The organism is Pseudovibrio sp. Tun.PSC04-5.I4 (assembly GCF_900104145.1).
Classification (GTDB): Bacteria; Pseudomonadota; Alphaproteobacteria; order Rhizobiales; family Stappiaceae; genus Pseudovibrio.
On the sequence record NZ_FNLB01000006.1, the window covers coordinates 3555687 to 3613357 of the forward strand.

50 protein-coding genes and 1 tRNA gene (2 of these 51 cut by a window edge) are annotated in these 57671 nt (G+C 50.4%); 34 read left to right on the forward strand and 17 right to left on the reverse strand.

Features of this window, described 5'->3' with window-relative positions:
- The 7 genes from BLS62_RS21845 to BLS62_RS21875 form a co-directional block, all read left to right on the forward strand.
- Positions 1-400, forward strand: partial view of an ABC transporter substrate-binding protein gene (locus BLS62_RS21845; protein WP_093189397.1) — the 3' portion only. The gene continues 914 nt to the left of window position 1, outside the view; only the last 400 of its 1314 coding nucleotides appear in the window; its start codon lies off the left edge, out of view; it ends in the stop codon at positions 398-400.
- A gap of 91 nt (positions 401-491) precedes the next feature.
- Entirely contained in the window at positions 492-1355 is an 864-nt protein-coding gene (locus tag BLS62_RS21850; protein WP_093185953.1) for an ABC transporter ATP-binding protein, read from the forward strand.
- 118 nt (positions 1356-1473) lie between these two features.
- Positions 1474-2517, forward strand: coding sequence for a ribonuclease T2 family protein (locus BLS62_RS21855; protein WP_093185956.1), 1044 nt, complete (start codon positions 1474-1476; stop codon positions 2515-2517).
- Between the two features lie 87 nt (positions 2518-2604).
- Entirely contained in the window at positions 2605-3846 is a 1242-nt protein-coding gene (locus tag BLS62_RS21860) for a phenylacetate--CoA ligase family protein (protein ID WP_093185963.1), read from the forward strand.
- A 174-nt stretch (positions 3847-4020) separates the two neighbouring features.
- Positions 4021-5067 carry a ferrochelatase gene (gene hemH, locus BLS62_RS21865; protein ID WP_093185968.1) on the forward strand — a complete coding sequence of 349 codons (1047 nt, stop codon included), beginning with the start codon at positions 4021-4023 and terminating at the stop codon, positions 5065-5067.
- 149 nt (positions 5068-5216) lie between these two features.
- Positions 5217-6191, forward strand: a complete 975-nt coding sequence (locus BLS62_RS21870; RefSeq protein ID WP_093185972.1) for an SPFH domain-containing protein — start codon at positions 5217-5219, stop codon at positions 6189-6191.
- Between the two features lie 5 nt (positions 6192-6196).
- Positions 6197-6664 carry an NfeD family protein gene (locus BLS62_RS21875; RefSeq protein ID WP_093185976.1) on the forward strand — a complete coding sequence of 156 codons (468 nt, stop codon included), beginning with the start codon at positions 6197-6199 and terminating at the stop codon, positions 6662-6664.
- Positions 6665-6667: 3 nt separating this feature from the next.
- Here BLS62_RS21875 and BLS62_RS21880 read toward each other — a convergent pair whose 3' ends face one another.
- From BLS62_RS21880 to BLS62_RS21890, 3 genes are all read right to left on the reverse strand, one after another.
- Positions 6668-7528: an OmpA/MotB family protein gene (locus BLS62_RS21880; RefSeq protein WP_093185980.1), complete on the reverse strand. Its 861-nt coding sequence runs from the start codon at positions 7526-7528 to the stop codon at positions 6668-6670.
- A gap of 24 nt (positions 7529-7552) precedes the next feature.
- On the reverse strand, positions 7553-8323 hold the full coding sequence (locus BLS62_RS21885) for a motility protein A (RefSeq protein ID WP_093185984.1): 771 nt from the start codon (positions 8321-8323) through the stop codon (positions 7553-7555).
- 214 nt (positions 8324-8537) lie between these two features.
- Entirely contained in the window at positions 8538-9551 is a 1014-nt protein-coding gene (locus BLS62_RS21890; RefSeq protein WP_093185989.1) for a KpsF/GutQ family sugar-phosphate isomerase, read from the reverse strand.
- A gap of 242 nt (positions 9552-9793) precedes the next feature.
- Here BLS62_RS21890 and BLS62_RS21895 point away from each other — a divergent pair, with 242 nt between their 5' ends.
- The 4 genes from BLS62_RS21895 to BLS62_RS21910 all read left to right on the forward strand — a co-directional run bounded on the left by BLS62_RS21895 (position 9794) and on the right by BLS62_RS21910 (position 15490).
- On the forward strand, positions 9794-11305 hold the full coding sequence (locus tag BLS62_RS21895) for an outer membrane beta-barrel protein (RefSeq protein WP_093185997.1): 1512 nt from the start codon (positions 9794-9796) through the stop codon (positions 11303-11305).
- Between the two features lie 206 nt (positions 11306-11511).
- Complete coding sequence (locus BLS62_RS21900) at positions 11512-12729, forward strand: lytic murein transglycosylase (RefSeq protein ID WP_093186002.1); 1218 nt, start codon at positions 11512-11514, stop codon at positions 12727-12729.
- A 62-nt stretch (positions 12730-12791) separates the two neighbouring features.
- A complete protein-coding gene (locus BLS62_RS21905; protein WP_208991020.1) occupies positions 12792-13964 on the forward strand; it encodes an SGNH/GDSL hydrolase family protein in 1173 nt (390 codons plus the stop codon).
- Between the two features lie 185 nt (positions 13965-14149).
- Positions 14150-15490, forward strand: a complete 1341-nt coding sequence (locus BLS62_RS21910) for a methyl-accepting chemotaxis protein (protein ID WP_208991021.1) — start codon at positions 14150-14152, stop codon at positions 15488-15490.
- 79 nt (positions 15491-15569) lie between these two features.
- Here the strand turns inward: BLS62_RS21910 and BLS62_RS21915 are convergent, their stop codons facing one another.
- Together BLS62_RS21915 and gltB are read right to left on the reverse strand one after the other, a co-directional pair.
- Positions 15570-17003, reverse strand: coding sequence for a glutamate synthase subunit beta (locus BLS62_RS21915; RefSeq protein ID WP_093186010.1), 1434 nt, complete (start codon positions 17001-17003; stop codon positions 15570-15572).
- Positions 17004-17014: 11 nt separating this feature from the next.
- Positions 17015-21697 (reverse strand): glutamate synthase large subunit, encoded by a 4683-nt coding sequence (gene gltB / locus BLS62_RS21920; RefSeq protein WP_200798557.1) that lies wholly within the window; start codon positions 21695-21697, stop codon positions 17015-17017.
- Positions 21698-22416: 719 nt separating this feature from the next.
- Between gltB and BLS62_RS21925 the strand changes: the two genes are divergently transcribed.
- The 5 genes from BLS62_RS21925 (at position 22417) to BLS62_RS21945 (ending at position 26380) form a co-directional block, all read left to right on the forward strand.
- Positions 22417-22710, forward strand: coding sequence for a BufA1 family periplasmic bufferin-type metallophore (locus tag BLS62_RS21925; protein WP_093186017.1), 294 nt, complete (start codon positions 22417-22419; stop codon positions 22708-22710).
- Between the two features lie 99 nt (positions 22711-22809).
- On the forward strand, positions 22810-23712 hold the full coding sequence (locus BLS62_RS21930) for an MNIO family bufferin maturase (RefSeq protein WP_093186021.1): 903 nt from the start codon (positions 22810-22812) through the stop codon (positions 23710-23712).
- Positions 23696-24532, forward strand: coding sequence for an HvfC/BufC N-terminal domain-containing protein (locus tag BLS62_RS21935; RefSeq protein WP_093186025.1), 837 nt, complete (start codon positions 23696-23698; stop codon positions 24530-24532). The genes BLS62_RS21930 and BLS62_RS21935 overlap by 17 nt, the downstream gene beginning before the upstream one ends.
- 71 nt (positions 24533-24603) lie before the next feature.
- Positions 24604-25194 carry a DoxX family protein gene (locus BLS62_RS21940; RefSeq protein WP_093189400.1) on the forward strand — a complete coding sequence of 197 codons (591 nt, stop codon included), beginning with the start codon at positions 24604-24606 and terminating at the stop codon, positions 25192-25194.
- A 154-nt stretch (positions 25195-25348) separates the two neighbouring features.
- Complete coding sequence (locus BLS62_RS21945) at positions 25349-26380, forward strand: threonine aldolase family protein (protein WP_093186030.1); 1032 nt, start codon at positions 25349-25351, stop codon at positions 26378-26380.
- A gap of 960 nt (positions 26381-27340) precedes the next feature.
- On the opposite strand, the gene BLS62_RS21950 is transcribed toward BLS62_RS21945, so the two are convergent.
- Positions 27341-27808: an Hsp20 family protein gene (locus BLS62_RS21950; protein ID WP_093186035.1), complete on the reverse strand. Its 468-nt coding sequence runs from the start codon at positions 27806-27808 to the stop codon at positions 27341-27343.
- Positions 27809-28150: 342 nt separating this feature from the next.
- Between BLS62_RS21950 and BLS62_RS21955 the strand changes: the two genes are divergently transcribed.
- Positions 28151-28519, forward strand: a complete 369-nt coding sequence (locus tag BLS62_RS21955) for a hypothetical protein (protein ID WP_093186038.1) — start codon at positions 28151-28153, stop codon at positions 28517-28519.
- 88 nt (positions 28520-28607) lie between these two features.
- On the opposite strand, the gene BLS62_RS21960 is transcribed toward BLS62_RS21955, so the two are convergent.
- A complete protein-coding gene (locus BLS62_RS21960; RefSeq protein WP_093186042.1) occupies positions 28608-29246 on the reverse strand; it encodes a pyridoxamine 5'-phosphate oxidase family protein in 639 nt (212 codons plus the stop codon).
- A 118-nt stretch (positions 29247-29364) separates the two neighbouring features.
- Between BLS62_RS21960 and BLS62_RS21965 the strand changes: the two genes are divergently transcribed.
- The gene (locus tag BLS62_RS21965; RefSeq protein WP_093189403.1) at positions 29365-30306 is read left to right on the forward strand and encodes an alpha/beta fold hydrolase; all 942 of its coding nucleotides are present in this window, start codon (positions 29365-29367) and stop codon (positions 30304-30306) included.
- Between the two features lie 21 nt (positions 30307-30327).
- On the opposite strand, the gene hisN is transcribed toward BLS62_RS21965, so the two are convergent.
- Entirely contained in the window at positions 30328-31119 is a 792-nt protein-coding gene (gene hisN, locus BLS62_RS21970; RefSeq protein ID WP_093186046.1) for a histidinol-phosphatase, read from the reverse strand.
- A gap of 350 nt (positions 31120-31469) precedes the next feature.
- On the opposite strand from hisN, the gene BLS62_RS21975 reads away from it, so the two are divergent.
- Positions 31470-33458 (forward strand): hypothetical protein, encoded by a 1989-nt coding sequence (locus BLS62_RS21975; RefSeq protein WP_093186050.1) that lies wholly within the window; start codon positions 31470-31472, stop codon positions 33456-33458.
- Between the two features lie 285 nt (positions 33459-33743).
- Here the strand turns inward: BLS62_RS21975 and BLS62_RS21980 are convergent, their stop codons facing one another.
- Entirely contained in the window at positions 33744-34607 is an 864-nt protein-coding gene (locus BLS62_RS21980; RefSeq protein ID WP_200798612.1) for an N-formylglutamate amidohydrolase, read from the reverse strand.
- A 438-nt stretch (positions 34608-35045) separates the two neighbouring features.
- Here BLS62_RS21980 and BLS62_RS21985 point away from each other — a divergent pair, with 438 nt between their 5' ends.
- The 4 genes from BLS62_RS21985 (at position 35046) to BLS62_RS22000 (ending at position 36828) form a co-directional block, all read left to right on the forward strand.
- Positions 35046-35402: a cell cycle two-component system response regulator CpdR gene (locus tag BLS62_RS21985; RefSeq protein WP_008551455.1), complete on the forward strand. Its 357-nt coding sequence runs from the start codon at positions 35046-35048 to the stop codon at positions 35400-35402.
- 133 nt (positions 35403-35535) lie between these two features.
- Positions 35536-35610: transfer RNA gene (locus BLS62_RS21990), tRNA-Val, on the forward strand.
- A gap of 204 nt (positions 35611-35814) precedes the next feature.
- Positions 35815-35940, forward strand: coding sequence for a type B 50S ribosomal protein L36 (gene ykgO, locus BLS62_RS21995; protein ID WP_093186056.1), 126 nt, complete (start codon positions 35815-35817; stop codon positions 35938-35940).
- A gap of 90 nt (positions 35941-36030) precedes the next feature.
- The gene (locus tag BLS62_RS22000; RefSeq protein WP_208991025.1) at positions 36031-36828 is read left to right on the forward strand and encodes a tetratricopeptide repeat protein; all 798 of its coding nucleotides are present in this window, start codon (positions 36031-36033) and stop codon (positions 36826-36828) included.
- A 24-nt stretch (positions 36829-36852) separates the two neighbouring features.
- Here the strand turns inward: BLS62_RS22000 and BLS62_RS22005 are convergent, their stop codons facing one another.
- Positions 36853-37392: a TetR/AcrR family transcriptional regulator gene (locus BLS62_RS22005; RefSeq protein WP_093186061.1), complete on the reverse strand. Its 540-nt coding sequence runs from the start codon at positions 37390-37392 to the stop codon at positions 36853-36855.
- 88 nt (positions 37393-37480) lie between these two features.
- On the opposite strand from BLS62_RS22005, the gene BLS62_RS22010 reads away from it, so the two are divergent.
- On the forward strand, positions 37481-38416 hold the full coding sequence (locus BLS62_RS22010) for an oxidoreductase (protein WP_093186068.1): 936 nt from the start codon (positions 37481-37483) through the stop codon (positions 38414-38416).
- A 104-nt stretch (positions 38417-38520) separates the two neighbouring features.
- On the opposite strand, the gene pyk is transcribed toward BLS62_RS22010, so the two are convergent.
- Together pyk and BLS62_RS22020 are read right to left on the reverse strand one after the other, a co-directional pair.
- A complete protein-coding gene (gene pyk / locus BLS62_RS22015; protein ID WP_093186071.1) occupies positions 38521-39951 on the reverse strand; it encodes a pyruvate kinase in 1431 nt (476 codons plus the stop codon).
- A complete protein-coding gene (locus BLS62_RS22020) occupies positions 39948-40433 on the reverse strand; it encodes a DUF1036 domain-containing protein (protein ID WP_093186075.1) in 486 nt (161 codons plus the stop codon). The genes pyk and BLS62_RS22020 overlap by 4 nt, the downstream gene beginning before the upstream one ends.
- Before the next feature lie 999 nt (positions 40434-41432).
- Here BLS62_RS22020 and BLS62_RS22025 point away from each other — a divergent pair.
- Positions 41433-41699 (forward strand): DUF2312 domain-containing protein, encoded by a 267-nt coding sequence (locus tag BLS62_RS22025; protein WP_093186079.1) that lies wholly within the window; start codon positions 41433-41435, stop codon positions 41697-41699.
- Between the two features lie 312 nt (positions 41700-42011).
- Here the strand turns inward: BLS62_RS22025 and BLS62_RS22030 are convergent, their stop codons facing one another.
- From BLS62_RS22030 to BLS62_RS22040, 3 genes are all read right to left on the reverse strand, one after another.
- Positions 42012-43700: a peptidoglycan L,D-endopeptidase MepK gene (locus tag BLS62_RS22030; protein ID WP_093186083.1), complete on the reverse strand. Its 1689-nt coding sequence runs from the start codon at positions 43698-43700 to the stop codon at positions 42012-42014.
- Between the two features lie 241 nt (positions 43701-43941).
- Positions 43942-45591, reverse strand: a complete 1650-nt coding sequence (locus BLS62_RS22035) for a L,D-transpeptidase family protein (protein WP_093186086.1) — start codon at positions 45589-45591, stop codon at positions 43942-43944.
- A gap of 186 nt (positions 45592-45777) precedes the next feature.
- Complete coding sequence (locus BLS62_RS22040) at positions 45778-47334, reverse strand: sigma-54-dependent transcriptional regulator (protein WP_093186089.1); 1557 nt, start codon at positions 47332-47334, stop codon at positions 45778-45780.
- A 230-nt stretch (positions 47335-47564) separates the two neighbouring features.
- Here BLS62_RS22040 and BLS62_RS22045 point away from each other — a divergent pair, with 230 nt between their 5' ends.
- Together BLS62_RS22045 and BLS62_RS22050 are read left to right on the forward strand one after the other, a co-directional pair.
- The gene (locus tag BLS62_RS22045) at positions 47565-49415 is read left to right on the forward strand and encodes a M3 family oligoendopeptidase (RefSeq protein WP_093186093.1); all 1851 of its coding nucleotides are present in this window, start codon (positions 47565-47567) and stop codon (positions 49413-49415) included.
- A gap of 169 nt (positions 49416-49584) precedes the next feature.
- On the forward strand, positions 49585-50760 hold the full coding sequence (locus BLS62_RS22050; RefSeq protein ID WP_093186097.1) for an HNH endonuclease: 1176 nt from the start codon (positions 49585-49587) through the stop codon (positions 50758-50760).
- Between the two features lie 200 nt (positions 50761-50960).
- On the opposite strand, the gene BLS62_RS22055 is transcribed toward BLS62_RS22050, so the two are convergent.
- Entirely contained in the window at positions 50961-51338 is a 378-nt protein-coding gene (locus BLS62_RS22055) for a VOC family protein (protein ID WP_093186100.1), read from the reverse strand.
- 178 nt (positions 51339-51516) lie between these two features.
- Between BLS62_RS22055 and BLS62_RS22060 the strand changes: the two genes are divergently transcribed.
- Both BLS62_RS22060 and BLS62_RS22065 read left to right on the forward strand, forming a co-directional pair.
- On the forward strand, positions 51517-52065 hold the full coding sequence (locus BLS62_RS22060) for a dihydrofolate reductase family protein (RefSeq protein WP_093186103.1): 549 nt from the start codon (positions 51517-51519) through the stop codon (positions 52063-52065).
- Between the two features lie 2 nt (positions 52066-52067).
- The gene (locus BLS62_RS22065; protein WP_093186106.1) at positions 52068-52619 is read left to right on the forward strand and encodes a TetR/AcrR family transcriptional regulator; all 552 of its coding nucleotides are present in this window, start codon (positions 52068-52070) and stop codon (positions 52617-52619) included.
- 38 nt (positions 52620-52657) lie between these two features.
- On the opposite strand, the gene BLS62_RS22070 is transcribed toward BLS62_RS22065, so the two are convergent.
- Positions 52658-53461, reverse strand: a complete 804-nt coding sequence (locus tag BLS62_RS22070) for a hydrolase (protein ID WP_093186110.1) — start codon at positions 53459-53461, stop codon at positions 52658-52660.
- Positions 53462-53792: 331 nt separating this feature from the next.
- Here BLS62_RS22070 and purB point away from each other — a divergent pair, with 331 nt between their 5' ends.
- The 5 genes from purB to BLS62_RS22095 all read left to right on the forward strand — a co-directional run.
- On the forward strand, positions 53793-55121 hold the full coding sequence (gene purB, locus BLS62_RS22075; protein ID WP_093186113.1) for an adenylosuccinate lyase: 1329 nt from the start codon (positions 53793-53795) through the stop codon (positions 55119-55121).
- 113 nt (positions 55122-55234) lie between these two features.
- Complete coding sequence (locus tag BLS62_RS22080; RefSeq protein ID WP_093186116.1) at positions 55235-55594, forward strand: VOC family protein; 360 nt, start codon at positions 55235-55237, stop codon at positions 55592-55594.
- A gap of 54 nt (positions 55595-55648) precedes the next feature.
- On the forward strand, positions 55649-56446 hold the full coding sequence (locus tag BLS62_RS22085) for a metallophosphoesterase family protein (protein ID WP_093186119.1): 798 nt from the start codon (positions 55649-55651) through the stop codon (positions 56444-56446).
- Positions 56433-56984, forward strand: coding sequence for an RBBP9/YdeN family alpha/beta hydrolase (locus BLS62_RS22090; protein WP_093186122.1), 552 nt, complete (start codon positions 56433-56435; stop codon positions 56982-56984). Before BLS62_RS22085 ends, BLS62_RS22090 begins: the two co-directional genes overlap by 14 nt.
- Before the next feature lie 225 nt (positions 56985-57209).
- Positions 57210-57671, forward strand: the 5' end (the start) of a protein-coding gene (locus BLS62_RS22095) for an ABC1 kinase family protein (protein ID WP_093186125.1). Its footprint extends 909 nt past the window's final position; the window shows 462 of its 1371 coding nt (coding positions 1-462); the start codon lies at positions 57210-57212; its stop codon lies off the right edge, out of view.

Sequence of the window (57671 nt, forward strand, 5' to 3'; positions counted from 1 at the left end):
CAAAAAGCCAGAGGACATGGACACAGTGTTCTACCAGCGCGGTATTGCACTTTCCGTATTCGTTGCTGAAGCGGTCAAGGGTGCTCAGGATCATTTTAAAAATCCGATGGTCACTCCAGAGCAAGTTCGCTGGGGTCTTGAGAACCTGAACATCACAGAAGAGCGTCTTACTGAGCTGGGCATGTCCGGCATTATTGCTCCGCTGAAACTGTCTTGTGACAACCACACAGGTCACAGCGGTGCGTGGATGCTTGAGTGGAATGGTGAGGAGTTTGTGAAAGCAAGCGATATGCTGACACCTAATCGTGAGATCATCCGTCCATTGGAAATTGAAAAAGCTGCTGAATACGCGAAGAACAATGCACCATGGCCTGGTCGCGGCGATCTGGCTTGTAACTAAGCGCATATGACTATTTGGTCGGGCGCTTTGGTGCCCGGCCAATTTTTAACTCTCCACTTAAACGGACTGTTCGCAGGTTAAGGCTGATCTCATGAGTGCAATTGCTGAACCAACATCAAATTCCAAGGCACCAGCCGCTAACCTGCAGGTTGCCGAAAACATTTTGTCCATCAACAATATCGAAGTCATCTATAACCATGTGGTTCTGGTTCTCAAAGGTGTGTCTTTGAATGTTCCCAGAGGTGGGATTGTTGCTCTGCTGGGAGCAAATGGTGCGGGCAAAACAACAACCTTGAAGGCGATCTCCAACCTGCTGCAAGCAGAACGTGGAGAAGTGACCAAGGGCAATATTATTTTCCAAGGCAAAGAGGTTCAGGCTCTTTCTCCAAACAATCTGGTGCGGCGTGGCTGCATTCAGGTGATGGAAGGCCGTCATTGTTTTGGACACCTTTCCATTGAAGATAATTTGATGACCGGTGCTTACACGCGGACGGACGGATCGGCTGCGGTTAAGCGGGATCTGGAAATGGTATACAACTACTTCCCGCGTTTGCGTGAACGCCGCAGCTCTCAGGCTGGCTATACATCAGGTGGTGAGCAGCAAATGTGTGCTGTGGGCCGTGCCTTGATGAGCCGCCCGGAAATGATCCTGCTTGATGAACCCTCCATGGGTCTTGCACCACAATTGGTGGAAGAGATCTTTGAGATTGTGAGGCAGCTGAATCAAGACCAAGGTGTGTCCTTCCTTCTTGCCGAGCAGAATACCAACGTTGCCTTGAAGTACGCGACCTACGGCTACATCATGGAAGCAGGACGTATCGTACTTGACGGGGATGCAGCATCCCTGCGCGAGAACGAAGACGTGAAAGAATTCTATCTTGGTGTTGGCGGTGAGGGACGCAAGTCGTTCCGTGATGGCAAACATTATAAGCGCCGTAAACGCTGGTTGGCTTAAGTTGAAAATCGGGATACCCCCAAAAACATAGGGGTAAACTGTCACGGGAAGTAAATGTATCTGGTTTTGAATAATCTGCAGGCTGCTCATTGCCGCAAAAAGGGTTTTGGAGGACCAAATGCATTTGCTTTCAAAAATAATTGTAGGGGCCGCGCTTTGGAGCGTGGCCTTTGTTGCGCCTGTTTCCTCGCAAGTTAAGCTGGATGGCTATTTCCTCGCTGAGGAAACATGCCCGGCCTTTCAGTCGTTTCGTAAGCAGTCTAACCCCGGGAATGTTTCAGTAGAGCGCATGCGTGCCTATGAATTGCTTGGGAAGAATAAAGCGGATGCGAGCCATTATTTCATTCGTATGAATGGTGTGGAACCAAGTGAGCGCTGGGTCGATATTGCGTGTGGCCTTCACGTGGTTGAAGCAGGTGAGGGCGGACAGATTGTAACTGACGGTGGCACTGGGTCTGGCGGTGCGGGAGACGTTAAGTTTGTAAGACCTGATGTGACTGGCCCTTCAGCAGATGCAGATTTTCTTCTGGCAGCGAGCTGGCAGCCTTCTTTTTGTCAAACGCACCAAAATGTTCCTGAATGCATAAACCAGACAGCTGACCGGTATGATGCGGATCATTTTGCGCTTCATGGATTATGGCCGCAGCCACGCGGAAACTTCTGGTGCGGAATTACTGCTGCGGAGAAGAAGCTCACGGACCGGAAAGATCGGCATAGGTTGAAATCTATCCGCTTGAGCGACGAGACGCGAGCTGAGCTGATTAAGGTTATGCCTGGGATACAATCCTATCTGGATCGCTATGAATGGACCAAACATGGCTCCTGTTACAGTGACAGCCCTGAAGAGTATTATTCAGAGAGTCTGGATCTGATGGCGCAATTGAACGCGTCCGGCGTGCGTGAGCTGTTTGCTGCCAATATAGGCAATGAACTGAGTGTCTCTCAGGTGAAAGCGGCCTTTGATAATTCGTTTGGCGCTGGAGCTGGTGACCGTGTTGGCGTGAATTGCAAAGGTGGATTGATCACCGAATTATTTTTGAACCTGAAGGGCAAAATTGAAGCCGATACATCCATAGGTGATCTGCTTCTTGCTGCCGATCCAACCGCCTCAAATTGCCAAGGGGGCGTTGGACGTGTGGATGCGACTGGCTTTGCTCGTTAGTCGCAGAGACTGTTGAGACGAATATGGGGGGAGGCGGTTCTGCCTCTCCATTGGGACTACTGAGAGTGATGCCGCGGGAGGGCTTCCATGGGAAATGAATATTTTGACGAGTTAGAGGTCCGTTCTCCTGAAGAACGCGAAGTAGATTTGATGAGCCGCTTGCCTGCGCAGATTGCTATGGCAAAGAAAGAAGCCTCTGGTTGGGCTAAGCATCTAGCAGATATAGACCCCGCTGAGATTACCAGCCGTGAAGCATTGGCTAAACTACCGGTGTTGCGTAAGTCAGATTTGTTGGCTGCACAATCGGAAGAACCGCCGCTTGGTGGCTTCGCGACGGGGGATTTTTCCAGCTACAAGCGTATCTTTATGTCGCCGGGTCCGATCTGGGAACCTCAGGGGCCTGAGGCTGATCCTTGGAAATCTGCGCGTGCTTTCCATGCAACCGGTATTCGCCCAGGTGATATCGTTCACAATGCGCTCTCCTATCATATGACGCCGGGTGGCTTTATTCTGGATCAGGGTGCTCGTGCCTATGGGTGTGTGGTTTTCCCTGCAGGTATCGGCAATACGGACATGCAGGTTTCTGCGATTACCAGTCTGCGCCCGAATGCTTATGCAGGGACACCTGATTATCTGAAGATTATTCTGGACCGTGCAGATGAGCTAGGTGCTGATGTTAGCTCTCTTACACGAGGCCTTGTTTCTGGCGGTGCGCTCTACCCATCCTTGCGTGAAGAGTATGCCAAACGTGGTGTGAAGGTGCTTCAGGCATACGCGACTGCGGATCTTGGCATTGTCGCTTATGAGAGCGAGGCCATGGAAGGCCTGATCGTGAATGAAGATTTCATCATCGAGATTGTTCGTCCGGGAACAGGTGAACCTGTGGCTGAGGGTGAAGTTGGCGAACTGATCGTTACAACCTTCTCTCCAACCTATCCCTTGATCCGTTTTGCAACAGGCGACCTTTCTGCCGTGTTGTCGGGTGCGTCTCCATGTGGCCGTACAAACATGCGTTTAAAAGGCTGGATGGGGCGTGCTGACCAGCGGACCAAAGTGAAGGGCATGTTTGTTGATCCAGCTCAGATCGAACGCCTTCGTAAGCAGGCTGGTGATGTTGGACGTGCGCGTCTTTCGGTTGTGCGGAAGGGAGAGCAGGATCACATGATCCTGAAAGTGGAAACGGAAGCGGCGAGTGATGATTTTATTGCCGCGCTGAAGAAATCACTGCGTGAACACACTGGTCTTTCTGGTGATGTGGAGCTGGTTGCGCCAGATACATTGCCAAATGATGGAAAAGTGATCTCTGACGAGCGTGAGATTTCCGCTTAAACTCCGCTTAAAATCCTCCTCCTATTATGTGCCAGCCTACTCTCGTGGGCTGGCATTTTTCAATTCTGGGTAGTTTCACGGAAATAAATGGAAAATCTGCAGGATTGATCTTGGCGTGGGCAAATGGAAACTCTATTTACCTGATGGACTGGATCCGACGCGCATAGAGGTTTTATGAGCCAGAATAAAGATTGCCCATCCTCCCTCCCGAGCAACCACCCAGCTGTGAGCTTTGGGAAAGTTGGTGTTCTTCTCGTGAATCTCGGTACACCGGATGGGACAGACTATTGGTCTATGCGCCGGTATCTGGCTGAATTCCTGTCCGATAAGCGTGTTATCGAATGGTCGCGGTGGCTTTGGTACCCCATTCTTTATGGGATCGTTTTGAGCAAGCGCCCGCAGAAATCTGGGGCGGCTTACAAAGAGATTTGGAATAACGAGTTGGATGAAAGTCCACTGCGTACGATAACTCGCAACCAGTCTGACAAGCTCGGTGAGCTTTTGAAGGATTTGGGTGACAACGTGGTTGTTGACTGGGCGATGCGCTATGGAAATCCATCGATCAAAAGCCGATTGGATGCGCTTAAAGCACAGGGGTGTGATCGAATTCTGGTATTCCCGTTGTATCCCCAATATTCCGCGTCTACGACTGCAACTGTGAATGATGAAGTGTTTCGTGCGCTGTTAACTATGCGGTGGCAACCCACCCTTCGCATTGTCCCACCGTACCACGATGACGACACCTATATCTCGTCGCTTGCAACGTCGATCACAACTAAGCTTGCTGAGTTAGATGAGGAGCCGGAAGTAGTTCTGGCGTCTTTCCATGGCATTCCGCAGAGCTATTTCGACAAGGGTGACCCATACCATTGTCATTGTCAAAAGACTGGCCGATTGCTGAAAGAGAAGCTTGGTTGGGACGATAAGAAGTTTCAAGTTACCTTCCAATCACGCTTTGGCCCGGAAGAATGGTTGCAGCCCTATACAGACAAGACGGTTGAAAAGCTGGCGAAAGACGGTGTGAAACGAATTGCTGTTTTGAATCCGGGTTTTGTTGCAGATTGTTTGGAAACGCTGGAAGAAATCGCCGGAGAAGCTGCCGAGATTTTTGAAGAGAATGGCGGGACGCAATTCACACATATCCCATGCTTAAACGAGAGTGCAGAGGGTATGGCAACTCTTGAAAGCGTGGTGCGCCGAGAGCTGCAAGGCTGGGTCTAGAATTTAAGAATAGATTGACCATTTATAGAAGAGCTCTTGTTTCTTTGAGGAGGCAGGGGCTCTTTGTCGTTTGTTAATTTAGATTTCGCTGGTTTTTGGATAGAAAAACTAAGATAGTTCAGGGAATTACTCTAAAAGGACTAATGCATATGGACGTACTAACAGGCAGCTCGATTACAGTCCTGATACTGGTCGCTGTTATTATTCTTGTTGTTTTTGCTGGCGCAAAGATGATCCCGCAGGGTTATAACTATACCGTTGAGCGATTTGGTAAGTATCGCAAAACTCTGGAACCAGGCCTGAACATCATCATTCCGTTTGTTGATCGTGTTGGCCATCGCGTCAACATGATGGAGCAGGTGTTGGAAGTCCCCGCTCAGGAAGTGATCACCAAAGACAATGCTACGATTACAGGTAACGGGGTCGCTTTTTATCAGGTTCTCAGTGCTCCTCGGGCTTCCTATGAAGTGCAAGGCCTTCAGAACGCAATTTTGAACCTGACCATGACCAACATCCGTAGTGTTATGGGCTCTATGGTTCTGGATGAATTGTTGTCCAACCGTGATGAGATCAACTCTCGTTTGTTGCGTGTTGTGGATGCAGCTTGTGAGCCTTGGGGCGTCAAGATTACACGAATCGAGATCAAGGACATCAATCCGCCAGCAGATCTGGTGGAGGCGATGGGCCGCCAGATGAAGGCTGAGCGTGAAAAACGCGCTTCTATTCTGGAAGCTGAAGGTGCGCGGCAGTCCGAAATTGCAAAGGCTGAAGGCGTGAAGCAGTCGCTCATTCTTGAGGCTGAAGGTCGTCAGGAAGCTGCATTCCGGGATGCTGAAGCGCGTGAGCGGCTGGCACAGGCTGAAGCAAAGGCAACCGAGGTGGTTTCCAAGGCTATTGCTGAGGGTGATATGGGTGCGATCAACTATTTTGTTGCAAGTAAATATGTTGAAGCGTTCGGAGAACTTGCAAAATCTCCAAATCAGAAAACGCTCATCGTGCCTATGGAAGCGACTGCTATGATAGGAAGTCTGGCTGGTATTGCTGAGATCGGCAAGGAAGCGTTTAAAGATAATGAGCGCCGCAAGAGTAGTCGTGTGCCCAATACAGGTAATTCGGAGGACTGATCAGTATGTTAGTGGAATTGTTCCAGAGCAGTATTGAGCCGTGGGTTTGGTTTGCGTCCGGTTTGGTTTTAGTCGGACTGGAACTTGCCATACCCGGGTCATTCCTGATCTGGTTTGGAGCTGCTGCTCTGGTTGTTGGCATCGTGGTTGCCTATTTTGCACCGGACTGGCGCTGGCAACTTGTGCTTTGGGGAGTCTTGTCTCTCAGCTTCCTGGTCGTTGGCCGCCGGCTCACTCTGAGAGTTGATAAGAGTGTGGGCGATCCGTATTTGAACAATCGGGGAAGTCGCTATCAGGGTCGGGTTTTTGTCCTCAAAAATGAGGTTGCGCATGGAAAAGGCACTTTGGAGATTGGTGATTCCATATGGCGTATCAATGGGCCAGATTTGCCAGCAGGTTCTCACGTAAAGATTGTGGGTCAAGACGGTACGACCCTGATTGTAGATGCAGCTTCTTCTGATGAGGCCGCTTAACCCTTATTGATAGGGATTTAAATCTGGTGGCAGCGGCGGTTCTTCTGCCATCAGGAGAATCGAAATTCTCCGATTCGCTGCAAGATACGGGTCATTTGGAAAGAGTGGCTCAGTATCTGCTTTACCAACAACGGAATGAACGTTGTTGGAGGGTAATCCGTATTCAAAGAGAATTTGGCGAGCAGTGTTTGCACGATCTGCTGAAAGTTCCCAGCCAGTCTCGCTTGGAGATGTTATCAGCTGGCCCGTTGTTGTGTGGCCCGTAATGCGAACACGGTTTGGCAACTTTGCGAGAATTGGCGCCATTTTGGCAAGCAGGGTGCGCGTGATCTCGTAAGGATATTTAGATCCTTCCGGATACATTGACCGACCTTCCTGATCGACGATCAGAATATTTAGCCCCTCGTCAGTTTCCTCAAGAATGATATTACTGGAGACCTCTGTGATTTCAGGCATTTCCTGAAATGCCTGGCGAAGGGATACAGCAGCAGTTGCAAATTGGCGCGGGCGCTCGATATTTGCTTTCTTGGTGGTATGGGTATTTGCTTCAGGGCCCTGTTTGCGCTTTTCTGGATGGCTTTCTGTGGCAAAATCGGCATCTGTCACCTGTTTTTCGTAGGTGATGTCCTTCATGAAATCGCGAAGTGGCACCCCCTCGATTTCCATGATACCGGCGCGTTTGCTGACTTGTTTGATGCCGAATGCATCTTTGATTGACCCTGCAACCACCTGAAGCTTCTGCTTATCCTGAACTGAAAATGAAATAATGAGCACGAAGAAACACACCAATAGCGACATCAAATCGGCGAAGGTCAACATCCATGCTGGTGCGCCTGCCGGCGGTGCTTTCTTTTTACGTGCCATAAATCATAGAGTCCTTTTCAGCACTTAAGCAGCAGCTTCTGCGAAGCCTGCTCGGCCTTTTTCAGGAATATAGGCAAGCAACATTTCTCGAATGAGAGATGGGCTCTTATTTTCTCGAATTTGAAGAACACCATCAATAACCAGTGTTTGGTTGAGTTCCTCTTGTTCGAATTTCGAGTCCAATTTATCGGCGACGGGAATACACACGACGTTTGCGATGAAGGAACCGTACAACGTTGTCAGCAACGCAATTGCCATTGATGGGCCAATGGTGGATGGATCGTCCATTGTTGCCAACATCTGCACCAAACCGACCAGTGTTCCGATCATCCCGAATGCCGGTGCGGAGTCGCCAAGTGCACGATAGACGCGTGAGCCCTCATTCAGACGATTGAGGTACAGGTCGCGCTCCTTTTCCATGGATTCGCGAATGAGATTGTACTCATATCCATCGGCAACATACTGCATGCCTTTTGCTAGGGTTGGCTCATCAATCTGAACCTTCTCAAGACCTAGAGGACCTTCTTTTCTGGCGGTTTCCGCAAGGTGTGCAATGTTGTCAATGAGGGCGCGAGGTTCAATTTTCTTATGGGTAAAAGCCAGTTTTGCTCCCATACCAAAAGCGCCCAATAGACCGTTCAAAGGAAAGCGCACCAACGTTGCAGCCATGCCGCCGCCAAACACAATTAGGATGGAAGGCGTGTCAACAAACTGACTGAAACTACCACCTATAAAAATCGCGATGAGCACTGTTATACAGGCGGCAAGAATGCCGATAATCGTCGCTAGATCCATTTACCTTACCCGATCACAGCCCCAGATGAGGCAAACTAACTAATGTTATTTTGGGGGATTATGGCTAACCAAATCCTAATAAATGAAAAATAGAGGCAAATTGGAGGTGCTGAACTTAAGGCCATACAGAATTCGGGCATGTGGTATTAAAAAATGCTCGGAACTTTGATGCGTTTCCGAGCATTACAATCGTGTTGTCAGATCGGCCTGTATCTTAGGCTGCGCCAATCTTAAGCAGGTCCAGAGTACGGATGATTCCTACTGGCTTGTCGTCTTGCACGACGAAGAGACAACTGATTTTGAGTGAGTTCATTATTTCTAGGGCTGACGGTGCCAAAAGAGTTTCTTCGATCGTTTTCGGGCTATGAGTCATCACATCCTCGACGGTTTTATCCAGAAAGTCAGAGCTTATGTGACGACGCAAATCACCATCGGTGATAATGCCGATCAAAGTGCCTTGGGTATTTGTAACGCCGAGAACGCCAAACCCCTTTTGTGTCATTAGGATTAGTGCTTCTTTCATCAGCATGCCGGTTTGAGCAAGCGGCAGGTGATCTGCGCTGTGCATGACGTCTTTTACATGCATGAGACTGGCACCTAGCTTGCCACCCGGATGGTAAACTTTAAAGTCTTGCGCCGTAAAGCCTTTCGCTTCCAAAAGGGTGATGGCTAGCGCGTCCCCAAGAGCAAGCTGTATGAGTGTGCTGGAAGTTGGAGCCATGCCATGCGGACATGCTTCCGGAACTTTAGGAAGTGCTAAGGCAACGTCCGCCGCTTGACCCAAAGCACTTGTCGCACTTCTTGTGATCGCAATGAGAGGTACTTTGAAACGTCGCGTAAAGGCGATGAGGCTGGCAAGTTCCAGTGTTTCACCGGACCATGACAAAGCGATAACGACGTCGTCCTCAGTAATCATGCCCAAGTCACCGTGACTTGCTTCGCTCGCATGAACAAAGAATGCTGGTGTGCCTGTTGAAGCAAGCGTTGCCGCTAGTTTTGTTCCAATAATGCCGCTTTTACCTATGCCGGAGACAATGACGCGCCCTTTGGCATGGGCGATTGTCTCGACAGCTTTCTTAAAAGGTTCTGCAAGGCCATTGGATAGGCTGGCTTGGAGCTCGTTAAGTGCCGCAATCTCCGTCTCAATGGTTTTCGCAGCAGAGTGTATCCACTCCCCTGAAGGCCGTAGTGGACGATCTTCATGCGTAAGAAATGATGGCATATGCATTGGGCACTACTTCTTGGCTTTGCTCTCTGGAGCACAATGACGCTTTTGCAGCAAGATTCCTGCTTCTAAGTAAGAGTGCATTGTGAACACTCTGGGGCAAGACTTAGTTTCCCTCTATCAAATCTAGATTGAGAAAACAATCAGGGGTAGAGCGGCAGTTCTCAAGGAAACATTAACCATGTTCAGCGACTGTGAGCCTAACTGACCTCCTTTAATACAAAGGGGTATTCTCGGATAGTTTTATGTTGTTGCAGCCGAACCTTCTAAAACGCCTTTGTGCCGCGTCTATTTTGATGTGCGGTTTGATGCTGGGCGGTTTTTGGCAGGGCGTGGCATATGCTCAATCTTCAGATTTTGGTTTTCGCGACAGTTTGTCTTTTGATGATGACGGGACTTCAGGTTTTGAGAGACCTACTGAGACTGATGCAGAGCCTTATGAGCAGCAGATAGAAGAAGGGTCACAACGTCAAGTCGCTCAACCACTCACTGCGAGCGTACGTCAACAATTGACGTCCACTGGAAGGAACAGCAGAGCTCCTCGGTTTTCTGAAAGAGTAGAAGCCGCATCCAGAATATCTCGTCCTGTTGGGGGCGGAGGGCAATCGGATGAAGGGATCTTTGATGGTGAAACCGTACAAGATCGAGCGATCGGCATTCGGCTTGGATCACTGCGTTTAACACCATCAATTGATGCTGGCCTTGGTTGGACTGATAACGCAGAACAAGCCAATGGTGGAACGCCAGATGGGTTTTATGAAGTGGATGCCGCCGTTACTGTGGTTTCTGACTGGGACAGGCATGAGCTGGGCATGGAGCTGAGGGGAAGCCTCCGTGCTTTCTTCAATGAGCCAAACAACAACCAACCAGTTATTACCGGGCTCAGTAACTTGCGACTGGATCTGGGAGATCGGACCACGGCGAACGTTGAAGGGGCTTATTCCTTCTCTCGCGAGGAGCGGTCTTCTGCTGAAAACGAGGCTGTGAGCGGGCGTACAAACTCCGTTCAGGAGATTGGTGGTCGTGTTTCTTTGAGCCGTCGGGTTTCGGTCATTCAATTGCGTGGTGGAATCGGTGTTGACCGCACTGTCTACGGCGGGCAGATGACCAGTTCTCAACCTCGTGACAACACAGTGGTGGATGCAACACTCAGAACCTCTTTCGATAATGGTGCCGTGTTCGAGCCGTATCTGAAAGGTGGGTTTCTCGTTCGCAAATACGATCAGGATTGTAATGGTGACCCGAGTTGTTTTGATAGGACGTCCCGCGGGTACTTTGCTAAAGCAGGTTTGACTGTAGATCGCGGGCCGAAACTTCGAGGTGAGTTTGGAGTTGGGTGGCGTGCTGAATATCTGGATGATGACCGCCTAAGCGCTCTACAAGGGTTGATTTTTGACGGATCCTTCGTCTGGTCTCCAACACGACGGGATACGGTGACAGTTGGCGGTGCAACCAGCTTTTCCGGTACAAATATTGATGGAGCTTCCGGATCGATCCTTTATGCAGGAGATGTGCGGTACGCGCACCAATTTACGCAGGATGTCGTTGGTGATGTTCAATTTGGATACACGTACAGAATTTTTCAGGGTGTCGATATTGTCGAGAAAGAAGGAACTGGTTCCCTCGGTCTTGTGTGGGCGTTTGCAAAGGATGCTGCGCTTCTGTCTCGTTACACATTCCGTGCGTTTGAAAGTTCCTCTGATGATAGCAATTACGCAAGCAGCTTAATTGAAGCTGGACTTCGGATCCGTCGTTGATCCATTGGAAGAATAAGTCGAGCACTCCAGCTCTGTTCCAAATTACATAGTTACAATTGCCGAGTTAAAAGGTGGGTTTTGATTTAAAACGGCCTTTTTTCTACCATGGTTGGCAGTCAAGGGCAGTAATGCCTCCGTGGGCTAAGCAAAAAACTGCGCGTAATGCGCCTCAAAAACCTCCTAATCGGGTGACTGGAGAAAACTGTATGCGATTTTCTTCTTTGCCAGCAGCTCTGTGCGCTGGGATTTTATTAGTTTGTAGTTCAAATGTTTTTGCCCAACAAACCGGTTTTCAAAAATGGGTAAGCAGTTTTAAGAGAACTGCTGTTTCAGCGGGTGTGTCTACTCAGCTTTATGATCGTGTGTTTGAGGGGATGACGCCTGACCCACGCATCAAAAAGAGTGCTGAGAACCAGCCTGAGTTTACCCGAGCGATTTGGCAGTACCTTGATAGCGCGGTTACCGAAGATCGGGTTTCCTACGGTCAGCAAATGGCAGGAGACTGGAACGGTTGGCTTGATAAGATCGAAGCCAAATATGGCGTCAGTCGTCATGTGGTTCTGGCGATCTGGGGCATGGAAAGCTCTTACGGGCGCATTTTGGATAATGCATCGATTATGCGATCAACCCCACGTGCCTTGGCTACTCTGGCGTATCAAGGTGGACGACGTGGCAAATTTGCCCGCAAACAGTTGGTTGCTGCTCTTAAGATCCTTCAAGACGGTGATGTTGTTCCTGAGCAGATGCGAGGGTCCTGGGCTGGTGCGATGGGACATACACAGTTTATCCCGACGACATATCAAGCCTACGCAGTTGATATCACGGGTGATGGCAAACGCGATATCTGGAATAGTATTCCAGATGCTTTGGCTTCTACTGCTGCTTACCTTTCTAAGGTTGGTTGGCAGAGCGGAGAGACCTGGGGTTATGAAGTGATCTTGCCTGAGGGCTTTAATTACCGCCTTAGCAATCAGCGCAAAAACCAAGTTGTTGCCAACTGGCGTAAACTTGGTGTGACGCGGGCAAATGGCAGTGCGTTTCCTCGTGGAACGGATATGGCGCGGCTTTACACACCGGCTGGTGCTGGTGGACCTGCTTTCCTGTTGTTGAAAAACTTCTATGTCATCAAACGCTACAACAATTCCAACGCCTACGCGTTGGGAGTTGGTCATCTATCCGACCGGCTGTTGGGAATGCCTAGTTTTGTGGCGGATTGGCCGCGTGGGGATCGTCCTCTTACCCTGACTGAAAAGAAGGCGTTGCAGAAGCGTCTGGTTGAAATGGGTTATAAGCCCGGAATTGTTGATGGTAAGATTGGACGAGGCACTCGTCAGGCGATTCAGGCATACCAAAAAGCCTCTGGTATGATTCCTGATGGTCACGACTCAATAAAGCTTCTTAATAGGTTGCAAGGTAGAACATAATCAGGTTTCCTAAAGGCAGGGAACCAATGGTGGTGGTTGGTTCCCGCAGGAGATAAGCGATTATGCAACGGTCCTTTTTGTCACTCGCGCTTGCGGTTGTGATAAGCATTAGTTTTGCCGGGACACTTGTTCTGTCAACTGATGTGGCTGCGCAAGTGCGGACAAACAGCACCGGAGCATCTAATAAGGGCAATAAGTCTTTTTTTGGTTGGTTGTTTGGCGGTAGCCAAAAACGGATGGAGCAAGTGAACCCATCCAAGCGGAAAAGCCGTAAAAAATCTTCGCGCTCTCGTCGCAAGAACAGAAATCGCGATAGCAGTGCCGTTGCGGCTGCACCGAAGATCACCGAGAAAGAGAAAAGCAAAGACGCCAAAGTTCTGCTTGTTATTGGTGATGAATTGGCGATGGGATTGGCTGACGGTTTGAAGTCAGTTTATGCCGATACACCTTCCATCCGCATCAAGAAGCTCGTCTACCCGAATACGGGTCTGGTTGCTGACAAGAAACCAGACTGGCCTGAGGACGTAGCCCGTGCGCTCAAGGCAGATGATGTGGGTCTTGTCGTTGTATCGCTCGGGGCACGAGATAATCGTAATTTTGTGGTGTCGGAGCAAAGCTTGGTTGATGGCCAATCAATGACGAACTCGGAAGAGCTACAGTTTCAGGGCAATGACTGGAAGAAGGAATATCGTTTTCGGACTGCTTCTATGGTTGCAGCCGTTCGGAATGAGCAATTGCCTTTGATCTGGGTTGGACTGGCACCTGCAAAAGAATACCTAATGAGCGCGAACTTCAGCTTCTTGAATGATTTGTTTCAGGAGCAAGTTGAGCCAGCTGGTGGCATTTTTGTTGATGTGTGGACTGCTTTTCAGGATGAGAACGGTGAATACACATCTCACGGGCCCGATGTAACGGGTAAGAGGCGACGTCTACGGGCTAAGGATGGTGTGTATTTTACTTGGGCAGGTTATAGAAAAGTTGCGTACTTTGTGGAGCGCGAGATCGCTCGCATCTTTGGAAGTGCGACTGCCTTTATTTTTGAGGGTGTCAAAGACGATCCGAACTTCATCGTTCTGACCGGGCGTTTGACTTCACCAGAAACCAAGCTCATTGGCCCAGATGATAAAGGTGGCTCTGCTGGTGCAGGCAGTGACCTCTTTAAGCTGACAGTATCAGGTGAAGTGCTCCCAGAGGTATCTGGCCGAGCTGATGATACTCGTTGGACCGGATTTTAATATCCGAAGTATTTTTTATCATTCTATTTGGGAAGTCGTCGTCGAAACCGAAAAATCTCATAAAAATTGGTTTTTATCGCTGTTTTTTGGTAAATACATGCAGTTCCACGCGCTAAAGTAGCATTCTGTTTACATACATGGGTAACATTACTCACACTAAACTTATGGGTGAAGTGGGGCTATTGATGGTTACCCAACCGCATGTCTTTAAATTGTCGATGGTGGGCAAATTCGTTCTCGTGGTCTTTATGGCTATGGCGATCATGTCTATCGGCACATTGTTTTCCTTTGTGGTCATATATGATGCCCTCATCTCGGCCTTGGCAGATCCTGGATTGCGATCTCAGTTGATGTCTGATCAGGGACAGAGTGCGCTGGAAACGCTGCTCGTTGATAATCTCAGTTTCATTGTGATGGTCTGTGCACCTGCTGGACTGCTGTTCTTTGTAATTGCCGTTGTGATTGCGCGTGGCATGCGTTCTGCGATGTCGGAGCTACAGGGCGGACTGGATGCACTGGCTGATGGTGCGCTGGATACACAGATCAAGGGAACTGAGCGCGGGGATGAGATTGGTGCGATCGCTCGCTCTATTGCTCAATTCCGAGTGGTTTTAAAAACCAAGGCCGAAGCTGACGCAAAAGCCAAAATCCAGCAGGAGCATGAGCTCGCGGATGCACGCAAAGAAGCGCTTGAAACTGTAGCGCGGGATTTTGAAGCATCTGTGGGGCATGTTGTTCATGACCTTTTGGAGATTAGCAGCTCCGTTGAGATGCGCTCGCAAGAGTTGGACATTAGCGTGCAGGGTGCTCACACAGCGATGGCATCTTCAAGTGATGTGGCTCAGGCAACGCAGGGCTCTGTGCAAGCCATTGTGGAAGCGGCTGAAGGTGTCTCTCGGTCCTCCGGTGCTATTGGGGATGACACTTCGCAGGCGGCACGGTTTGCGCAGGATGCTGCGAAATGTGCTCAGAAAACCAACGAGATTGTTGGGCGTTTGGTGGAAAGCGGCAAGGCTATCGGTGATGTTATTGAGCTGATTGACCAGATTGCAAATCAGACCAATCTTCTGGCATTGAATGCGACGATTGAAGCGGCGCGGGCAGGGAAAGCCGGACGAGGGTTTGCTGTTGTTGCGAGTGAGGTGAAGAGCCTTGCAGGCCAGACCTCAAAAGCGACTGAAGAAATCTCTGTGCAGGTGGAATCTGTGCAGAAGGTTGCAGAGCAGGCGGTTACAGCCATTCGTGAAATTGGGTTGACTATCGATCAGATTAACTCCTTGTCCACGGGCATCAATGAGGCTGTTGGAGAGCAGAAGCAGGCGACCGAGGATATTTCCCGCAGCCTTACAGATGCACATCAGAACGTGTCTCAGGTTGCGTCCAATATGCAGGTTTTGGGGAGTGATTTCCAAGGAACGAAAGATGCATCTAACCATCTGCATCGGGCAGCAGGTAAGCTTGGAACACTCTCTGAGAATTTGAAGAGCGAAGTTGCCAGTTTCCTAGAAAGTGTCAAAGCTGCCTAATCCCGACGAGTTCTTGAATGTGAAAAGCCCGAGGTGCGGAAACACCTCGGGCTTTTCTATGTCTATATTCAAGTTGCTATTAGCGTGGCAGGTTGGAAGAGCCTGTCAGGAACTCATCAATTGAGCGAGCTGCCTGACGTCCTTCGCGGATTGCCCAAACAACCAGAGACTGACCTTTGCGAACGTCGCCTGCTGCAAAAACCTTCTTGATGGAGGTTTTGTAGTCCTCGGTGTTGGCTTTCACGTTGGTGCGTTCGTCCAGTTCCAGATTGTCACTGGCTTCTTTAATGTAGGTTTCCATATTTGGACCTGAGAAGCCGATAGCTGCCAGAACAAGATCTGCCTTGAGGATGAACTCTGTGCCTTGAATTGGAATACGTTTTTCATCCACACGAGCGCATTTTACGCCGGTTACAACACCGTCTTCGTCACCAACAATGGCAAGCGTTGCAGCTGAGAACTCACGTTCTGCACCTTCTGCCTGAGACGTGGAAGTCCTGAACTTAGTTGGCCAATACGGCCAGAACTGGTTCTTGTCTTCCCTCAGCGGAGGCATCGGACGAATGTCCATCTGGGTTACAGACAGTGCGCCCTGACGGAAAGATGTACCAACACAGTCAGATGCCGTATCGCCACCACCAACAACAACGATGTGCTTGCCGCCAGCCCAATATGGTACTTCGTCAGAAACATCCTCCCCACCTACGCGGCGGTTTTGCTGAACGAGGAACGGCATCGCGTACATGGCACCCTTGAGGTTCATGCCCGGAATGCCCGGATCACGCGGACGTTCAGCGCCAGTGCTCAGCAATGTTGCGTCGTGACGGGTGTGGATTTCCTCGAACTCTACATCTTTGCCGATTTCACAACCGTAGTGGAAGGTGACACCTTCTGCTTCCAATTGTACGACACGGCGTTCGATGTGGTGTTTTTCCATCTTAAAGTCAGGAATGCCGTAGCGCATCAGTCCGCCAGCGCGTGGTTCGCGCTCATATACGTGGACTGTATGGCCTGCGCGTGCCAGCTGTTGTGCTGCTGCCAAGCCTGCAGGACCTGACCCGATTACCGCTACCGTTTTACCGGTTTTGGTTGCCGCAGGTTCCGGTTTGATCCAGCCCTCTTTGAAAGCACGGTCAGCGATCGCCTGTTCTACAGTCTTAATCGCAACCGAGATGTCTTCCAGATTCAGCGTACACGCTTCCTCACAGGGAGCGGGACAAATGCGGCCCGTGAATTCCGGGAAGTTATTGGTTGAATGCAGATTACGCGCTGCACTTTCCCAATCACCTGCAAACACCAGATCGTTCCAATCTGGAATCTGGTTGTTCACCGGACAGCCGGCTGGACCATGGCAAAACGGGATGCCACAATCCATACAACGTGCCGCTTGGCGTTCCACTTCCGGCTGCGAGAGCGGGACTGTGAATTCGCGGAAGTGGCGGATGCGATCTGATGCCGGCTGGTATTTTTGCTCCTGCCGGTCGATCTCCAAAAAGCCAGTTACCTTACCCATGTCTTCCCCTCTTATTCCGCAGCCGTGAGGCCCATACGCGCAGCTTTCATTTCCTGAAGCGCGCGGCGGTATTCAACCGGCATAACTTTCACAAACTTCGGACGCCAGTTCTCCCAGTCACTCAAGATGTTTTGAGCCTTGGTGGAACCAGTATACTTCACGTGGTTATCGAGAACGAGACGCAGACGTTCGTCGTCGTGGCGTGTCATATCGGCTGACAGATCCACACGTCCTTTGTACTCGATATCGCCGCCATGGTGGTGCAGCTTTTCAAGTAGATCGTCTTCTTCCTGCACCGGCTGAATGTCTACCATTGCAAGGTTGCAACGGGAGCCGAAGGTACCATCTTCGTCCAGAACGTAAGCAATGCCGCCAGACATGCCTGCTGCGAAGTTACGGCCTGTCTGACCGAGAACAACAACAACACCGCCGGTCATGTATTCACAACCGTGATCGCCGACACCTTCAACAACGGCAGTGGCGCCGGAGTTACGAACGGCGAAACGTTCGCCTGCCACGCCGCGGAAGTACACTTCACCGCTGGTTGCGCCGTAGAGTACGGTATTGCCAACAATGATGGATTCTTCTGGCACGATGCGGCTATTGGATGGTGGCCGTACAATCAGACGTCCGCCAGAAAGGCCTTTGCCAACGTAATCGTTCGCGTCACCTTCCAGATCTATCGTAATGCCTTTGGTGACGAATGCGCCAAACGCCTGACCTGCTGTGCCTGTCATGGATATGTGGATCGTATCGTCTTTCAAGCCTTTGGCACCGTAGCGCTTTGCAACCTCGCCGGAAAGCATTGCACCCACGGAACGATCAACAGACTTGATCTTTGCCGGGAACTCCGTTTTTACCTTGGTCTCTAGCGATGGTGTTGCGTTTCTGATGAGTTCGCGATCAAGAACGTTGTTGATCGGGTGCTCTTGCAGTTGTGACCAACGGCTTTCTTCTGGTGTTGCATCCGGGCGGTAGAAAATCCGTGAGAAATCAAGCCCTTCAGATTTCCAATGTTTGATCGCGTCTTTTTTGTCCAGCATGTCGGAACGACCGATGATGTCGTTCAGATTTTTGACGCCCAGTTCTGCCATCAAGGTACGAAGCTCTTCAGCAACGTAGAAGAAGTAGTTGATGATGTGCTCAGGCGTGCCTTTAAAGCGTTTCCGCAGAACAGGATCCTGTGTCGCAATGCCAACCGGACAGGTATTGAGGTGACACTTGCGCATCATCAAGCACCCAGCGGAGATCAACGGAGCTGTAGAGAAGCCGTACTCGTCTGCACCCAAAAGTGCGCCAACAAGAACGTCACGACCAGTGCGAAGGCCGCCGTCTACCTGCAAAGCAATGCGAGACCGCAGACCGTTGAGAACCAGCGTTTGCTGAGTTTCAGCAAGGCCCATTTCCCATGGAGAACCAGCGTGTTTCAAAGAGGTTAGAGGTGATGCACCTGTGCCGCCATCATAGCCAGAGACTGTGACGTGATCTGCACGCGCTTTTGCAACACCAGCTGCAACCGTTCCGACGCCAACTTCGGACACCAGTTTAACGGAGATATCTGCTCGTGGGTTCACGTTCTTCAGATCGTAGATCAGCTGTGCCAGATCTTCGATTGAATAGATGTCGTGGTGCGGAGGAGGTGAAATCAAGCCAACGCCCTGAGTGGAGTGGCGCGTTTTTGCGATCACTGCATCCACTTTGTGGCCCGGCAGCTGTCCGCCTTCACCTGGCTTTGCGCCCTGTGCCACTTTAATCTGGATCATATCAGAGTTGACCAGATATTCGGTGGTTACGCCAAAACGACCAGAAGCAACCTGTTTAATGGCAGATCGCATTGGGTTTGGTGAGCCATCCGGCAGTGGGTTGAAACGCTCAGCCTCTTCGCCACCTTCACCCGTGTTAGACTTGCCACCAATCTTGTTCATGGCAATGGCAAGCGTGGTGTGAGCTTCGCGAGAGATGGAGCCGAAGGACATTGCGCCGGTTGAGAAGCGCTTGACGATGTCTTCTGCAGATTCAACGTCATCAATGCTGATTGGGCAACGACCCAACTCTTCAGCGGTCTTGATGCGGAACATGCCGCGGACAGTGTAACGGCCAGTGGCTTCGTTCACTTCCTTGGCGAATTCCAGATATTTTTCCGGCATGTTGTTGCGAACTGCATGTTGTAGCAGTGCAATGCTGTCTGGTGTCCACATATGGCTTTCGCCGCGGGTCCGGAATGCATATTCACCGCCAACGTCCAGTGAGCGACGAAGAACTGGAATGTCATCAAACGCATCATGGTGACGAACAACGGTCTCCGCAGCAACTTCTTTCAGGCCGATGCCTTCGATGGTTGTTGCTGTGCCGAAGAAGAATTTCTTTATAAACTTAGAGTTCAAACCAATGGCATCAAAGATCTGCGCACCACAGTAAGACTGGTAGGTGGAGATGCCCATCTTAGACATAACTTTAAGTATGCCTTTGTTGATGGCTTTGATGTAACGAGACACAACTTCATGCTCGTCCACTTCCTCGGGGAAGTTCCCTTCAGAATGCATAGAGCGGATTGTTTCAAATGCTAGGTATGGGTTGATTGCTTCAGCACCATAGCCAGCCAGAACACAGAAATGGTGAATTTCGCGTGCTTCGCCGGTTTCAACCACCAGGCCAACTGAGGTGCGAAGACCTTTGCGGATCAGATAGTTATGGACAGCGGCTGTTGCCAGAAGCGCAGGAATTGCAATGCGAGCGCGTGAGATGACGCGATCTGACAGGATGATGATGTTGTAACCACCATGAACAGCCTTTTCAGCGCGGGCACATAAACGCTCCAGCGCACTTTCCATGCCCTCGGTGCCCTTCTCCACAGAGTAGGTGATGTCGAGGGTTTTGGTCTGGAACTGATTGTCTTCAATGTCACCAATGGCGCGGATCTTTTCCAGATCAGCATTGGTGAGAATCGGCTGCCGTACTTCCAAACGCTTGGAGGTTGAAAGACCTTTCAGGTCAAACAGGTTCGGACGCGGACCAATAAAGGAAACAAGACTCATCACCAGCTCTTCACGGATCGGATCGATCGGTGGGTTGGTGACCTGCGCAAAGTTCTGCTTGAAGTAGGTGTACAGCAGTTTGGGTTTGTCTGAGAGAACGGACACAGGCGTGTCAGTACCCATAGAGCCCAGTGCTTCCTGACCAACTGTCGCCATTGGCAGCATGAGAAGCTTGATGTCTTCCTGCGTGTACCCGAATGCTTGCTGGCGATCGAGAAGGGTTTCACCTGCAACTGGAGCACGTTCACGCACTGGTGGCAGATCCTCCAGAACCATCTGGGTGCGGTGCAACCAGTCTTTATATGGGTTTGCAGTCGAAAGCTGACGCTTGATTTCCTCATCAGAAATAATGCGGCCTTCTTCCAGATCGATAAGCAGCATTTTGCCCGGCTGGAGGCGCCATTTCTGGATGATCTTCTCTTCTGGAATGTCGAGAACACCAACTTCTGAAGACATGACTACGAAATCATCATCAGTCACGATGTAGCGGGCAGGGCGCAAGCCGTTACGATCAAGAGTGGCACCAATCTGGCGACCATCAGTAAACGCGACTGCTGCCGGTCCGTCCCAAGGTTCCATGATTGAGGCATGGTATTGGTAGAAGGAACGACGGTTTTCATCCATCAACGGGTTGCCAGCCCAAGCTTCCGGGATCAGCATCATGGCTGCGTGTGCTAAGGAATATCCACCGGTTGTGAGGAATTCCAATGCGTTATCGAAACACGCGGTGTCTGACTGACCTTCATATGAGATGGGCCATAGCTTTTTGATGTCATCTCCGAACGCAGGAGAGGACACCGATGCCTGACGTGCTGCCATCCAGTTGACGTTGCCGCGCAGGGTGTTAATTTCACCATTATGCGCGACCATCCGGTAGGGGTGGGCAAGATCCCAGGACGGGAATGTGTTGGTTGAGAAGCGCTGGTGAACCAGAGCAAGTGCGGAGATGTAACGCTCATCGCGCAGATCGTCATAGTAGGCGCCAAGCTGGAAAGCGAGGAACATGCCTTTGTAGACGATTGTGCGGCTGGAGAACGAAACGACGTAGAAGCCTTTTTCTACGGCTCCAGATTTCTCACGCACGACGTTGGAAATGACCTTACGGAGGATAAAGAGACGGCGCTCCAGAATATCTCCATCTGTGTTGTCTGGAAGTACAACAAACAACTGGCGGGAGACTGGTTCTGTGGCTGCAATATCCGGTGCTTTGGACAAAGAAGAGTTATCGACTGGAACATCGCGCCAGCCCAGTACCTTAAGACCTTCATCAGCGATACACTCTTCAACAATGCTTTCGCACTGCTTACGTAGTTTTTCGTCTTGTGGAAGGAAGAGGAACGCAACGCCGTATTCGCCAGCATCTGGAAGGTCGAATCCGATCTTCGTGCATTCTTCTTTCAAGAACTCGTGTGGGATCTGCGTCAGCATACCTGCACCGTCGCCCATTAATGGGTCGGCGCCAACAGCGCCGCGGTGTGTCAGGTTTTCAACGATCTGCAGGCCGCTTTGTACTACATGGTGAGATTGCGCGCCTTTGAGGTTAGCTATAAAGCCGACACCACATGCGTCGTGCTCTTTGGCTGGATTGTAAAGCCCCTCTTTGGCAGCGGCGCGGAGTTTTTCCGTAACGGTGCCTGTGGTGGTAGCACGGGTCTTCATAGTCCCCCTTCCACTCATTTGCATCGTGTATCCTCCTTTTTCCGCCATTTTTTGGCCTCACTTTCGCTCATCTCAATGTGACTGGTAAAGGTCACGTCCTCGTTCGGGTCGCGGGGATGTCTTCCTCGCGGCTCGTTCGAAGCCCCGGCACGGCTTGCCCCGGATCTGTCGAATGAAGCACGGCCTCGTTTATCGGGCCGCCCATTCGGAGTTTCCTCCGATTTATCTTACCCCTTTGGCGAGCGCATTGCGATATGTCCGCTAGGCACTCATTTGGGGGAGAATGTCGCGGCGTTGGGAGTACGCCTACATACTTCTCATTTACGTCGTGTGGATCTCTTAAGTGGATCGCTTGGAACGTGTCTTCCAGATTGTCATCAACGCATGCGGGATAATAAGGACAGTACTCCTGTCCTTTTCCGCGGTGCGAACATGCCAGATTTCGATTAGCAGAGCAAGAGCGTTTCAGAAAGTCTTTATTGCCATTCTTTTAATATCATCAGGTAGGTTGTCGCATTGGCATCTAAAACTCATGTTAGATGCAATATTATTTCAACTATTCACGAACCCGTGAGGAATATGATCTCATTTGGTGAATATAATCGCGTGAAAATAACAAGTGTTTGATTTCCTCTTGATCATTTTTTTTGGCAAAATGAATGACAGATGCGAACCACACCTGTCGTGCACTCGCTTATTTCAATTTATGGAGTTCTGAAATGTCCAAGAAAATGTTGTCTGCTGCTCTTCTTGCAACCGCTGTTACTGCTGCTGTAGCTGGCGCAAATATTACTGTTGCCGAAGCTGCTTCTAAAGAGAAATGTTACGGCGTTTCCCTTGCTGGTGAGAACGACTGTAAAGCAGGCGCTGGCACTACATGTGCGGGTACTTCAACTGTTGATTACCAGGGAAATGCTTGGACACTCGTGCCAACTGGTACATGTGAAGGCATGGAACTCACAGAGGGCCGCAAGGGTTCCCTGACAGAACTTAAGCGTGATCTGCCTAAATAATTGCTATATTTTACAATATGATATGTTGCGCCGGGGTGGGTTATCCTCCTCCGGTGTTTCTTTTAAAAGAATTCTTATAAAGAGAACGAGGTGCTGGTTATGAGCGCGCAACGAGTCCCTGCAACCCTGCCAGCTAGAGGTGGTGTCGGTTTGAAGGCTGATCACTACCGGACCATTCTCAATGAGAAGCCGGATATTGGTTTCTTTGAAATTCACGCAGAAAACTACATGGGTGCCGGTGGACCTCCACATGGGTATCTGGAAGCTATCCGCCGTGACTATCCCATTTCTCTCCACGGTGTTGGGCTTTCCATTGGTGGTGCGAGTCCCCTCGATAAACGCCACCTTGCACGCCTGAAAGATGTGAATGATCGGTATGATCCGGGCATGTTCAGTGAGCATCTGGCGTGGTCTACACATGAGACTGAGTACTATAATGACTTGCTGCCGCTCCCTTATACGGAGGTGACGCTGAAGCAGGTTGTTGAGCATATTGATGAGGTGCAGACTTACCTCGGACGGCAGATGTTACTTGAGAATCCAAGTGCTTACATAATTTTCAAAGAAAGCACCTTCGAAGAAACCGAGTTCCTTCGTGAGGTCGTTAAACGCACCGGATGTGGTTTGCTGCTGGATGTGAATAACGTCTTTGTTTCTGCAACAAACTCCGGTGGTTCGCCCGAAGCGTATGTTGATCGCTTCCCTGTTGAGCATGTGCAGGAAATCCACCTTGGTGGGCACGCTCCAGATACGGATGAACTGGGTTATCCTCTTCTTATTGACGCTCATGATCGTAAGGTCGCGGACCCTGTTTGGGCGCTTTACGCCAGAACGATTGGCAGGACCGGTCCTCAACCTACTTTGATTGAGTGGGATGCGGATATTCCGACATGGGATATTCTTCGCTATGAGGCTGAGCAGGCTGATGTGGTGATTCAGTCCCACATTCAGGCGCAGGTTGAAGCCGAAGAAAAGCGCGGTGATTATGTCTCAGGTATCTGATTCAAAACGGGAAACTTCTGGTTTGAAAGGTTTTGGCGTTGTTTTGCAAGATTTGCAGTCAAACTTGCAAGGTTTTGAAATGTTTTCGGACGGATTGATGGATCCTGCCGTGCCTGTGCCGGACGGTGTTGTTGGCCGGAATGGTGAGAAATCCGAGAAGCGGTATGGCGTGTACCGTAACAACGTGATGGCAAGCCTGATCGATGCGACGGCTGCCAACTTTCCTGCTGTGCATGATTTGGTTGGACGAGATTACTTCCGGGCGTTGGCTGCAGAATTCATTCGTGCGCATCCGCCAGAGCAGCCTGTGTTGAGTGAGTTTGGCGGGAAGTTTTCGCAATTCGTCGCAGATTTTCCTCCGCTGGCGAAGTATCCGTACTTAAAAGATGTCGCGATGATGGAGTGGGCGTGGCTGACAGTGTACCACGCGGCTGATCATACTGGCATTGCACCTGATGCGTTGACCAAGATTGACCCTTCGTTGCTGGGTGACGCCGTGTTTACAGCTATCCCCGCCAGCGCTCTGATTTATTCCCCCTTTCCACTAAGTGAAATCTGGAAACAAAATCGTTCGGAAAGTGTGGATGGCTTTACGCCTGAGGCTGATCAAGCGATTTTGATTTGCCGTCCGGATATGGACGTGACACTCACCGGACTGGCACAGGACGTAGCGGTATTCGCCGATCTGTTGTTCTTTGGCAAGACTTTGGGTGAGGCCGCCGAGGCGGTTTCTTCCCGATATGAGTGTTTTGATTTGTCGCAGGCATTGGGCTGCCTGCTGACCGCACGTGTCTTCGCGAGCGTTGACATCAAAACATAACATTGATGACAAGGGGTCGGGCGGAAAGACCCCTGAATGGTGGTATGCACCAGAGGAGAAATCCAATGAGAATGCTTGTAAATTTGTACCAGGGTGCGTTCGGTTGGCTGGAACGCGTGACCGACGGATGGTTTCTTGGCCTTACTGCACGGTTTCTCTTTGCCGGTGTTCTGTTCATGTACTTCTGGAATTCAGCACTGACCAAGTTTGGTGATGGTGCGCTTGGGTTCCTGTTTCCTTCAGCCGGTGCTTATGCGCAGATATTGCCGCAGATAACAGAGGCTGCGGGTTATGATGTTTCCCAGATTGCCTTCTTTCCATACGGTTTGATCGTTCTGTTGGGGACTTGGGGTGAGGTGATCATTCCTGTTCTGATTGTGGTGGGGTTGTTTACACGAGCTGCGAGCCTTGGGTTCATTGGCTTTGTAATCGCGATGTCCATCGTCGATGTTTTTGGACATGGTGTCGATATCCCGACCATTGGTGCGTTGTTTGATCGTCATCCATCTGCCTTGATCTTTGATCAGCGTGCATTGTGGATTTTCCTGGCAACTGTTCTGGTGATCCGCGGACCTGGTGTCTTTTCTCTGGACTGGGTTTTTGGCAAGTTCTTCGGCATTCATCATGAGACAGGCATTGGCGACACCAAGAGCCATGCGTGAGGCTTTTTCTTGAAACGCCTTCACGGTGTTTGCAGGAGAGTTGTTAGTTTGCCTTTTCAAATACAGAGCGCATCACTGTTGAAGTGATGCGCTCTTCTCTTTTGTTTGCTGACAAAAGGGTTGTTTTAAATCAGTTTGTTGCTATGCAGTTTCTATGATTTTCGCGAGTGACAACTGGGCAGGTGCGACGAGTGCAGTTATGACTGCACTTGCGGACCACACAAGCGGCTTTGCCACCGCTTACGGGGATGATCCACTGAGCCGCTCCATTGAGCAGCGGTTCAATGATCTGTTTGAAAAAGAAGTAGCCGTCTTTCTGGTTTCTACGGGGACTGCTGCAAATTCGCTGGCGCTTGCGACCTATGCCAAGCCCGGCGGGGCAATCTTCTGTCATGAAGATGCACACATCAATGTTGATGAGTGCCATGCGCCGGAGTTCTTTACAGCAGGTAACAAGCTGATCGGTATTGCCGGAGAACATGGCAAGATCACGCCTGATGCTCTGCGTAAATCCATGGCTAAGGTACCAGACAACAATCCTATGCATGGCCGTCCGGCAGCTGTTTCCATTACACAGGCGACTGAATACGGAACTCTCTATCAGCTGGATGAAATTCAGGCGCTGGCAGATGTTGCGCATTCCCGCAATGTGCCGTTGCATATGGACGGGGCTCGTTTTGCAAACGCGTTGGTTTCACTTGATGTTTCTCCCGCAGAAATGACATGGAAATCTGGCGTGGACGTGCTTTCCTTTGGCGGCACGAAAAACGGTTGCTGGTGTGCGGAAGCTGTTGTGTTCTTCAAGCCTGAAGATTCCGACGGGTTTGAATACCTTCGCAAACGGGCAGCTCAAGTCTTCTCAAAAGCCCGTTTCATCTCTGCTCAGTTTGAAGGTTATCTGAAAGATGACCACTGGCTTGCCAACGCGCGTCATGCAAACGCTATGTGCCTTCGCCTCGCCAATGGCCTAAAGGACAAGCCGGGCGTGAAGCTGCCACTGTGGCCGGAAGCAAACGAGCTGTTCCCTGTTTTGAAAAAGGAACAGGCAGCTAAACTGGAAGCAGCTGGTGCAAAGTTCTACGATATTCCGGCAGATTTTGTAGAGGAAGACGAAGTGTTTGTGCGCTTGGTGACTTGCTTTGCAACAACGCCAGAACAGATTGATGAGTTCCTGAGCCACTTCTAAAAACTAAAAAGCCGTTAGCAAACAGAAAACCGCCTTCTTACCGAGGCGGTTTTTTTATGAGTGCTTGGCAAGTCATGCGTTTATGGAGAGGTTTACCCTTGTAGCTCTGGGTCCCGGATCTACGCTTCGCTTGTCCGGGATGACGGCGGGGGGGTGGTTACTGTCGTGTGCCATTCTTGAAGGCGATTACAGGCGGTGCCACACTCTATTACGTCTTCCCGGACTTGATCCGGGATCCAGCGGGAAGGCTGTTGCAAGTTCCGGTTGCTGCCGGATTTTCTGCAATGTGCTCAGAGCAATGTGTCTTTGGTTTCGCAGTTAACTTAGGTCTGATCCGGTGGCTCTGGGTCCCGGATCTACACTTCGCTTGTCCGGGATGACGGAGGGGTGGTTGTTGCTGTGCCTCTCTTGAAGGTGATTACAGGCGTGCCACACTCTCACACGTCTTCCCGCACTTGATCCGGGATCTAGCGAGAAGGTTGTCGCAATTTCCGGTTCCTGCAGATTTTCTGCAATGTGCTCAGAGCAATGTGTCTTTGGCTTCGCAGTTAACTAGGTCTGATCCGGTGGCTCTGGGTCCCGGATCTACGCTTTGCTTGTCCCAGATGACAGCGGGGAAGTTGTTGTTTCTGTACCTCTCACTCAGGTGTTGACCGCATAAAAGAACGCCCCGCTGGGGCGAGCGGGGCGTTAATTATGTCTGGCTACTTTGGGAGGGAGAGGCAGCCAAACACCTTTTGGGAAATGGGCGGAAGAGGAACCTTGTGAGGTTTAGGGGGACCTTGGTCAACCAAATGAGGCTCCAGTCAACCAAGGCAATTGAGAGATAGTTCTTGTTTGGGTCTTTGCGCGTGTTCCAGAAGGCTGGGAGGAACTTTTCTGGAACACGCTCAAAGTGGGCGCCGCTCGCGAGGCTGGGAATCTGGGAGGAGGGGGCCTTGCGAGGGCTGTGGTGACTTGTTAATGGGCTACTGTTTCGCCCTCAATTTGTTTGTGTTCTGTCTTATCTCCTGATGTGATGTCGATTTTGCGTGGCTTTTTGGCCTCGGGGATTTCTCTGATGAGGTCTATATGGAGCAGTCCGTGCTCCATGCTCGCAGTAATCACTTTCACATATTCAGCGATCTGGAAGCGACGTTCAAAAGCGCGGGACGCGATACCACGATAAAGAACTTCTTTGTCTTCGCCTTCAGGGTGTTTTTCGCCGGAAACAGTCAGAACGTGTTCTTTGGCTTCGATTGTCAGCTCGTCTTCCTTAAAACCGGCGACGGCCATGGTGATGCGATAGGAGCTCTCACCTGTGCGCTCAATGTTATAAGGAGGGTAGGCTGACCCTTGTTGTTCGGCACCCTTTGCATCCAGCATGGAGAAAAGGCGATCAAAACCGACGGTGGACCGGTAAAGGGGGGTAAGATCGAAATGACGCATTTTATGTCCTCTATTACGTAGCCAATTGGCCATATGAGCAACGTTCATCGTTCGCCGCAAAGCGCTCGGACGATGTTATTTTCCTTTTGCTTACAGTGCCTTCCCAATCTTGGCGAAGGTTCTAAGCGGTACAGACCCACTCTGTGGCGCCTGTGATTTTGAAATGGGAATTGAGGGAATTAGTTTCAAGGGCATTTTTTCATTTTAGGTGTTTTTACTGGTCTGAAAACGAGGTTTCCAGATTAACAGAACCTGAACAAGCGCTTCTGATCCCGTACATGCTCGCATTGCTAATGTCTTCTTGTGTTCAGGCAAACCTAACTGCCGACAAGGAGAAAACAGATGAATGCTTTGAAGAAAAAAATTACCGGTCTGATTGCAGCTGCTGTTGTTGCAACGGGCGTTTCTACTGCTGCTGCTCCGGTGAGCGCAGGTTCATTTTTTAGAATTGAGACACCAAGCATCACCGTTGAGGTTGCTCCTGTTCATTACAAAAAGCGGCGCCATTGGCAGCAGCAACAACAGCACGTGTTGAACAAGAAACAGATCAAGCGTCGTTTGCGTAGTTGGGGCTACCGCAATTTCAAAAAAGTAAAGCGTAAGGGTAATGTTTACATCGTGAAGGCCAGTTGGCAGGGCAATCAACGTGCGCGCCTGGTTGTTGATGCCTACTCAGGTTGGATCTTGAAGTACCGTGTGCTTGGTTACTAAGCGCAAGGTGCGCTTCCGAGCTCTCAATCTCTGTTTATCCATTTGACCTGCCTTTTATGTCGAGGCAGGTCATTTGATGTTGGTGCGCCTAATAAGCGGTGGTCTTCATACGATCCGGATAGGCTTTGTCGTAGGCATCGCCATCAAACGGTTCTTTGGCAAGGGCCTGTGAGATTTGACCTGCAGTCGGGAGCGACTTGCGGTCGACCTTCGCTTCCTCTGTCCATAAGCCAGAACGGTAGATGGCTTTTTGACACTGGAAGTAAATGGTGTCGACAGTCACGGTGATAACTGACTTGGGCAGTTTACCTTCCATTTCATGCGCTTCCAGAAGAGCAGGATTGGTGGAGATTTTAGCTGTGCCATTGATGCGGATTGCTTCGCCAACACCGGGGATCAGGAACATGATGGAGACGCGTGGGTCAACTACGATGTTACGTAGGCTATCAATACGGTTGTTGCCACGGCGATCCGGGAACTGGATTGTTTTCTCGTCGATGACTTTCACAAAGCCAGCTGGGTCACCGCGTGGAGAGCAGTCTGTTCCATCTTCTGCGACTGTGGCCAGTGCGAAAAACGGTGCGGCTTCGATGAAGGCTTTGTAGTGCTCGCTGATGTAGGCAATTTCTTTTGCGACTGAGGCGCCTTTGGGGTGGCCGTATAACTCCTCAAGTTGCTCAATGCTCACAATGTCATGGGAAACAGATGTTGGGTCTGTATCGTGCATTTGAAATATCCTTGTTGCCGCGATGCCTCTGGGAGAGGCCTTGCAGAATTAGCGGTTGCGGCATGTTGCCAAGAGAGGCTATCAAAACAAGGTACAGAGAACTAGAGGTTTGGCGCTGATGGTACTGGTTGATACCGACTTCAATAGGATTCCTGAGGGGACTCAGTCCGGCGTTGTCGAGACAGAGGATCACATTAAAATCCGTTGGGCACGCTGGGCTCCGACCGGTTCTCCGCTCAAAGGAACGGTGACCATTGTACAGGGCCGAACCGAGTTTATTGAGAAATACTTCGAGGTTGTTGAGGAGCTGCGCGCGCGTGGGTTCTACGTTGTTGCCTTTGATTTTCGAGGGCAGGGTGGGTCTCAGCGCTTGCTGAAGAATGAGCGCCGCGGTCACGTTGAAAACTTCGATGAATTTGCGCTGGATCTGCATGCCGTGCTGGACAACGTTTCGCTCTCGGATTGTCCGGGGCCTCACTTCTTGCTGGCTCATTCAACGGGCGGTGCGGTAGTAATGCATGCCAACCGGCGTTTGAAGACAAAGATCGACCGCGCGATTATGACAGCGCCGCTGGTTGGTTTGGCCATGAATGGTCGTGCGCGCAGGTTGGCTGGAGCACTGGCGAAGAGCCTTGTGTGGATCGGCCTTGGTAATGCTTTTGTGCCGGGCGGGAATGATAAGATTCTGCTGGATTATGACGGCAACACGCTGACCTCTGACAAAGACCGCTTCAAGCGCATGAATGACATTCTGGTGCAAGCACCGCAGTTGGGGCTTGGGTCTCCGACCGTGAGCTGGTTCCGTGCTATGGGGTTGGCGACGGAAAAGTTCAAAGAACCGGATTTTCAACTGGGATTTGGTGTTCCCTCGCTGGTGCTTGGGGCCGGCAAAGACGAGATCGTCTCCACTGATGATGCGGAAGAGCTGTGCCGTTCCTGTCCGGGTATGAGTTTTGTGGAAATTCGTGGATCCCGCCACGAGATACTGATGGAGCGGGACCCTTACCGAGAGCAATTCTGGGCGGCGTTTGACGCCTTTATTCCGGGCAGTGCTGAATAAGCTGTTAGCGCTAACCCGGCTTTAAACGGCTGCAGAAGCGAGTTTGGTTAGCAGTATGTCGTGCAAGCGCTTGTCGCCTGTTGCAAGCACCTGCCCGCCGTCTGCTGCGTTGCCGCCTGTCCAGTTGGTGACTGTGCCGCCTGCGCCTTCGATGATCGGGATGAGTGCCAAAATATCATAGGTGTTCAGGCCGGCCTCAATCACCGCATCAAAACCAGCTGCTGCAACCATCGCATAGCCGTAGCAATCCGTGCTGTAGCGAGTGAGGCGGGCTTGTGCGCAGATTGCATCCCATAATGAGCGCTCTGCTTCGTTAAATAAGGCAGGTTCTGTTGTGGTGATGATCGCCTCTGACAGAGATGCACAGCTGCGGGTTTTTAGTGGACGTTGTCCCAAAGGGCCAGTCATGAAAGCCTCTGTGCAATCGCCCCAGAACCGTTCACCGTTGTAAGGCTGGCTCATGATGCCTTGAACAGCTTTGCCGCCTGTGCGCAGGCCGATTAACGTGCCCCACAGCGGGGTGCCGCAGATGAAGGACCGGGTGCCGTCAACCGGATCCAGAACCCAGACGTTTTCAGCTGTTTCGCGGACTTGTCCGTATTCCTCTCCAATGATGCCGTGATCGGGACGTTCAGCTTCCAGTACAGCGCGGATAGCTTCTTCAGCGGATTTATCTGCAATGGTGACGGGGTCAAAGCCCGCGTCTAGCTTGTTGTCGACTTCGTACCCGGAGCGGAAATACTCCATGGTCTTAGCGTCAGCTGCATCTGCGAGTTTGTGAAGAAAAGCATAGTCAGGATTGGAAGAGGTCATTTCGATTCATCCGGTAGGAGCGGTCATTTTCCTGCGCACCATAATCAGGAAATTCAAAAGCGCAAATGAGATTACGCAATGGCTGATAGATCCTGCGGTTAAGCGCTCGTTTTGATTCGAAAATTCATTGTTTTATGCTCGTTTTAAGCGTGATGATCGGAAGTATTGGGTGGGTAAATTTTGGGAGGTGGAGGAAGGCGTTAATACATTAGGCATGTAAATTAACGGTTTTGCGGAAAGTGACAATAGATGCGGGACCGTTGAATCTGAGAGTCTTGGAATGGATTTTGCTCTGTTTAACGGAACCAAGCTTGTGAGGCTGGTTCTGGCTAGTCTGGAGACTGAGTTCTATGTTCTCTTCCAAGGTTCTTAAGTGGACGGCCTGTCTTGTTCCGTTGATGTGTACTCCTGCCGTAGCGCAGAATGCACTGGACGCTGCTCTGTTGCGTTCAAATGACGTGATGCTGAGAGGTATGCGTAGCGACGCCCGAATGGTTGGGTACAGCAAGAACAGTCGTGGGGCCTTTGAAGCTGTGCAGTGGACTGGAGGTGTTGGCTTTCCTCTTGGCAAACTGGCTGGCGAAATTGAGTCCAAAGCCTTTGGCATGAGCTTTGATGGAAAGGCGACAGTTGGGTATTCCAAGAGCGTTGAATCCAGCTCGACCCTGCAATACGCCACTATCTGGGATCAGTCCGGTGATATTACTCGGATCAATTACAGCTCCGTGACGCACACTGAAGCTTCGGCCTTGGCCATTAGCGCAGATGGTTCCACGGTCGTTGGGTACAGCGGCACATCAACTCAGAAAAATGCCTTCTACTACACCTCTGTTTTGGGGATGACCGAACTGACTAAGCTGAATGCGAGTTTTCAATCACAGGCTCTCAGCATCAGTCGAAACGGCACAGCGATTGCGGGTTATTCTGAAACCAGCGCCTCAGTTGAGAAAGCGGTCATTTGGACAGGTGGCAGCTTTGGGTCAATCGTTCAGCTGGAAACAACGACCTATGCCAGCTCTCGTGCTTATGCTGTGAGCTCAAACGGGAATGTTGTTGTTGGTACTGGCACAACGATTGGTGGGGCGTTGAGCGCCTTTAAATATTCTGGGAGGACGATGACCCCAATCGCCATGCCGACCGGTGCCACTGACTCAGAAGCTCGAGATGTTAGCGGAGATGGAGATGTAACCGTTGGTTATTATAATGGCGCCGACGGAAATTCCATGGCGTACCGGCAGACCGATGCTGGCGGTGTTATGGATATGGGCACTTTGAGTGGTGGTTCGTCCTCCATGGCGACCAGTGTGAGTGATGATGGCTCCACCGTCATGGGCGTTTCCAATACCGAGAATGCAGATGAGTTTCGTCCGTTTGTGTTCCGCACTGTGATGCAAGACATGATGAACCTGATGGAATCCGTAGAAGATATTGCGGATGGGTCCTCAAAGGCTGTTGACCGTAACAACCGGCTTGCTCGCAGATTGCGTGAAGAAGACTGTGTGATTCAGGCGGGATCCGAGAGTTGTGTTGGTGTTCGTGGTTTGGCGTCATCCCTTCTGGAAGGGACAAATGCCTTTGGCGGTAACATTATGGGTGCGCACCAGTTTACCGATGATATTCGCGCTGGGCTTGCTGTTGGCCTTTACGGCGAGAGCAGTATCAATGACTCTATTAGCCCTAATTACGGCGTTGGTGTTGGTGGTTACATCAATTACCGGCTCGGCCAGCTTAACCTTGCGCAGTTCAAGAGTGAGCTGAAGGTTCGCGTTGATGGTGCATGGTTCTACACTGATGCTGATATTGAACGCGGTGCTGGTTTTAGTGATGTGCAGGTTATGAAAACCGACACTGCTTTTAATTCAGGCGCTGTTGGTGTTCGGTTCGAGGCTGATAACATCTTGAACCAGAACGTGCTTTTGAAACCATATGTGGGAGCTTATTGGCAGATCACGGCGCGTGATGGATACAGTGAAGATGAAAGCGGTGATACCACCGCCAACTTCGATAATCTTTCCGCCAATGCTGTCGCGGCCGTGTTGGGCCTGAACGCAGATATTGCGCTGACTGACACGCTATTGCTGCGGATAGGTGCTGGTGCGGAGGTTGATTTCTATTCAGACGGCATCATCGTTTCTGGCACAAGTGATATTCCGGGTATGGAAGCCTTCTCATTCGATGGTGCAGACAACCACAATTGGGTGCGTGGAAACCTGCTGGCAGGGATCGCCTATGATATGGGCGATTTAGGTCTTGTCTCTCTTGAAGGGCAGTTGTTTACACCGCGTTACGAGACAAAATTGGGTGGGGACGTTTCCGTTCAGTACTCCCTCTCATTTTAAAAAAATGCGATTGTTACGCGCCTCAGTAAATTTAACAATCCGCGAAAATAAGGGTGTTGTCGCAAGGTCACTCATTGGCCAATTCGTCTAGGGTAAGCTCAAATATACGAGGGAATACTTGACGTTTGTGCGATGCGATGCGAGTTTTATTGCAGCGCGACATTATGTGTCTGCGCTGCCCTTTGCGAAGGGCGTTTCCTCCCTAGACTTAAGGGCCGCCTCCATGACGAGCGCGGCCTTTTTTTTGTGCTGAGGGATGAGGGTGCAGTGTATGCAGTGCTGGTCTTATTCTGCTGCCAACATCTCTCTGGAAATGCTTTCTGTGACCAGCTCTACCAGTGAGGCAAGGAATTCCAGTAGATCTTTGCGCAGGTCGTGGAAGCCAGAATGGGGGAGATGGGTTTTCTCATCCATGTAGAGTGAACGATTGATCTCTACCTGAAGGGCATGAATGCCGCGTTCTGGTCTGCCGTAATTTTCGGTGATGTAGCCGCCTGCATAGGGGCGGTTAAGCGCTACGTTGTAGCCCATGTTTTGCAACAGGCCGACAGCGCAAGAGGAGAGCCAAGCGGAGCAGCTGGTTCCAAACCGGTCCCCAAGTACAAAATCTGCTTTTGGGTCATGGTTGCGATTGGCATTGAGGGAGGGCATGGAATGGCAATCAACAAGTATGGCCAGACCGAACTGGTCTTGTACGTTGTTGAGCAGCCCCCGCAAGGCGCCGTGGTAGGGCTTGTAAACTCTCTCGATCCTATCAAGACCTTCCTGTGCCGGGATGCGCGTGCGATAGATTTCCTGTTTTTCACCTACAATGCGGGCGATGGTGCCAAGGCCGCCTGCAACGCGTAAGGAGCGGGAGTTGATGTGTTTTGGAAGAGAGCCCTCAAACATCTTGGGGTCCAGCTCATAGGCTTCCCGGTTTACGTCAATATAAGCGCGTGGGAAGTTGGCTTTGAGGAGAGGTGCGCCGACTTGCTCCACATCCTTTATCAGCAAGTCGACGAATGCGTCTTCGCTTTGTCTGATCTGGGTGGTGTCCAGTCGGGAATGTTGAAGGAAGGACGACAGGTATGCACGCCCTGAATGGGGGCTGTTGAAGACAAATGGAACTGAATATTCATCAGGAGAGAGCACCTCAAAAGCGGGGATCTGATCTCCAGAGCTAAGCGTATCACTATAATTTGCAATGGCTTTAATATGATGATCTTCCAGAACTGTCGCCAAGCTAACATTCCTTCTTTTGCCCAATATATTTCTCAGTATAGAGCCAATATTGTGTTCGGGCCAGACCTTAGAAAGTTCGCTTGGAAATAGGCAAGAATTATTGTCGTGAACGTAGCGTTCTAACATTTTGTGTGTCTTTGCTCCCTCAGTTTGAGAGGAAGTACCTCATGATGTGACGCTGTTTCATTTGGCCCTATTGTTTTGATAGGTATTCCCGAGTAGTTTCCTGTTCTTAACAGCGTACTTCGTTCGAAATCTGTCGGATTGTGTGGGGTGAGTACGTCTGACATATTCTAATTTTTTGCGGGGCAGCTCTTTGAGGAGGACCTCGTCGCTGCACCTGGAGTTTTTAGGTTGTCAAACATGTCTCGAATTCTGCTCGCGGAAGACGATAATGACATGCGCCAGTTCTTGTCCAAAGCACTTGAAAAGGCTGGGCACACTGTTGTTTCCTTCGATAATGGAAAAAGCGCATACGAGCGTATTTGCGAAGAGCCCTTTGCCCTCTTGCTCACCGATATTGTGATGCCGGAAATGGACGGTATTGAGCTGGCGCGTAAAGCCACTCAGCTGGATCCGGATTTAAAGGTTATGTTTATCACGGGTTTTGCTGCTGTTGCGCTGAATCCTGATTCCAAAGCGCCTCAGGATGCGAAGGTGCTTTCCAAGCCATTTCACCTCAAAGACCTTGTTCGTGAAGTGGAAAAAATGCTCGTTTAGGGGGTTTTAAGGTGTGAATGTGGAAAGAGGATGCATATTTCTTGATTTGGGCTTGCACACTCTGAAAATTCCTCTTATATGCCACTCCACCGCAGCGTTTAGGCGCTGTCGGACGAGCTTCTTTGAAAGTTTCGGGCGTGTAGCTCAGCGGGAGAGCACTACGTTGACATCGTAGGGGTCACAAGTTCGATCCTTGTCACGCCCACCATTTTTCGCCGGTTTAAGCATCTTTGATGTTATCTCCGGCGGAGCGGGACCTGACCACAGGAACTGCGCCGCTTCTTACATTTGTGAGAGTGCAGCGCTGACTGGGTTTGGTAAACCGTACTGTGAGGCGCCTGGCGCCTCATTTCGTTGGCGGATCGTGGTACTTCAGGATCCCTATGTTTATGTCCCTAACTGGGGTAGGATAATGAAGATTAAGAATTCTCTTAAGGCACTCATGGGCCGCCATCGTGATAACCAGATGGTACGCCGCAGAGGTCGTGTTTACATTATCAACAAAAAGAACCCGCGTTTTAAAGCGCGCCAGGGTTAAGTTTTCTACGCTGATTTAAGTGAAATTGGCGTGAAAAACCCTTGGTTCTAAGAGTTGCGAGCCGCATGGCAAAAGTGAGATACTTTTGCCATGCGGTTTTTTTCGTTTGCCCTTCTCCACCTCCCCGTGATGGGAGATATCGTAGCCCGGCTTTTCAGGTTTCCCCTGACGTATGCCGTGATGGCTTTCGCCCTTACCTTGGTAATGGGCGCAAGTATGCCAGCTCAGGCCTCTGAGCAATCTGTCTCAGTGTCTAAAGGCGCTGGTGTGCAGTTGGTTCGCGGATTGCCTAACGGGCATCCGCCACTTAGCACGGGGCCTAGTGCTGCTTTGCAAGGGCCTGCAGGCGGTCCTGCCCAGATAGGTCGTGCCAAACCCGGTCTATCTCTTCCGTCTCATTACACACGGCAACAATTGCTAGATGCGCTGTTTCTGGAGCTACGGGATGCAGATAACTCTGATCAAGCTCAAGCGATTTCAAGCCGTATCCATAGCCTCTTCATGCAGTCCGGAAGTCACACGCTTAGTTTGCTCATGCTGCGTTCAGGCAAAGCTATTGAGAGCAAAGAATATGGTCTTGCACTGGATCTTCTGGACGCGGTGGTGCGCCTTGATCCTGGATATGTGGAAGGGTGGAACCGCAGAGCGACTGTGCATTTCCTGAGGGAGGATTTAGGGCGCTCTCTTGCTGATATTGAACGAGTGCTGCTCATAGAGCCGCGGCATTATCCTGCCCTATCTGGATTTGGTATGATCCTGCGCAAAACCGGGAAAAATCAGAAAGCGCTGGCGGTGTTCAAGCATGTGCTTAGCATCTACCCATTGCTTCCCAATGCGCAAGAGGCGGTGAAGAATCTGCACGAGCAGCTGTGGGGGCAGTATCATTAATGATGTGCTCAGGCTGCGCCGGTGTTAATCGAGCAGACGATCTGCCGCTCTGATTATGCCGGCTTCATATTCCGCATAGGTCGCGACCGTCAACGAGAGGCCTTTGGCGAGTGTGTAGAGGATGAAGGCATCGTCTTCTGCTTGCTCTGGGGTGCGATCCTCGTGCGTTTCAATAATGATTTCAGCAATTTTATTCATCACTTTTGGCATGATGCCTTTGCCGGTAGATGACATGATCTGCTCACTCATCTGAACCAGTTCCGAGCCGTGGATACTAGCCCTCATCAGGTCAACGTGCTGGCCGATGATTGTGTCTAGTGCTGCTAAGATCCGAGATTTGGAGTCATTGGCAGTTTCCTCAAGTATTTTAATGGCTTGAGCGACAATCTCCTCGGAGTATTCCGTGATGATTGTTTGAAACAATTCTTCCTTGCTTCCGAACTTCTTATAGAGCGACTGCCGTGACAAGCCGACAGCGGATGCGACATCACCCACGGATGTTTTGCGGAAGCCATATTGCGCGAAAACGCCAAGTGCTTTCTTCTTGTCAAAGTTTGTTTTCATGTTTACCTAGTTGACAAAATAGATCTAAGTTGTCAACTTTACGTTAGGCGGTCAATTTGTGATGTGTGCCGCGCTTTGGAGAATTTGAATGAGCGGAATGAACAAGAGCAGCGCTGTTTCCAACTGGACTGCGGATAAGCTGCCTTCTCTTGAGGGAAAGCTTTATGTCATCACTGGCGGTAACTCCGGTATTGGGTTCGAGGCAGCACGGATGCTTTCAGAGGCAGGGGGTGATGTGGTTATTGCCTGCCGTAATACCGAGAAGGGTACGGCTGCACAGAAGGCTTTGCAAGCGCGTTCCAAAAGCAAAATTGGCCTTGTACATCTGGACTTAAGTGACCTTACCTCAGTTCGTCGTGCTGCTGAATTTGTTTTGCCAAGATACACTAGGATTGATGGTCTCATCAACAACGCTGGTATAATGCAAACTCCGCAGTTGAAGAGCGTTGACGGATATGAACTGCAACTGGCAACAAATCATCTTGGACACTTTCTATGGGCTGGCTTGCTTAAGCCTAACGTCGAGGCCGCGGAAGGACGTTTTGTCATTGTTGCTAGTTTGGTTCACAAGATGGGGAAGATCAATTTTGACGACCTGATGTTGCGCAAAAGCTATGCACCCATGAGAGCTTATGGGCAGAGTAAACTGGCAACCTTGATGTTTGCGCTTGAGCTTCAGCGGCGTTTGACCGAGGCGGGAAGCAAATCTTTCGTTGCCGCAGGGCATCCGGGCTATTCGGCAACGCATTTGCAAAGCACGGGTCCAACCGGACTGATGAATCAAGCTTATAAAGTGATGAACAAATTCTTTGCCCAACCTGCGATGAAGGGTGCTTTGCCGACTGTTTTAGCGGCTGCTGGTCTTGAAGCAGAGCCGGGCGGATACTACGGCCCACAAAAGCGGATGGAGACTGTTGGTCCTGTGGGAGAAGCTCAGATTGCCAGTCATGCGCTGAGGCCAGAAGTTGCTCGGAAACTGTGGGGGGAGAGTGAATGGTTGGTTGATTTCAAGTGGGCTTTCTAGAACCTGTTTTAGGAGCTCGTTCCTGCCTATCCAAATGAGATGCAAAAAAGCCCGCGATGTGCATCACGGGCTTTTTCTTATTTGTTCGGTTGTTGTGTGAAAGCTTATTTGCTTTCGGAGCCAACAAACGCAACGCGCAGCATGTTTGTGGAGCCTGGGGTGCCGAATGGAACACCCGCAGAAACCAGAATACGCTGACCCGGTTTTGCAATGCCTTCATTGTGTGCAAGGCAGCAAGCGCGGTTGATCAGGTCTTCCTCGGTTGCTGCATCCTGACTAGCTACACAGTGCAGACCCCAACCGATGGTCAGGCGACGAACTGTGGAGATTTCAGGTGAGAACGCGATGATTGGCGTTGCAGGGCGCTCACGAGATGCGCGCAGTGCAGTGCCACCAGATGCGGTGTAAGTTACGATCGCAGCCAGATCTAGAGTTTCTGCGACCTGGTGAGCTGCTGCAGTGATTGCATCAGCGCCGGTTGCTTCTGGTTCTGTACGCTGAGCGTGGATGATAGAACGGTAGTTCTCGTCCTGCTCAACTTCCACAGCGATCTTGTCCATGGTCGCAACAGCTTCTGACGGGAAATCACCAGCTGCGGATTCAGCGGAGAGCATCACTGCATCTGCGCCTTCAAACACTGCTGTTGCCACGTCGGAAACTTCTGCGCGGGTTGGAACCGGGGAGGTGATCATGCTTTCCAGCATCTGCGTTGCAACAACAACTGGTTTACCAGCTTTGCGACATGCGCGGATCATGCGCTTTTGAAGGCCTGGGACCTGCTCAAGCGGCATTTCTACACCAAGGTCACCACGAGCAACCATGATAGCGTCGGACAGCTCAATGATCTCTGAGAGGCGTTCAATAGCCTGAGGTTTTTCAACTTTGGCAATGATTGCTACGGCCCCTTTGGTCAGCGCACGTGCTTCGATCAGGTCTTCTGGACGCTGTACGAAGGAGAGTGCCAACCAATCAACCTTGGCAGCGAGCGCTGCATCTAGGTCTTTGTAGTCTTTCTCGGTGAGGGAACCGACTGGAATTTCTGTATCTGGAACAGAAACGCCCTTGCGGTTAGAAATGGTGCCTCCCACTTCAACAGTGGTCACACAGCGCTGAGCAGATGCTTCGATTACGCGAAGGCAGATTTTGCCATCGTCAACCAGTAAGCGGTGCCCAACTTCAAGAGTGCCGAGAATTTCTGGATGCGGCAGGTAAACGCGAGTTACGTCACCTGGGGTTTCGTCGGCATCAACAATAAATGTTGCACCGTTTTTGAGGATAGGCTTTTCGTCGTTTGCGAAAGTGCCAACGCGCAGTTTAGGGCCCTGCAGGTCGGCGAGAATGCCAATTGGACGTCCTACTTCAGCTTCCACGGAGCGGATGCGACCAACTAGGTCGTTCAACATCTCGTGGGAGGAGTGGCTCATGTTGATGCGGAAAACGTCTGCACCTGCGAGCCAAAGCTTTTTGATAGCTTCTTTGTCGGAAGACGCGGGGCCGAGAGTTGCTAGGATTTTGACCCGTCTGTTACGCTTCATCGTCCACCTGTTCCTTGCTCTACCGGCTCAGTCAGCTGGACCGTCCAGCTGCTTTGCTCACCTGTATCAATTTCAAAGAAGCCAGTGCGCTCATAACCGCGAGCGACACAGTCTTCTATACCGCGAATGGTGAACTTCTTTTGACGTACGCACATGTACGCTTTGCCATCCCATTCGCCATTTTGGTCCGTTTGTACTGCGTACAAGTAATAGTAGCGTGACGCTAAATCGCCGGAAAACATCGTGTCGCAGGTGTTCTTTTCAATTGTCCACCAGCCTTCTGTGATCCAGTCGACGCCATCGCGATAACCTATTGCAATGTTGACTGTGCTTTCGGTCTTGTTACAGGCCCGAAAGTCCGCCCACGCAGATGGGATCTGCTGAGGGCCCAGAACTCCAAAAGCCACACAGGCTATTGCCAGTGCATTCTTCCGAAAACGGTATTTAGTTGAGGTCGCGAAGTTGTTTCTGGATGATCTCATAACAGTCAATGTACAGCTACAAACGGCAGTTTAATGCGTTTAGTTGATGCCCTTGTCAACGCAGACTAACCACAGGTCAGAGCGTTTACGAGCAAGACTACGGGTATTACAGGTTGTTCTGAGTAAAGAACGTTGCCCCAACTCATCATTGGCCACACAAAAACGGCAGGATGATGATTTGGCCCAAACCCGACATGTCATGCTCTGGTTGCCTAGCCCACGCTTTGGATGAGTGTGGACGACCCCCGTCAACATTTAAAATACAGTCCAAAAATTGAACCATACCTCTAGGAATCTAGATGTCTTTATTGGCCTGAGTTCCACGTAGAAGCAAGGGGTAAGCGGCAAAACATTCTAACCCCCCACAGCTCCGAATGTTTGTAGTGAGTGTCATTTGAGCAAGAAGACAATGAAATGTAGCGCGTTTTGAGAAAATTATGGTGACTTATATGTAGATCTATACCCAGCATCTGCGTGCTTTGCTGGTGTTTTCTAGTTGGTAGACAAGCCCTTTCTTTCCGATGCGACATTTTGGCAAAGTTAAATTACGCTTCTCGTTCCGGTGAGTGAGAATCGCGAAGTTGTCATCTTAAAATATTTCGGAAACACTTTGGATTGTTTCTCCGGGCACGTGTAAAGCCGTAGATGCGAATATGTCGCGCAGAATAAACTTGGGACAAAAGTCGGGTTTGCTCAATCCAAGTAAGTGCTCGTACGTGCTGATGCTTAGAAGTGGAGCTGACGAGCATCCTGATGGTACTTGCGGTGAGCGAGAGAACTGTGATGGTGAGGTGCAGGCGGGGAAAGTTTCGGTCTCATGCCAAAAAATTATGCAGTAATTGAGGCAAATGTTTTATATCCCCATTGAAATTCTGTTCTTCCCCCAGAACCTGTGAAGCTTGCTGAAAAGCGATATGTAACGGTTGACCGCTTGGCTGAGTTCTGGCAGCAAGGCAGCTGGGTTAATATTATATTGCACGAACGTAAGGTGGATATTCCATGTCAGATGCCAGTGGTGTAGCAGCAGATCAACTGCGTGCGTTTATTGAGCGCGTTGAGCGTCTTGAAGAAGAGAAAAAAGTTATCGCTGATGACATCAAAGATGTCTATGCGGAAGCAAAGGGCAATGGCTTCGACGTGAAGGTCATGCGTAAGATTGTTTCCCTGCGTAAGCGCAAGCCGCATGAGCGTGAAGAAGAAGAGGCGATCCTCGATCTCTACCTCCATGCGCTTGGTATGGCTGGTGCTGAAATGGCAGAAGCATAAGCAGATAAGATTGATTTCTGAGGGTTCTCAGAGGGAATTTGAAGAAGGCTCCTTGCAGCATGCAAGGGGCCTTTTTTATGTCTGGTAAGGGCTTTTATTGAAGGGAGAGCAAGGATGTGCTTTTGGCTGAAAAAAGCAGTGCCTCATTTCCCATGCAAAAATGTCTTTGTGCCTGTTGGGGGTGGAGGACGAGCTGACTGTAGAGTGCAATTACTTTAGCGAATGATGGTGTGAGTATTGAAAATGCGTACTTCAAACTGGACACATAGACATCTGTCTGATCGCAAGCGCAGAGATTTCCCTCAGAAAATCTTACCGAGATAAAAGGCCGGATGTGTTGATGGTTTCGAGCCAGGCAATTGCCGGACCGCGTTTTACGCGTGCGCGTGTTGGTCGGTAAGGCTTGGTCGTGAACGTCTCTTTCAGCAGGGAGCTCACGGACGCCATCAAGCTGGTCAGGCGGTTTTGATCTGGGTGCTGCATTGTGATGGTGCGGCGGTTCTCTGCTGTCAGGACCGGGTCAAGCAGCAAAATTGCATCTACCTGAGGTGCCGTCGCAAAGCCAACCAGCGATGCCGGATGGATCACTTTCGCGATAATTGTCTGCGGCTGTGGTTCTTTAGGTAGAAGGTTCGGCAAGCGCTGTTTTGTAAATGGTGCTTGAGCGGAGAGCGCTGATGTTTTGCTGAACTTATCTTTCTTCAGATTAAGCGTTGCAGTGGGCGATGCGTAGGCCAGCTGCGTGTTGATGAGTGGACGCAAGCTGTCTGGTGTTTTCTCGCCCGTTGCAGCGATAATTGCTGCGATCCCGTCTTTTGGTGTTTCCACCTTTGCAAGAATAGTCGGTGCTCGTTGAGGGGCGCGGGGCGTGGCCGCAGGAAGTGCGGCCAGCTGTATGCTCTGTTGCGGTTTAACTCGTGGACGTGCAGCCGAAAGAAGCGCGACATTCAGCGTTGCCGGAGGAGGGGAGCTTTCGCTCTCCTGTTTCGGTTTTGCGAAAGGTGTTATTGCTGCAAGCGCCAAGGGCGATGCCGCCCCTGGAACTGGGCTAACCGCTGGTTGAGATGAGGTGAGCGCAATTTTTGGCTGCGGGATTGTGTTAAAGTCCCGTTGTACTCGTTGGCTTGGATCAGGCTCACGTGTTGCCGGAGCCTGTGGAACCGGTGCCGCAGGAGCAGGCGTGGCTTTCTTTTCTGCTTTTCCGTCAGTGTTGCTGAACAGGCGAGAGAAGAAGCTGCCACCGCTGTTGGAGCTGGTTGATTTCCGTGCACTTGCTTTGGATGAGCTGGACCGACTTGCCACGCTTGTCGAGCGACCGGAATCCTTGCGCTTTACCTCGGCGAGTGTCTGCTTGTAGCGCGCCAATGGCTTGCCATCAGATGGCACGTGGATGGTGTCGCCCTTTGGAAACACTTTTGCGAGTTGGGAGCGGGTCATACGTGGCCAGTGGCGCACGGAGCCGGTATCCATATGCACAAATGGCGTATTGGAGCGTGGATAATAGCCGACGCCGCCTACATGTTGACGTAGGCCAATTGCCCGTAGTTTTGCTGTTTTTACACCTGGAATGAAGAAATCCATTGCTCGGCCCTTGGTGTGTTGGCTATTTTTAGCCACACCGCTGGAGCGTTTACGGAGCATATTGTTGGTCTTGGGAGAGCGGTAAGCTGAAACCACATTGATGTACTTGTTTGAGCCAGACTTCCGGTAAACTTCCCAGATTAGGTCAAACAGCTCAGGATCCATGTTGGTTGGCTCTTTTTGGCGCCAATCCCGCAGAAAATTATTCAACTGGCGAAGGCCTGCCTTGTCATAGCGGCCATTCCGTTTGAAGGTGATTTCTGCCTTTTGCTTCGTATGTGTGAAGTACAGCTTTAGGGAGCGTGTACTTGCACTGGCGGAAGAGATTGAGGTGAGGATGAGCGCACAAAAGACGGCTGCGACCAGCATAGAAATGCTGGGCAGACGTTTAACGAAGTCCGAGTGCCCGAATGCAAACATGTTACGCAATTGTATCTCGCTTTCGCGTTTCGGCTAAAACCCTACCCCAGAGCCCCACATCTCTGTTTAATGTAGACAAGGTTAATGAGCCTTTACTGTAGTTACAATCTACGCGAACTAGTGACTTTACGGCAACAATCCAAGTTTTTTGTGCATTCGGCTATTTACATGCGACAAATGTACGCGTTTCTACACGCATAGGTCTGTATTAGGCTGTGGATACTTGTGAATACCTACAATTTTAAAGGTTGAGGGCATCGATAGTTGCCTGGTTATGACCATAGATATCCGGTCGTCTTTGCAGTTTTCCCGCTTCATCCACAAAGGCAGTGAAATATGAGATGTGAACAGGGATCTGCTTTTGCAGGTTAACCTGTATCTGCTTCTTGCCAACGAGCGAGCGGATGTAGTTGCCGGTGATGGTGCTTTGTGTGGCCATCAAAGCATCTGCAAAGTCGAATGGGTTCTGTACACGGACACAGCCGTGAGAGAACGCACGGTTGGAGCGATTGAACAGCGACTTGGACGGTGTATCGTGCAGGTACACGTTGTGTTTGTTGGGGAACATGAACTTGATTTTGCCAAGTGCATTGCCTCTACCCGGACGCTGGCGAATGCGGATTTTTCTGAAAGTAACGGCGTCCCAGTTCACACGGCGCGGATCAACGATTTTGCCGCCATATACAACTTCGTAGTTGCCTTTTTGCAGGTAGCTGGCTGGATTTGCACGTAGTTCCGGTAGCAGCTCTTTTGATGCGATGGAGTACGGAACGTTCCAATATGGGTTCACGATCACATGCTGCATTTTATCTGAGAAGACGGGCGTTTTATTGGAGTTTTTGCCAACAACGATGCGGGTTTCGTACATCACGAACCCATCCATGTTGAGGCGCACCATAAACTCAGGAATATTGACGCGCAGGTGTGTCTCGCCCAGGTCACGTGGCATCCAGCGCCAGCGTTCCATGTTTGCGATTACGTCATTGATCGGGTTGCCGCTGACACGACCGTTCAAAGCGAGCAGAGTACGCGGGCCAACCGAGCCATCCGCATGCAAACCATTTGCTGCCTGAAACGCTTCTACAGCGTAAGCCAGCTCCTGTGTGTAGACGTTTTCCTGATAATCTACTGTTGGAACATCGAGCCGTTCGCGCAGCAGGGCGACACGTGTGCTTTTAGTTCCAATCTTGAGCACCTTGCCTGAAGGAATGACAATTTGCTTTTCCAACTCGCCTTTTTCAGTTTGATCGCGCAGCTCGGCCAATTGGGCTTTGAGCGCAGCGTATTCCTGATGAGGCGGATTGTAATTTGCCAGTGCCTGAGTTGGATTTGCTGATCTGGCGATTGCTGCCAGAGCTTCAACCGGGTCCGGGCGCTCTGGTTTGAGGGTAATATCCTCAGAGATTGCGTAGGGGCTCACCCGCCCAGCTTGTGCTTCCTCAGCATATTTGAGGATGGAGTGGGTTATTTGCAGTTCAACATCGGCTAGCTTTTCAGGCTTTGCGAGGCCAGAGACGTTAAAGTCTAGCGCTGGAACAGGGTAGTCCTCCGAGCGCAGGCCTTCTTCGTCAGCTGCTTGTAGCTTTTCGATGATCGCAAGAGCAGCGGTGGTCAGGTTGCCCTTCTTGATCCAAGCTGGTTGGAATCCTCTGTTTTCATAGAAGAGTTTTGCAGCAGCAGCTTCTCTCTTGGCGTGGAAATTCAAACGCTTGTGCTTCTTGCTGAAAGACAGCTTGATTTCTGCCGCAACAGGGTTGGAGAGGACAAGATTTACCTGCTCCACCTGCACGTCAAAATTGTCAGGCAATGCTGCGTGTGCTTGAAACGAAGTTGTAAACAGCGCAAAGACTGCCCCAGCGAGCAAAGCTTGGGTGCTCGTTCTACCTGACATTTATGACTACCCACCTGATAACTCTTTGATCTTCGTAGATAAAATAAAATCTACGTTGATTTACGAGTGTTGTTTTATCTCTATATATAATTATTACGCAGATACACTAATGGGCCTTGAGTTAGCACGAATAGCCCTCGTTTTAAATTCAAGGTTGAGTGATTAGACCTTAAACCCACGGTTTTTTTAGTGTGCTGCTTTCTTTTCTGGCGTTTCTTCTAAGCCGTATTCTTTGAGTTTACGATATAGCGTAGAGCGTCCGATGCCCAAACGCTTCGCAACCTCTGTCATACGGCCACCGTAATGGGAGATAGCGGTACGGATCATTTCTTCTTCCACTCCGCTTAAGGTGCGCGCATGGCCTTCTCCGTCCAATGTGCGCATATATCCAAAGGGAGGTTGTTCGGCATCGAAGGCGGAAACCGCTTCGGCCTGAAAAAACTGCTGATCCTGGTGCTCCTCCCACTTACTCGTTACACTACTTGTCGAGGAAAAGACGTCTGGCTCTGACTTGCGCACTTGTGTCGATGGGGAACTGACGTAACCCATTGAACTTTCAGTCGCCTGAGCGATCTGCGGAAAGTCTACACAAGTGAGGCTCGGACCATCGCACAAGACAACTGCGCGGAAAACAGCGTTTTCTAGCTGGCGAATGTTACCAGGCCATTCATACTTCTTAAGCAATGTTAACGTGTCTGCGGTTATGCCAGCGACTTGCGGCTTGCTTTCCTCTGCTGCAAAGCGTGCGAGGAAGTGCCGCGTGAGTTCTGGAATGTCTTCACTACGGTCCCGCAAAGGTGGAACCCAGATCGGGAAGACGTTGAGGCGGTAATAAAGATCCTCGCGGAATTTTCCCTCTTTCACCTGATCAATCAAACGCCGATTGGTGGCGGAGATCAGGCGGAAATCGACTTTGATTGGCTTGCGTGCGCCAACAGGGTCCACTTCACCTTCTTGCAACGCGCGGAGGAGCTTAACTTGCACGTCCATCGGTAGTTCGCCGACTTCGTCTAAGAAGAGAGTGCCGCCATTGGCCTCCTGAAATTTACCCATATGCTTTTCGACGGCACCAGTGAAAGCTCCCTTTTCGTGACCGAAGAGGATGGATTCCACCAGATGATCGGGAATTGCACCACAGTTGACTGTGATAAACGGCTTGGAACGGCGCTCGCTGGAGCCTTGGATAGCACGGGCGATCAGTTCTTTTCCGACGCCGGATTCACCTTCAATCAGGATTGGAATGTTGGAGGAGGCGGCTCTTTCTCCTAAACGCAACACGCGTTCCATCGGCTCGGACCGGGTGACGATGTTGTCGAACGTCAGGGTGCCTTCGGATCGCTTGCGGATGCGGCTGATTTCACCTTCCAGCGTGGCAACCTTGAGCAGGTTTGTAATGGAGACTTGCAGGCGTTCTGGGCGGCTTGGTTTTACAACAAAATCCTGCGCACCAGCACGCATGGCTTCAATCACGGTTTCAATGCTGCCATTGGCCGTTTGCACGATGACTGGAACCGGGTTTTTGGCTGCCCGCGTTTGTTTTAGAACATCTATGCCATCCACCTCAGGCATCATCAGGTCCAAAATTACCAGATCGACCTCTGATTGTGCAGTTCCCGTGAGGATATTTAGAGCTTCGCGGCCATCAACACAGCTTTTGGATCTGTAGCCAAACCGTTTCACTGCCGCTTCCAAAAGGCGGCGTTGAACTGGGTCGTCATCTACGATCAAAATACGCTGTGACATGTGGAATCCCTTCAAAACAATGGGGCAATAATGCAATGTGTGCCAATTCAGGTCATCCTGCATCCAATTTAGTAAACAAATTGCCCCCTCATTTTGGGGATCTTGTTAAAACACAGCATTGCATGTGTAAGGAATGCCCGCATATTTAACATATGTGATGCAGAGCCGGGTTTTGCGGATTCTGATCTTTTTCTTTTTGGCTATGAGCCATCCCATAAGCGGACGCTAATATGAACGTTAAGCACGCCTTTCCATTTTCTGCTGCATTCCAGAATGCAGAGGCAACAGCAGCCAGCTCTTCCCTGGGCGATTTGCCTGAATGGGATCTCTCAGTCTTTTACAGCTCCATGGATGCGCCAGAAATTGATGTAGACATGGTGAAGGCCAAAGATTTGGCCGAGCAGTTTGAAACTGAGTTTAAAGGCAAGCTTGCAGAGATTGCGGGTCGCTCCGGTGATGAGCTTGCGGGCATCATCAGCCGTTATGAAGTGATCGAAGATCTTATGGGGCGTATCGGCTCCTTTGCCGGTCTCACCTACACCGGTGATACCACAGACCCAGCGCGGCAGAAGTTTTATGGCGATGTGCAGGAAAAACTGACGACCGCCAGCCTGCATCTGTTGTTCTTTACGTTGGAGATGAACAAGATTGAGGATGCTGTGCTTGACAATGCATTGGCCTCTGAAAAACTTGCCTATTTCCGCCCATGGTTGGAGGAGCTGCGCAAAGAGCGCCCGCATGAGCGGAGTGAAGAGATTGAGCAACTGTTCCACGAAAAGCATGTGACAGGTGCTGCTGCATGGAACCGCTTGTTTGACGAGACTATCTCTGGGTCGCGTTATGAAATTGATGGAGAAGAGCTTTCCATTGAGCAGACATTGAACCTGTTGCAGGATTCTGATGGTGAGAACCGCAGCAAGGCCGCTGCTGCACTTTCCAAGACTTTTGCGAAAAACCTGAGTGTGTTCACGCTGATCACCAACACTTTGGCGAAAGACAAAGACACCTACGACCGCTGGCATAACTTTGATGATATTGCGGATAGCCGTCACCTTGCCAACCGCGTTGAACGCGACGTGGTGGATGCGCTGGTTGATGCTGTTCGCGATGCCTATCCGCGTCTTTCTCATCGTTATTACGCGATGAAAGCCAAATGGCTTGGTGTTGAGAAAATGCACTTCTGGGACCGCAATGCACCGCTACCGCAGGCGGATAATCGTGAAATTCCGTGGGAAGAAGCAAAGAGCACGGTGTTGAACGCATACTCCAAGTTCTCGCCTGAGCTTTCTGGGATTGCTGAGCAGTTCTTTGATAAAAACTGGATTGATGCCCCTGCGCGTCCGGGTAAATCTCCGGGTGCATTTGCACATCCCACTGTTCCTAGTGCGCATCCGTTTGTGCTGGTGAACTATCAGGGCAAAATCCGTGATGTGATGACACTTGCCCACGAGCTTGGGCATGGTGTGCATCAGGTGCTGGCTGCTCCTAATGGCGCGCTGATGGCTCCGACTCCATTGACACTGGCAGAGACTGCCTCTGTGTTTGGCGAGATGCTGACCTTTAAGGATTTGCTGGCGAACGCGGAAACACCTGAAAAGCGTCAGATCATGATCGCGGGCAAGGTGGAGGACATGCTGAACACCGTTGTTCGGCAGATTGCGTTCTACACGTTTGAGCGACAGGTCCATGAGCTGCGCAAGGAAGGCGAACTGACAGCTGAACAGCTCTCAGCGATCTGGATGGGAATTCAGGAAGAGAGCCTTGGTGATGCGATTGATCTGGAAGGTGGCTATGAGAACTACTGGACCTACATTCCGCATTTCATCCACTCACCGTTCTATGTTTACGCCTATGCCTTTGGTGATTGTCTGGTGAACTCGCTATATGCGGTTTACGAGGAAGCTGAGGAAGGGTTCCAGCAGAAGTACTTTGATCTGCTGAAAGCTGGCGGCACCAAGCACCACAGCGAGCTTCTGGCTCCGTTTGGTCTGGATGCAACGGATCCGGCCTTCTGGCAAAAAGGTCTGGCCGTGATTGAGCGTTTGATTGATGAGTTGGAAGAGATGGACAACGCAGGTTAATTCACCTGAATGTACTGGTGATTTTGAGAGGGGCGCTCGGTTGGGCGCCCTTTTTTGCTTGGAGACGAAGTGGTCTTATGATCTACAAATCACTAAGAGCAGATACATCCAAATTTAATAGCAACGGCCCGAATTTTATCGGCCATTTTTTTTACTGAAGCATAATCTTATGTCAAAATGCATTCTATGTTTATTGGATATTCCAATACAGACCAAACCTGAGCATGTGCTTTTGAATGCTTTAGGTGGGCGAAAGACTGTTCATAATGTTTTGTGTCCAGATTGTAATCACAAAATGGGGATTGGGCCGGACCAAGATCTTGCCGAATCTGTTCGGCCTATTCGGAGCTTTTGTGATCTAAAGGCGGGTGACGGAGATGACGCTCCCCCTGTCCATGCTGTAGAAGCTGAGGGGCAAAGATTTGATTTGTTGCCGGGTATGGTTCCTGTTTTGCAACCGAAGAATCCCTTGGAAATAAATTTTCAGAGTAATTCAGTTTCGGTGCAAGTTAACGCTAGAGACAAGAAACATGCTGAACGATTAATAGATGGAGCTGCGAGGAAAATAGTTAAGACCCGGAAGCTTTCAGAAACTGCAATTGAACTTCTAAAAAAGGAACTCAAAAGTGGCTTGAAGTTAGCGATTCTACCAGGTCCTGCTATACGCCAAGATATAGCTTTCGGGCATGAACAATCTCAGCAAGCAATGGCGAAGGCTGCTTTGGTGTTGTGGGCGAATTGTGTAGGGAATGAAGAAGTTTTAACTTCAAGGTATGATGATATCCGACAGTTTATTTGGAATGGAGACAAACCTGAAGATCCAGGCGTTTTGGTGAAAATTGATGCTCGCCCGCTTCCTGAACTTCCTGACTTGTATGGTGGTAATCCGAATCTAATTTGGGTGGGTAGTGATGCTGCTGGTCGTGTCTTTGGTTATTTCCGACTGTTTGCAGCGATTGGGTGGCGCATAGTTCTTTGTGAAAACGGAGGCATTCCTGATCGTATCAGTTGCTTGATTTCCAACCCAATCGAGCCCTCTCATTGGGATCTCTTTGAAGGAAAGCGCGCGCTTATAAATTACGAGTGGATTAACGCAGATTGGGAGTTTTTGCCCCCTGCTTTTGAAGCTGCAGTGTCAAAGGTAGAAAATCTGAGGCTTCATGCTAATAGGAAGTCTGAAGAAAAAATGGTGCAGAATTTGCTCCTTGAAGTGTGTGAGAAGTTTGGTTTGTGCAAAGGACAAGTTTTAACCCCTGAAATTGCAAATGAGGTGTCTGTGTTTTTAGCAAAACATCTTACTTCATACATTACTAAAACAAGTTTATCCGAAGAGTTTGATGCTTGAGAACTGTTGAATTTTTGATTTTGTTTAGTCCCGCGTTCTCGAGTGGAATTTGCCAGCAGTTGAGTCGTCAGTGGTAGGTGTTGTTTGAAATGCAAAAAGAGCGACTTCCAATAAGTTATAGGGCTCTAGTATCAGTAGATACGGCAAGAGAAATGGACAATAAAGTCACGAGCTACGCTCAAAGTTTCTACCTTTTTCCTCTACCGATGCTGATCAATCAGGATTGGGTTGCCGTCTGGGTCGATCACTGTGAAGCTCGCTGGGCCTGAGGTTGCCTCATCGGCTTCGGGGCCGTGGATCTCGATGCCGTCAGCTTTCAAGCGCTTTTGCAGGTCGCGAACGTCGGTGAAGTCGTCAACTGTCTTTGCATCCTGATCCCAGCCGGGGTTGAAGGTGAGCATGTTCTTTTCAAACATTCCCTGAAACAAGCCGATGATTGTCTCGCCGTTTTTCAAGATTGCCCAGCCGCTTGTGCCATCGCAGGCGGGGTCGCAATTGAAGCCGAGTTTTTGATAGAAGGCGATGGATGCCTTGATGTCTTTTACCGTTAGGCTGATTGAAAATGCGCCCAGTTGCATGTGATTTCCCCCTCAAGAAATAACGTCGAATACCAAGAATTGATTATGGCGGCTCAGTGGGGTGTTGCCAAGTTATCTCTGCGGTTTTCAGTTGGCATCCATGGTGATGTGTTTGCTGCTTGCGCATTCCTATTGATTTTATTATACGATGTATAATTGTTGAATTTGGAGCGGTGGTATGGCGACTGGGCACGTTTTTATCGCGACGACCTTAGACGGGTTTGTTGCGCGGGAAGATCACGCCTTGGATTGGTTGATGAAGCAGTCAATTGAAGGTGAGGATCATGGATATGACGAATTCGTCGGGCGAATGGATGGGATCGTTATGGGGCGCGGGTCTTATGAAGCTGTGCTCGGCTTTGAAAACTGGCCCTACAAAAAGCCCGTCGTTGTCTTGAGTAAAACTCTGACGCGAGCAGATGTGCCGGACGCATTAAAGGGAAAGGTGCGTGTGACGGCCTCCGATCCTGCTCAGGTGATGAAGGAGCTTGAGGCCGAGGGTTGGAGCCATGCCTATGTGGATGGTGGCAAAGTGGTTCAGTCCTTTATCCGTGCAGGCTTGGTGGACGATATCGTTCTTACTCAGATCCCCATTTTGATTGGTGCTGGTTTGCGGCTGTTTGGAGAAATTGCAGCGGATATTGATCTTGAACTGGTCTCAAGCCGGACCTTCAACTCTGGGCTGGTGCAAAGTCATTATCGTTTAGCCACCGCAGTGGACGGTTGAGGATGGGGCGTCCGGCGAAATCAAAAGGCAATCTCAGCAAAGTCCAGATATTCGAGCAAGCCTTGATCCTTCTTGATGAGGGTGGTGAAGGCGCTGTCACATTTAGAGGACTGGCTGCAGGCCTAGGTGTGACAGCCATGGCGATTAAGCACCATGTGGGAACGCGCAGAGAGTTGTTTCAGCAGTTGGTTGAGCAGACCTATCATGGGGTTGGTCATGCACCTGACGCTTTGGAAGGCAGCGGTGCACTGATTTATGTGCTTGAGGATTATTGCTCAAGGGTCATTGCTCATCCAGCTCTCATGCAGAGCATTTTGGCGGATACGAGCTTGATGCCTTCGCGCCTGCATGCGTTGACGGACCATATTCGCAACTATGTGCAATCTACCCTTTCGGAGAAAGAAGAGGTGGAGACCGTTGTGAACCTGATTGCGGATTACACCCACGGATTTGCGATGAGTGTTGCAGCGCATTGTGGTGATGCGGGAGAGGTGCCGGGCTTGCGGGTTGCAGATTATCGCCGGGGTTTGGAGTGGATCTTGCAAAAGCTTTAGCCCGCCTTGGTGTGAGGCGGGCCCTGTTGGTTTTTGAGTTACTGCCAGGTTGCATCCGGGTCCAACTTGAACAGGTATTCCATGAACACGCGAGTTATAGCCTGAAGTTTGTCGGTACGAGCGTGGTCGCGCTGGAATTCTGCGGGAACCACGTTCCATGTGATTGGTTCAACACCAGCGGCAATCATTCTGCGCATGCCATTTTCGTGGGATGTCTGGGTGAAGCTGCCAACAACGTCTTCTGGGACGTACACATCGTAGCCTTCGCGCTCTGCTTCAATGGCTGGGTAGGCCAGGCAGACATCGGTCCAAAGGCCGCCCATGATGAGCTTTTTCCGGCCAGTTGCCTCGACTGCTTTTACGAATTCCGGCTCTTCCCAGGCATTCACGTTTGTGCGGTCAATGAACGTGGCATTTGGAGCCAGTTTCTTTAATTCGTCAATCATGGGTGCATAGCCATTCAAGCCCACTGCAACGTGGCTGAATATGATCGGAATATCATAAATTACGGCAGTTTTGATAAGGCCAGTGGCGTTGTTGATCAGGTCTTTATGATCAATGTTATTGACGCCTTGAAGGATAGGCGGTTGGTAATCAATGAGGATCAACATCGAGTTTTCAGGTGACAAAAACGGATCTTCTTGAACACTGCGTTTTGCGGTGCCTTGATAGCCTTTCGGGTATTGAGCGACACCATCAACAGTGGTGATCTGAGTTTGAGCTGCGAAGCGAGTTGTTCTGTCAGCGCGGATCTCTTCAGCGGTTTTGTCTGCCGCAAAAGCAGGCAGTGCAATGAGTGTTCCAAGAGCTAGAGCAATGGAGGTTTTGAGAACTGATTTCATGGAATTTCCTCGGCAGTTTGAGCTGATGTCACTCGGTATGTTTGCGTTGGAAGAAACCTAATCATTACTGCTTTGAATATTAATCTCTCATTTGAAAACTCATAATTTCTATTTCGCTATTAATGTTGAGAGCTGATTATCCTGAGAGCTTGTTCCCTAATGGAATGCGGCAATCTTTTCGTTTGCTGAAAGAATTTGCAGTTAAGGTGTGGTGGCTAGGTATTACGCAGAAAGCGCTATTTTTGAGCATTTCCGCTACTTTCTGGCATTGTTATGGAGTGGCTCTCCTGCTACATCCTGCGACAGAATTGTAACGCATACGAGGGCTAGCATGATCCCGCGCTATTCGCGTCCAGAGATGGTCGCCATTTGGTCTCCTGAAACGAAATTCCGCATCTGGTTTGATATTGAGGCGCACGCGTGTGACGCTTTGGCTGAGCTGGGTGTAATTCCAAAAGAGTCTGCAAAGACCATTTGGGAAAAGGGCGGTTCTGCGACTTTTGATATCGCTCGCATTGACGAGATCGAGCGGGAAACCAAGCACGATGTGATAGCGTTCCTGACGCATCTTGCTGAGATTATTGGTCCAGATGCACGTTTCGTGCACCAGGGCATGACCTCCTCTGACGTTCTGGACACATGTTTCAACGTTCAGCTGGTTCGCGCTGCGGATCTGCTGCTTGCTGGCATGGACAAGCTGCTGGCTGCTTTGAAGCGCCGTGCGTTTGAGCATAAAGACACCGTCACCATCGGTCGTTCCCACGGTATTCACGCTGAGCCAGTGACCTTTGGTCTGAAGATGGCGCAGGCATATGCTGAGTTTGATCGGAATAAAAAACGTCTTGAGATTGCACGGGAAGAAATTGCGACCTGCGCGATTTCCGGTGCGGTTGGTACGTTCGCCAACATTGACCCGCGTGTTGAAGAGCACGTTGCTGAAAAGATGGGCCTTAGTGTAGAGCCGGTTTCCACGCAGGTTATTCCGCGTGACCGTCACGCCATGTTCTTTTCTGTTCTGGGTGTGGTTGCCTCTTCCATTGAGCGTCTTTCTACCGAAGTTCGCCATTTGCAGCGTACTGAAGTTCTGGAAGCTGAGGAGTTCTTCTCCAAAGGCCAGAAGGGTTCTTCAGCAATGCCGCATAAGCGTAACCCAGTGCTGACTGAAAACCTGACCGGTCTGGCACGTATGGTTCGCTCCTTTGCGCTGCCTGCAATGGAAAACGTTGCGCTGTGGCATGAGCGGGATATTTCCCACTCCTCCGTTGAGCGTATGATTGGCCCTGACGCCACCGTCACTTTGGATTTCGCGCTGGCTCGTATGACCAACGTGATGGAAAACCTGATGGTTTACCCAGAGCGTATGCTTGGTAACATGAACCGTCTTGGCGGTTTGGTGCACTCACAGCGTATTTTGCTTGCACTGACACAGGCTGGTGCGTCTCGTGAAGACAGCTACCGCCTTGTGCAGCGTAATGCGATGAAGGTGTGGGACAGCTATCAGGTTTCCGGCGATTCCAAAGTGGATTTCCTGAGTGAGCTGCTCGGTGATGAGGATGTTCGCGGTTATCTTTCCGAAGAACAAATCCGTGAGCGCTTTGACCTTGGCTACCACATCAAGAATGTTGATGTCATCTTCAAGCGTGTTTTTGGCGAGAGCTAAAGCGGCCTGACTATATTTAGAGTATGTCCGGTTGAATTGTATTCGCTGGACGTGCTCTATTCTTTTTTGAAACGTGTATTTTCTTTTTGGGAGTTGAGCTGGTGGAGAACGGAATGAAACTTTACGGTTTGCGGATTTTCGTTACCGATATGGCTGTTGCCAAAGAGTTTTACGGTGACACGCTTGAGCTTCCAATAATCTGGGAACGCCCGGAGCTTGGCGCGTTTGGTGTCAAACTTGAAAATGCCGAGCTGATTATTGAAGTGGCTCATGGGGAAGAAGAACGCGGTTACGTCGGTCGTTTCCTCGGTGCATCCCTGCAGGTGGACGATATCGTTGATACCTATGAGCGCCTTTGTGAAGAAGGTGTCGATTTTCCAACCCCTCCAGAAAAACAGGAATGGGGCGGAGTTCTTGCACATTTTCATGATCCGTTTGGCAATGTCTTGACATTGCTAGGAGAAGCTCGCTGACAACACAGTCGCTTTTGGTCTTTAATCAGGCCAGTGTTGTCTAGGAGTCATGCTATGAGAATTGCGGTTATCTCTGATATTCACGGTAACCTGCCTGCTCTGGAAGCTGTTCATCGCGATATTAAGCGCAAATCGCCGGATCTGGTTTTCAACCTTGGTGATTGCGTTTCCGGGCCGTTGTGGCCGGAGGAGACGGCGCAATATCTGATTGCAGAAAACTGGCTCACAGTTCGCGGAAACCATGATCGGCACCTGGTTGATCATGTGCATTCGCCGATGACACCCAGCGATGCACATGCCTATTCGCTGCTCTCTGACGAATCCAAAGCATGGTTGAAGCAGCTGCCGAGCCATATGGAACATATGGAAAATATTTTCCTGTGTCATGGCACTCCCAGTGCAGACGATATCTACCTGACAGAAGAGTTGGTGGGTGGGCGCACGAGGATGGCGTCCCCTGAATATGTTCAGGAACATGTGGGCTCCATTTGTAATCCGCTGGTTGTTTGCGGACATTCGCATATCCCGCGGGTTTTGTGGCTTGAGAGCGGGCAAACCGTCATGAATGCGGGCAGTGTTGGCTTGCCAGCGTTTGATAATGACACACCACATAAACATGTCATGGAAGTGGGAAGCCCACACGCGCGTTATACGATTGTGACGCGGGTTGGGACGCGTTGGTCCTTTGAAGAGCGACTGGTGAACTATGATTGGGACCGTGCAAGTAGAAAAGCTGAGCGTAATCAGCGAGGAGATTGGGCTGGGGCTTTGAAAACCGGTTACTTTCGTCCTATTAAGCTGCTTGAGAGTTTGGCACATCCACGTATTGAGGAACCCTATGAAGATTTCTGAGGCGGACATTCTTATTGTCCCCGGCCTGCATGGCTCTGACGCAGACCATTGGCAAAGTCGCTGGGTTGCAAAGTTTTCTACTGGTCGCCGTATTGAACAGGAAAACTGGAGCAAACCTGATCTTGAGGCATGGGTTGAAGCGGTTGTAAAAGCCGTTGAAGAGGCGACGCGGCCTGTGGTGCTGGTGGCACATTCGGCAGGTGTTGCTGTGGTGATTCATGCCGCCCCTCGTCTTAAAGACCTCGTGAAGGGTGCGTACCTTGTGGCCCCTGCAGATGTTGATGACAGTTCCTGCATTCCATCAGAGTTGCATGGGTTTGCGCCCTTTCCAACAGCCCCGCTGCCATTTCATGCCAAGGTCGTTGCAAGCCGGAATGACCCGTTTTGTAGTTTTGAGCGCGCTGACCAGCTGGCGACGCTTTGGAATGCACGCCTGCAAGATGCTGGGGAAACCGGGCATATCAATTCCGAGAGTGGGCAAGGCCCTTGGCCAGAAGGCTTAATCGCATTTGCTCACTTCATGAAAGAGTTGGGCTAACATCCCCTGGCTGCATAAGTGATCCTCCATAGTACAAAAAGAATGTGCTGTGGAGGATGGTGATGACGGGACAAAAGTCTACAGCTCTCCCTGAGAGGCCCTGTGGGAAAGATCCGGCAGAGGTCATTAGCTAAAGCACAAAACTACCCTTGGGTTTTCTGCTGTTTCTGTTAGGTTTCGCGGTGCGCTTATTCTTTAAAAAGCGCTGTGACACAGGAAACCAGTATGACTTCTTCTCGTGATCGCGAAGCTAATCGGATAACGGCCCGTATCGGCAGATATGCCAAGGTTGGCAGCAATATGAGCGGCATCGCCGCAAAACTTGCTGCGGGCAAATTGTTCGGATGGGATCAAGACCCGGCGAAGAACGCGACTGCCATTGCAGAATCTCTGGGAGAATTGAAAGGGCCGCTGATGAAAGTGGCCCAACTTCTTTCCACAATCCCGGATGCTGTACCGCCTGAATATGCAGCTGAACTTGCCAGTTTGCAGGCAAACGCTCCGCCGATGGGGTGGGCGTTTGTAAAGCGGCGTATGCGAGCGGAGCTTGGCGCAGACTGGGAAAGTAGGTTTGGTAATTTCGAGAAGGAGCCTGCAGCCGCGGCATCCCTCGGGCAGGTTCATCGCGCGCATGATCTGGCTGGGAATCGGTTGGCTTGTAAGCTTCAGTACCCGGATATGGATAGC

What these genes read in the sequence shown, in the direction of transcription:
- BLS62_RS21850 (WP_093185953.1), top strand. Translation starts at nt 492, where the DNA reads ATGAGTGCAATTGCTGAACCAACATCAAATTCCAAGGCACCAGCCGCT.
- BLS62_RS21855 (WP_093185956.1), top strand. Translation starts at nt 1,474, where the DNA reads ATGCATTTGCTTTCAAAAATAATTGTAGGGGCCGCGCTTTGGAGCGTG.
- BLS62_RS21860 (WP_093185963.1), top strand. Translation starts at nt 2,605, where the DNA reads ATGGGAAATGAATATTTTGACGAGTTAGAGGTCCGTTCTCCTGAAGAA.
- hemH (WP_093185968.1), top strand. Translation starts at nt 4,021, where the DNA reads ATGAGCCAGAATAAAGATTGCCCATCCTCCCTCCCGAGCAACCACCCA.
- BLS62_RS21870 (WP_093185972.1), top strand. Translation starts at nt 5,217, where the DNA reads ATGGACGTACTAACAGGCAGCTCGATTACAGTCCTGATACTGGTCGCT.
- BLS62_RS21875 (WP_093185976.1), top strand. Translation starts at nt 6,197, where the DNA reads ATGTTAGTGGAATTGTTCCAGAGCAGTATTGAGCCGTGGGTTTGGTTT.
- BLS62_RS21880 (WP_093185980.1), bottom strand. Translation starts at nt 7,528, where the DNA reads ATGGCACGTAAAAAGAAAGCACCGCCGGCAGGCGCACCAGCATGGATG.
- BLS62_RS21885 (WP_093185984.1), bottom strand. Translation starts at nt 8,323, where the DNA reads ATGGATCTAGCGACGATTATCGGCATTCTTGCCGCCTGTATAACAGTG.
- BLS62_RS21890 (WP_093185989.1), bottom strand. Translation starts at nt 9,551, where the DNA reads ATGCATATGCCATCATTTCTTACGCATGAAGATCGTCCACTACGGCCT.
- BLS62_RS21895 (WP_093185997.1), top strand. Translation starts at nt 9,794, where the DNA reads ATGTTGTTGCAGCCGAACCTTCTAAAACGCCTTTGTGCCGCGTCTATT.
- BLS62_RS21900 (WP_093186002.1), top strand. Translation starts at nt 11,512, where the DNA reads ATGCGATTTTCTTCTTTGCCAGCAGCTCTGTGCGCTGGGATTTTATTA.
- BLS62_RS21905 (WP_208991020.1), top strand. Translation starts at nt 12,792, where the DNA reads ATGCAACGGTCCTTTTTGTCACTCGCGCTTGCGGTTGTGATAAGCATT.
- BLS62_RS21910 (WP_208991021.1), top strand. Translation starts at nt 14,150, where the DNA reads ATGGTTACCCAACCGCATGTCTTTAAATTGTCGATGGTGGGCAAATTC.
- BLS62_RS21915 (WP_093186010.1), bottom strand. Translation starts at nt 17,003, where the DNA reads ATGGGTAAGGTAACTGGCTTTTTGGAGATCGACCGGCAGGAGCAAAAA.
- gltB (WP_200798557.1), bottom strand. Translation starts at nt 21,697, where the DNA reads ATGAAGACCCGTGCTACCACCACAGGCACCGTTACGGAAAAACTCCGC.
- BLS62_RS21925 (WP_093186017.1), top strand. Translation starts at nt 22,417, where the DNA reads ATGTCCAAGAAAATGTTGTCTGCTGCTCTTCTTGCAACCGCTGTTACT.
- BLS62_RS21930 (WP_093186021.1), top strand. Translation starts at nt 22,810, where the DNA reads ATGAGCGCGCAACGAGTCCCTGCAACCCTGCCAGCTAGAGGTGGTGTC.
- BLS62_RS21935 (WP_093186025.1), top strand. Translation starts at nt 23,696, where the DNA reads ATGTCTCAGGTATCTGATTCAAAACGGGAAACTTCTGGTTTGAAAGGT.
- BLS62_RS21940 (WP_093189400.1), top strand. Translation starts at nt 24,604, where the DNA reads ATGCTTGTAAATTTGTACCAGGGTGCGTTCGGTTGGCTGGAACGCGTG.
- BLS62_RS21945 (WP_093186030.1), top strand. Translation starts at nt 25,349, where the DNA reads ATGATTTTCGCGAGTGACAACTGGGCAGGTGCGACGAGTGCAGTTATG.
- BLS62_RS21950 (WP_093186035.1), bottom strand. Translation starts at nt 27,808, where the DNA reads ATGCGTCATTTCGATCTTACCCCCCTTTACCGGTCCACCGTCGGTTTT.
- BLS62_RS21955 (WP_093186038.1), top strand. Translation starts at nt 28,151, where the DNA reads ATGAATGCTTTGAAGAAAAAAATTACCGGTCTGATTGCAGCTGCTGTT.
- BLS62_RS21960 (WP_093186042.1), bottom strand. Translation starts at nt 29,246, where the DNA reads ATGCACGATACAGACCCAACATCTGTTTCCCATGACATTGTGAGCATT.
- BLS62_RS21965 (WP_093189403.1), top strand. Translation starts at nt 29,365, where the DNA reads ATGGTACTGGTTGATACCGACTTCAATAGGATTCCTGAGGGGACTCAG.
- hisN (WP_093186046.1), bottom strand. Translation starts at nt 31,119, where the DNA reads ATGACCTCTTCCAATCCTGACTATGCTTTTCTTCACAAACTCGCAGAT.
- BLS62_RS21975 (WP_093186050.1), top strand. Translation starts at nt 31,470, where the DNA reads ATGTTCTCTTCCAAGGTTCTTAAGTGGACGGCCTGTCTTGTTCCGTTG.
- BLS62_RS21985 (WP_008551455.1), top strand. Translation starts at nt 35,046, where the DNA reads ATGTCTCGAATTCTGCTCGCGGAAGACGATAATGACATGCGCCAGTTC.
- ykgO (WP_093186056.1), top strand. Translation starts at nt 35,815, where the DNA reads ATGAAGATTAAGAATTCTCTTAAGGCACTCATGGGCCGCCATCGTGAT.
- BLS62_RS22000 (WP_208991025.1), top strand. Translation starts at nt 36,031, where the DNA reads ATGCGGTTTTTTTCGTTTGCCCTTCTCCACCTCCCCGTGATGGGAGAT.
- BLS62_RS22005 (WP_093186061.1), bottom strand. Translation starts at nt 37,392, where the DNA reads ATGAAAACAAACTTTGACAAGAAGAAAGCACTTGGCGTTTTCGCGCAA.
- BLS62_RS22010 (WP_093186068.1), top strand. Translation starts at nt 37,481, where the DNA reads ATGAGCGGAATGAACAAGAGCAGCGCTGTTTCCAACTGGACTGCGGAT.
- pyk (WP_093186071.1), bottom strand. Translation starts at nt 39,951, where the DNA reads ATGAAGCGTAACAGACGGGTCAAAATCCTAGCAACTCTCGGCCCCGCG.
- BLS62_RS22020 (WP_093186075.1), bottom strand. Translation starts at nt 40,433, where the DNA reads ATGAGATCATCCAGAAACAACTTCGCGACCTCAACTAAATACCGTTTT.
- BLS62_RS22025 (WP_093186079.1), top strand. Translation starts at nt 41,433, where the DNA reads ATGTCAGATGCCAGTGGTGTAGCAGCAGATCAACTGCGTGCGTTTATT.
- BLS62_RS22030 (WP_093186083.1), bottom strand. Translation starts at nt 43,700, where the DNA reads ATGTTTGCATTCGGGCACTCGGACTTCGTTAAACGTCTGCCCAGCATT.
- BLS62_RS22035 (WP_093186086.1), bottom strand. Translation starts at nt 45,591, where the DNA reads ATGTCAGGTAGAACGAGCACCCAAGCTTTGCTCGCTGGGGCAGTCTTT.
- BLS62_RS22040 (WP_093186089.1), bottom strand. Translation starts at nt 47,334, where the DNA reads ATGTCACAGCGTATTTTGATCGTAGATGACGACCCAGTTCAACGCCGC.
- BLS62_RS22045 (WP_093186093.1), top strand. Translation starts at nt 47,565, where the DNA reads ATGAACGTTAAGCACGCCTTTCCATTTTCTGCTGCATTCCAGAATGCA.
- BLS62_RS22050 (WP_093186097.1), top strand. Translation starts at nt 49,585, where the DNA reads ATGTCAAAATGCATTCTATGTTTATTGGATATTCCAATACAGACCAAA.
- BLS62_RS22055 (WP_093186100.1), bottom strand. Translation starts at nt 51,338, where the DNA reads ATGCAACTGGGCGCATTTTCAATCAGCCTAACGGTAAAAGACATCAAG.
- BLS62_RS22060 (WP_093186103.1), top strand. Translation starts at nt 51,517, where the DNA reads ATGGCGACTGGGCACGTTTTTATCGCGACGACCTTAGACGGGTTTGTT.
- BLS62_RS22065 (WP_093186106.1), top strand. Translation starts at nt 52,068, where the DNA reads ATGGGGCGTCCGGCGAAATCAAAAGGCAATCTCAGCAAAGTCCAGATA.
- BLS62_RS22070 (WP_093186110.1), bottom strand. Translation starts at nt 53,461, where the DNA reads ATGAAATCAGTTCTCAAAACCTCCATTGCTCTAGCTCTTGGAACACTC.
- purB (WP_093186113.1), top strand. Translation starts at nt 53,793, where the DNA reads ATGATCCCGCGCTATTCGCGTCCAGAGATGGTCGCCATTTGGTCTCCT.
- BLS62_RS22080 (WP_093186116.1), top strand. Translation starts at nt 55,235, where the DNA reads ATGAAACTTTACGGTTTGCGGATTTTCGTTACCGATATGGCTGTTGCC.
- BLS62_RS22085 (WP_093186119.1), top strand. Translation starts at nt 55,649, where the DNA reads ATGAGAATTGCGGTTATCTCTGATATTCACGGTAACCTGCCTGCTCTG.
- BLS62_RS22090 (WP_093186122.1), top strand. Translation starts at nt 56,433, where the DNA reads ATGAAGATTTCTGAGGCGGACATTCTTATTGTCCCCGGCCTGCATGGC.